General features: G+C 70.3%; 48 protein-coding genes and 2 pseudogenes (2 of these 50 only partly in view). 21 read left to right on the top strand and 29 right to left on the bottom strand.

What is annotated here, in order from left to right; all coding sequences use genetic code 11:
- Positions 1-28, bottom strand: partial view of an Lrp/AsnC family transcriptional regulator gene (locus tag DT019_RS15690; protein ID WP_114037405.1) — the start only. The gene continues 974 nt to the left of window position 1, outside the view; the window shows 28 of its 1,002 coding nt (coding positions 1-28); the start codon lies at positions 26-28; the stop codon falls past the left edge of the window.
- Between the two features lie 281 nt (positions 29-309).
- Here DT019_RS15690 and DT019_RS15685 point away from each other — a divergent pair, with 281 nt between their 5' ends.
- Positions 310-1,290, top strand: coding sequence for an alpha/beta hydrolase (locus DT019_RS15685; RefSeq protein ID WP_223279565.1), 981 nt, complete (start codon positions 310-312; stop codon positions 1,288-1,290).
- Positions 1,291-1,367: 77 nt separating this feature from the next.
- Here the strand turns inward: DT019_RS15685 and DT019_RS15680 are convergent, their stop codons facing one another.
- Together DT019_RS15680 and DT019_RS15675 are read right to left on the bottom strand one after the other, a co-directional pair.
- Complete coding sequence (locus tag DT019_RS15680; protein ID WP_114037404.1) at positions 1,368-2,486, bottom strand: GH12 family glycosyl hydrolase domain-containing protein; 1,119 nt, start codon at positions 2,484-2,486, stop codon at positions 1,368-1,370.
- 93 nt (positions 2,487-2,579) lie between these two features.
- The gene (locus DT019_RS15675; RefSeq protein ID WP_114037403.1) at positions 2,580-4,286 is read right to left on the bottom strand and encodes a glycoside hydrolase family 6 protein; all 1,707 of its coding nucleotides are present in this window, start codon (positions 4,284-4,286) and stop codon (positions 2,580-2,582) included.
- 871 nt (positions 4,287-5,157) lie between these two features.
- On the opposite strand from DT019_RS15675, the gene DT019_RS15665 reads away from it, so the two are divergent.
- Positions 5,158-5,664 (top strand): hypothetical protein, encoded by a 507-nt coding sequence (locus tag DT019_RS15665; RefSeq protein WP_114037401.1) that lies wholly within the window; start codon positions 5,158-5,160, stop codon positions 5,662-5,664.
- Between the two features lie 83 nt (positions 5,665-5,747).
- Here DT019_RS15665 and xylA read toward each other — a convergent pair whose 3' ends face one another.
- On the bottom strand, positions 5,748-6,920 hold the full coding sequence (gene xylA, locus DT019_RS15660) for a xylose isomerase (RefSeq protein WP_114037400.1): 1,173 nt from the start codon (positions 6,918-6,920) through the stop codon (positions 5,748-5,750).
- A gap of 93 nt (positions 6,921-7,013) precedes the next feature.
- Here xylA and xylB point away from each other — a divergent pair, with 93 nt between their 5' ends.
- The 3 genes from xylB to DT019_RS15645 all read left to right on the top strand — a co-directional run bounded on the left by xylB (position 7,014) and on the right by DT019_RS15645 (position 10,067).
- A complete protein-coding gene (xylB, locus tag DT019_RS15655) occupies positions 7,014-8,444 on the top strand; it encodes a xylulokinase (protein ID WP_114037399.1) in 1,431 nt (476 codons plus the stop codon).
- Between the two features lie 30 nt (positions 8,445-8,474).
- On the top strand, positions 8,475-9,668 hold the full coding sequence (locus DT019_RS15650) for an ROK family transcriptional regulator (RefSeq protein WP_114037398.1): 1,194 nt from the start codon (positions 8,475-8,477) through the stop codon (positions 9,666-9,668).
- Between the two features lie 198 nt (positions 9,669-9,866).
- Positions 9,867-10,067, top strand: a complete 201-nt coding sequence (locus tag DT019_RS15645) for a hypothetical protein (protein WP_147267314.1) — start codon at positions 9,867-9,869, stop codon at positions 10,065-10,067.
- 111 nt (positions 10,068-10,178) lie between these two features.
- Here the strand turns inward: DT019_RS15645 and DT019_RS15640 are convergent, their stop codons facing one another.
- Together DT019_RS15640 and DT019_RS15635 are read right to left on the bottom strand one after the other, a co-directional pair.
- A complete protein-coding gene (locus DT019_RS15640) occupies positions 10,179-11,618 on the bottom strand; it encodes a carboxylesterase/lipase family protein (RefSeq protein WP_114037396.1) in 1,440 nt (479 codons plus the stop codon).
- Positions 11,619-11,649: 31 nt separating this feature from the next.
- Complete coding sequence (locus DT019_RS15635; RefSeq protein WP_114037395.1) at positions 11,650-12,567, bottom strand: MBL fold metallo-hydrolase; 918 nt, start codon at positions 12,565-12,567, stop codon at positions 11,650-11,652.
- 138 nt (positions 12,568-12,705) lie between these two features.
- Here DT019_RS15635 and DT019_RS15630 point away from each other — a divergent pair, with 138 nt between their 5' ends.
- Positions 12,706-13,614, top strand: a complete 909-nt coding sequence (locus DT019_RS15630) for a helix-turn-helix domain-containing protein (protein WP_114037394.1) — start codon at positions 12,706-12,708, stop codon at positions 13,612-13,614.
- Between the two features lie 102 nt (positions 13,615-13,716).
- Here the strand turns inward: DT019_RS15630 and DT019_RS15625 are convergent, their stop codons facing one another.
- Positions 13,717-14,154 (bottom strand): nucleoside deaminase, encoded by a 438-nt coding sequence (locus DT019_RS15625; protein WP_114037393.1) that lies wholly within the window; start codon positions 14,152-14,154, stop codon positions 13,717-13,719.
- Between the two features lie 321 nt (positions 14,155-14,475).
- Between DT019_RS15625 and DT019_RS15620 the strand changes: the two genes are divergently transcribed.
- A complete protein-coding gene (locus tag DT019_RS15620) occupies positions 14,476-14,922 on the top strand; it encodes an Lrp/AsnC family transcriptional regulator (RefSeq protein WP_114037392.1) in 447 nt (148 codons plus the stop codon).
- Positions 14,923-15,003: 81 nt separating this feature from the next.
- Here DT019_RS15620 and DT019_RS15615 read toward each other — a convergent pair whose 3' ends face one another.
- Complete coding sequence (locus DT019_RS15615; RefSeq protein WP_114037391.1) at positions 15,004-15,546, bottom strand: hypothetical protein; 543 nt, start codon at positions 15,544-15,546, stop codon at positions 15,004-15,006.
- Between the two features lie 175 nt (positions 15,547-15,721).
- Here DT019_RS15615 and DT019_RS15610 point away from each other — a divergent pair.
- Both DT019_RS15610 and DT019_RS15605 read left to right on the top strand, forming a co-directional pair.
- Positions 15,722-16,348 (top strand): annotated as a pseudogene (locus DT019_RS15610) (inositol monophosphatase family protein); the annotation flags it as partial.
- A gap of 96 nt (positions 16,349-16,444) precedes the next feature.
- A complete protein-coding gene (locus DT019_RS15605; RefSeq protein WP_114037389.1) occupies positions 16,445-17,380 on the top strand; it encodes an SDR family oxidoreductase in 936 nt (311 codons plus the stop codon).
- A gap of 117 nt (positions 17,381-17,497) precedes the next feature.
- On the opposite strand, the gene DT019_RS15600 is transcribed toward DT019_RS15605, so the two are convergent.
- Positions 17,498-18,667 (bottom strand): MFS transporter, encoded by a 1,170-nt coding sequence (locus DT019_RS15600; RefSeq protein WP_223279564.1) that lies wholly within the window; start codon positions 18,665-18,667, stop codon positions 17,498-17,500.
- A gap of 628 nt (positions 18,668-19,295) precedes the next feature.
- Between DT019_RS15600 and DT019_RS40225 the strand changes: the two genes are divergently transcribed.
- Entirely contained in the window at positions 19,296-21,491 is a 2,196-nt protein-coding gene (locus tag DT019_RS40225; RefSeq protein WP_223279563.1) for an exo-alpha-sialidase, read from the top strand.
- Positions 21,492-21,571: 80 nt separating this feature from the next.
- Here DT019_RS40225 and DT019_RS15590 read toward each other — a convergent pair whose 3' ends face one another.
- The 4 genes from DT019_RS15590 to DT019_RS15575 all read right to left on the bottom strand — a co-directional run bounded on the left by DT019_RS15590 (position 21,572) and on the right by DT019_RS15575 (position 24,658).
- Positions 21,572-21,970: a hypothetical protein gene (locus DT019_RS15590; protein ID WP_223279562.1), complete on the bottom strand. Its 399-nt coding sequence runs from the start codon at positions 21,968-21,970 to the stop codon at positions 21,572-21,574.
- Positions 21,971-22,053: 83 nt separating this feature from the next.
- Positions 22,054-22,815, bottom strand: coding sequence for a class I SAM-dependent methyltransferase (locus tag DT019_RS15585; RefSeq protein WP_114037386.1), 762 nt, complete (start codon positions 22,813-22,815; stop codon positions 22,054-22,056).
- A gap of 128 nt (positions 22,816-22,943) precedes the next feature.
- Positions 22,944-23,156, bottom strand: a complete 213-nt coding sequence (locus DT019_RS15580; protein WP_114037385.1) for a DUF4287 domain-containing protein — start codon at positions 23,154-23,156, stop codon at positions 22,944-22,946.
- 206 nt (positions 23,157-23,362) lie between these two features.
- A complete protein-coding gene (locus DT019_RS15575) occupies positions 23,363-24,658 on the bottom strand; it encodes a PAS domain S-box protein (RefSeq protein WP_114037384.1) in 1,296 nt (431 codons plus the stop codon).
- Positions 24,659-25,048: 390 nt separating this feature from the next.
- Here DT019_RS15575 and DT019_RS15570 point away from each other — a divergent pair, with 390 nt between their 5' ends.
- The 3 genes from DT019_RS15570 to DT019_RS15560 are packed head-to-tail and all read left to right on the top strand — an operon-like array spanning position 25,049 to position 29,849.
- Positions 25,049-26,422 carry an acetyl-CoA carboxylase biotin carboxylase subunit family protein gene (locus DT019_RS15570; protein WP_114037383.1) on the top strand — a complete coding sequence of 458 codons (1,374 nt, stop codon included), beginning with the start codon at positions 25,049-25,051 and terminating at the stop codon, positions 26,420-26,422.
- Positions 26,419-28,482: a PEP/pyruvate-binding domain-containing protein gene (locus DT019_RS15565; RefSeq protein ID WP_114037382.1), complete on the top strand. Its 2,064-nt coding sequence runs from the start codon at positions 26,419-26,421 to the stop codon at positions 28,480-28,482. Before DT019_RS15570 ends, DT019_RS15565 begins: the two co-directional genes overlap by 4 nt.
- Positions 28,479-29,849 carry an MFS transporter gene (locus DT019_RS15560; RefSeq protein WP_223279561.1) on the top strand — a complete coding sequence of 457 codons (1,371 nt, stop codon included), beginning with the start codon at positions 28,479-28,481 and terminating at the stop codon, positions 29,847-29,849. Before DT019_RS15565 ends, DT019_RS15560 begins: the two co-directional genes overlap by 4 nt.
- A 42-nt stretch (positions 29,850-29,891) precedes the next feature.
- Here the strand turns inward: DT019_RS15560 and DT019_RS15555 are convergent, their stop codons facing one another.
- Positions 29,892-30,803, bottom strand: coding sequence for a LysR family transcriptional regulator (locus DT019_RS15555; RefSeq protein ID WP_223279560.1), 912 nt, complete (start codon positions 30,801-30,803; stop codon positions 29,892-29,894).
- Between the two features lie 81 nt (positions 30,804-30,884).
- Between DT019_RS15555 and DT019_RS15550 the strand changes: the two genes are divergently transcribed.
- Together DT019_RS15550 and DT019_RS15545 are read left to right on the top strand one after the other, a co-directional pair.
- Entirely contained in the window at positions 30,885-31,496 is a 612-nt protein-coding gene (locus DT019_RS15550) for a carboxymuconolactone decarboxylase family protein (protein ID WP_114037381.1), read from the top strand.
- Positions 31,497-31,586: 90 nt separating this feature from the next.
- On the top strand, positions 31,587-32,018 hold the full coding sequence (locus DT019_RS15545; protein WP_114037380.1) for a tautomerase family protein: 432 nt from the start codon (positions 31,587-31,589) through the stop codon (positions 32,016-32,018).
- A 380-nt stretch (positions 32,019-32,398) separates the two neighbouring features.
- Here DT019_RS15545 and DT019_RS15540 read toward each other — a convergent pair whose 3' ends face one another.
- From DT019_RS15540 to DT019_RS15530, 3 genes are all read right to left on the bottom strand, one after another.
- Positions 32,399-34,045, bottom strand: a complete 1,647-nt coding sequence (locus tag DT019_RS15540; RefSeq protein WP_114037379.1) for an APC family permease — start codon at positions 34,043-34,045, stop codon at positions 32,399-32,401.
- Positions 34,046-34,233: 188 nt separating this feature from the next.
- A complete protein-coding gene (locus DT019_RS15535) occupies positions 34,234-34,905 on the bottom strand; it encodes a M15 family metallopeptidase (protein ID WP_223279559.1) in 672 nt (223 codons plus the stop codon).
- 274 nt (positions 34,906-35,179) lie between these two features.
- Positions 35,180-36,031 (bottom strand): alpha/beta fold hydrolase, encoded by an 852-nt coding sequence (locus tag DT019_RS15530; RefSeq protein ID WP_114037378.1) that lies wholly within the window; start codon positions 36,029-36,031, stop codon positions 35,180-35,182.
- A 168-nt stretch (positions 36,032-36,199) separates the two neighbouring features.
- Here DT019_RS15530 and DT019_RS15525 point away from each other — a divergent pair, with 168 nt between their 5' ends.
- Positions 36,200-36,547 (top strand): winged helix-turn-helix transcriptional regulator, encoded by a 348-nt coding sequence (locus tag DT019_RS15525; protein WP_114037377.1) that lies wholly within the window; start codon positions 36,200-36,202, stop codon positions 36,545-36,547.
- A gap of 418 nt (positions 36,548-36,965) precedes the next feature.
- Here DT019_RS15525 and DT019_RS15520 read toward each other — a convergent pair.
- The 4 genes and pseudogenes from DT019_RS15520 to DT019_RS15500 form a co-directional block, all read right to left on the bottom strand.
- Positions 36,966-37,646, bottom strand: a pseudogene (locus DT019_RS15520) (alpha/beta hydrolase); the annotation flags it as partial.
- A complete protein-coding gene (locus DT019_RS15515) occupies positions 37,601-37,798 on the bottom strand; it encodes a hypothetical protein (protein ID WP_114037376.1) in 198 nt (65 codons plus the stop codon). The pseudogene DT019_RS15520 and the gene DT019_RS15515, both read right to left, overlap by 46 nt.
- Before the next feature lie 48 nt (positions 37,799-37,846).
- Positions 37,847-38,716 carry a PhzF family phenazine biosynthesis protein gene (locus DT019_RS15510; RefSeq protein WP_114037375.1) on the bottom strand — a complete coding sequence of 290 codons (870 nt, stop codon included), beginning with the start codon at positions 38,714-38,716 and terminating at the stop codon, positions 37,847-37,849.
- A 365-nt stretch (positions 38,717-39,081) separates the two neighbouring features.
- On the bottom strand, positions 39,082-39,519 hold the full coding sequence (locus tag DT019_RS15500; RefSeq protein WP_114037595.1) for a glutaredoxin domain-containing protein: 438 nt from the start codon (positions 39,517-39,519) through the stop codon (positions 39,082-39,084).
- Between the two features lie 202 nt (positions 39,520-39,721).
- On the opposite strand from DT019_RS15500, the gene DT019_RS15495 reads away from it, so the two are divergent.
- A complete protein-coding gene (locus DT019_RS15495; protein ID WP_223279558.1) occupies positions 39,722-40,387 on the top strand; it encodes a class I SAM-dependent methyltransferase in 666 nt (221 codons plus the stop codon).
- A 130-nt stretch (positions 40,388-40,517) separates the two neighbouring features.
- Here the strand turns inward: DT019_RS15495 and DT019_RS15490 are convergent, their stop codons facing one another.
- From DT019_RS15490 to DT019_RS15475, 4 genes are all read right to left on the bottom strand, one after another.
- Positions 40,518-41,378: an oxidoreductase gene (locus tag DT019_RS15490; protein WP_114037373.1), complete on the bottom strand. Its 861-nt coding sequence runs from the start codon at positions 41,376-41,378 to the stop codon at positions 40,518-40,520.
- Positions 41,365-42,222 carry a helix-turn-helix domain-containing protein gene (locus DT019_RS15485; RefSeq protein WP_114037594.1) on the bottom strand — a complete coding sequence of 286 codons (858 nt, stop codon included), beginning with the start codon at positions 42,220-42,222 and terminating at the stop codon, positions 41,365-41,367. The genes DT019_RS15490 and DT019_RS15485 overlap by 14 nt, the downstream gene beginning before the upstream one ends.
- A 291-nt stretch (positions 42,223-42,513) precedes the next feature.
- A complete protein-coding gene (locus DT019_RS15480) occupies positions 42,514-44,187 on the bottom strand; it encodes a M4 family metallopeptidase (protein WP_223279557.1) in 1,674 nt (557 codons plus the stop codon).
- 420 nt (positions 44,188-44,607) lie between these two features.
- Positions 44,608-46,668, bottom strand: coding sequence for an alpha-L-fucosidase (locus DT019_RS15475; protein WP_114037371.1), 2,061 nt, complete (start codon positions 46,666-46,668; stop codon positions 44,608-44,610).
- Between the two features lie 638 nt (positions 46,669-47,306).
- On the opposite strand from DT019_RS15475, the gene DT019_RS15470 reads away from it, so the two are divergent.
- Positions 47,307-48,047 carry a class I SAM-dependent methyltransferase gene (locus DT019_RS15470; RefSeq protein ID WP_114037593.1) on the top strand — a complete coding sequence of 247 codons (741 nt, stop codon included), beginning with the start codon at positions 47,307-47,309 and terminating at the stop codon, positions 48,045-48,047.
- A 252-nt stretch (positions 48,048-48,299) separates the two neighbouring features.
- Here the strand turns inward: DT019_RS15470 and DT019_RS15465 are convergent, their stop codons facing one another.
- Positions 48,300-48,848: a YciI family protein gene (locus DT019_RS15465; RefSeq protein ID WP_114037370.1), complete on the bottom strand. Its 549-nt coding sequence runs from the start codon at positions 48,846-48,848 to the stop codon at positions 48,300-48,302.
- Between the two features lie 375 nt (positions 48,849-49,223).
- Here DT019_RS15465 and DT019_RS15460 point away from each other — a divergent pair, with 375 nt between their 5' ends.
- Positions 49,224-49,634, top strand: coding sequence for a RidA family protein (locus tag DT019_RS15460; protein WP_114037592.1), 411 nt, complete (start codon positions 49,224-49,226; stop codon positions 49,632-49,634).
- A 182-nt stretch (positions 49,635-49,816) separates the two neighbouring features.
- Here the strand turns inward: DT019_RS15460 and DT019_RS15455 are convergent, their stop codons facing one another.
- The 3 genes from DT019_RS15455 to DT019_RS15445 all read right to left on the bottom strand — a co-directional run bounded on the left by DT019_RS15455 (position 49,817) and on the right by DT019_RS15445 (position 53,944).
- The gene (locus DT019_RS15455; protein WP_223279555.1) at positions 49,817-51,412 is read right to left on the bottom strand and encodes a helix-turn-helix domain-containing protein; all 1,596 of its coding nucleotides are present in this window, start codon (positions 51,410-51,412) and stop codon (positions 49,817-49,819) included.
- Positions 51,413-51,868: 456 nt separating this feature from the next.
- Positions 51,869-52,372, bottom strand: coding sequence for a hypothetical protein (locus DT019_RS15450; protein WP_114037369.1), 504 nt, complete (start codon positions 52,370-52,372; stop codon positions 51,869-51,871).
- A gap of 549 nt (positions 52,373-52,921) precedes the next feature.
- Entirely contained in the window at positions 52,922-53,944 is a 1,023-nt protein-coding gene (locus DT019_RS15445) for a hypothetical protein (RefSeq protein ID WP_114037368.1), read from the bottom strand.
- Positions 53,945-54,337: 393 nt separating this feature from the next.
- Here DT019_RS15445 and DT019_RS15440 point away from each other — a divergent pair, with 393 nt between their 5' ends.
- Positions 54,338-56,524 (top strand): HAMP domain-containing protein, encoded by a 2,187-nt coding sequence (locus DT019_RS15440; protein WP_114037367.1) that lies wholly within the window; start codon positions 54,338-54,340, stop codon positions 56,522-56,524.
- 4 nt (positions 56,525-56,528) lie between these two features.
- A protein-coding gene (gene pgsB / locus DT019_RS15435; protein WP_114037366.1) for a poly-gamma-glutamate synthase PgsB crosses the window boundary here: on the top strand, positions 56,529-57,009 show its 5' portion. The gene runs 998 nt beyond the window's last position; only the first 481 of its 1,479 coding nucleotides appear in the window; its start codon is at positions 56,529-56,531; its stop codon lies beyond the right edge, outside the window.

The following is a 57,009-nucleotide window of genomic DNA, read 5'->3' as shown; positions in this document are numbered from 1 at the left end:
GTACGGAATCCGCCGTCGCGCTCGCCATGAAGGCGAGTTTCGCTCATTGCCCCGCACCGCGGGGCCCGGCTCGGCGAATACGGCCCAACCATGGATGTCATCCCCTCCGCACGTTCCTGACGTATCCCGGCGGACCGCGCCATGGAAGGAGCACGGATGATCCTCGACCCGGCCATCTGGTTCCCGGCCTGAGCGGCCGACCGCCCACACCTCCGGACCGTCTCCTGAGCGGCCCCGCGCAAGGGACCCGCGATGCGCACCCGCGCAGGCCCGCTGTCTTCACCCACCACGTCATCGAAGCATCCCCCCATGGAGGTCCCCGTGCCCGTGCCCGAGATCAAGCAACGGGAAAAAGTACGCTTCACCAGCGGCGACACCACATGCGCCGCATGGCACTACCCGGGCTCCAACGGCGGCTGCGTCATCATGGCCGGCGGAACGGCGGTGACGAAGGAACCGGCCTCGGACCAGTTCGCCGCACGCTTCCACCGAGCAGGGTTCGCCGTCCTCGCCTTCGACCACCGCCGGTTCGGCGAGAGCGGCGGCGTGCCGCGTCAGATCGTGCGCTTCGACGAGCAGGTCGCCGACTGGTGCGCGGCGATCGAGTACGCGGCCGGTCTGCCCGATGTCGACCCGGACGGGATCTTCGTCTGGGGGTTCTCACTGGCGGGTGGTCATGTCTTGCGGGTCGCGGCCGACCACCCGCGACTGGCCGGTGCGATCGCGCAGACCCCGGTCTTCGACGGCCGCGTGCTCGCTCCCCACGCCCTGCGTTCCATGACCCCCCTCGCACTGCTGCGGCTCCTGGGCCTGGGTGTCGCGGACACGCTCGGGGGCCTGGTCGGGCGGCCCCCGCTGCTGGTCCCCGCCGCCGGACCGCGCGGCGCCGTCGCCTCGCTCACCACGCCCGACGCCATGGACGGTGACCGGGCGCTGGACCCGGAGCGCCGCCACACGAACTGGGAGCAGACCGTCGCCGCACGCATCGCCCTGCAGCTGGGCGGCTACCGGCCCGGCCGCCATGCCTCCCGGGTACGGTGCCCGCTGCTGGTGGTGGTCTGCGACCAGGACCAGAGCGCACTTCCCGGGCCCGCCCTGCGGGCGGCCCGAAAGGCGCCGCGGTCCGAAGTGGTCCACCTGCCCGGCCGCCACTACGCCCCCTTCCTCGCATCACACGAACAGGCCGTCGAGGAGGAGACCGCGTTCTTGTACAAGCATCTGGCCGACCGCCCCCGAGGCCACCATGGAGGCCCCGCCACCCCCAAGTTCCTTGCAGAGCAAGAAGGTTGATGGCGGCGGGCTGGGCCGAGCCCTTGGCCCTGCGGCAACGGCCCAACCCAGTGGCCCCCTTCAGGAGTGCCGCATGGTCAGGTCGCGGCGCAGGCGGTGCCGTTCAGGCTGAACCCCGCGGGCCTGGCGAACGCGCCGCCGTAGGTGCCCTGGAAGCCGAAGGTGACGTGGCCGCCCGGGGCGATCCGCGCGTTGTAGGGCGGGCCGCTCGCGGTGACCGCTCCCGAGGACGGGGAGACGTTCGCGTTCCAGGCACTGGTGATCTGCTGTCCGGCAGGCAGGCTGAATCCGAGCTGCCAGGCGTCGACAGGGGAGGCACCGCTGTTGGTGACGGTGACGTCGGCGGTGAAGCCGCCCTGCCAGGTGTTCGTCGCATAGGCCACCTCGCAGGCCCGGGGGCCACCCGGGCTGCCGCCCGCGGTGGTGACCGTGGAGGAGAACGAGGTCACGGCGAGGCCGGCGCCGTTCTGCCAGGGCTCGAAGCCCGCCTGAACGCTGGTCAGGTACCAGCTGTCCTGCGCCAGGCCGCGGGAGACGGCCTGCCGGGCGAAGTCCATGACGTCGAAGCTCCAGCCGGCGATCGCTGACGGCGCGACGAAGGTCAGCACGTCATTGGTGCCGTTGTTGCCCGACCACACCTGCCACTGGCGTCCGGCCACGCTCGCGGTGCCGACCTGTGAGCCCACGGGCTGGACGGGGCCGACCCTGGTGAACCAGATCATGATCTCGGTCCGGTTGACGCCATCGGTACGGGGCGTGGGGTCGAGCCAGATGTCGTACGCGGCGTCGTACACCGCGTCGCTCACATAGCTGTAGGAGATGCTGCTGGGCGCGCCCGTGATGGTGGCGAGCCGGGCGGGCAGGTTCGTGCCGGGTGAGCAGTTGGTGTAGTGACAGCCGTTGAAGACGGAGGGGTAGGACTTCGGGGCGCCGTTCGTGGGGACCGCGCCGTCGGCCCGCGCGATCCTGAATCCCGAGTCGGTGGCGGTGACGCACTGGGTCTCGCTGGTGCCCCAGCGGTTGTTCTGGACGACGTAGCGTCCCTGGATGGTCGTCGACGCGAACTGGTCGCACAAGGTGGTGTCGGCCTGAGCCGCCGAGGCGGTGGTCAGCAGCGCGGCCAGCGAGATGAGCGCGGTGAGCAGGGCGCCCAACAGGCCGCGCGCGCCGCGGGCGGGGTGGGGTGAGGGTCGCATGGGGGTCCTCTCGGAGGTGGGGGAGCAGAGGGGCGGGAGGCGCCGGGGCCGGCCCGTGGGCAGCGGTCGGCCCCGGCGCGGTCGGTCTGCCGGTTACGGCAGCGGCGGGTAGGCGTTCTGCATCAGCTGCTGGAACTGGGCGGAGAACCAGTGCCCGCCCAGCGGCGCGTTCGGCAGAGCGCCGGAGGGACTGTTGTTGTTACGGGCGTTGCCGCCGTAGGTGGGGTCGCACATCCGGTCGAAGCCCTTGCCCTCGCCGTTGGGGATGTCCGAGCTGGCACCGTCGGACTCTCCCGGGGGCTTCACCCACACATAGGCGTCGATCCCGGCGGCCGGGGCGGCGGTGGGGCGTTCGCCGATTCCGGCGCCGCTCTGGTTGCACCAGTTGCCGACGTGGATGCGCCGGTCGATGCGGCCGCCGTTGACGTAGGCGTCGACGGAGGTCGCCGGGCCCGGCCCAGCGGGCCGGGCCGAGCCGCCCCAGCCGTCGCGGGAGGTGTCGATCAGCATGCCGGTGCCGGAGCTGAAGCCGGCCGCGATCAGTTTGTCGCGCAGTCCTTGGGCGTAGGTCTGCTCGTCGGCGTACTGGTTCCAGTCCAGCCATTTGCTCTGGCGGACCGTCTGACCGTTCACGCTGTCGGTGATCTTGAAGTAGGGCTCCTTGACGGGACCGTAGTTCGCGGTGTTGACGATGAACCCGGCCACGTCGTTCACGCTCGCGCCGTTGGTGGTGGCGACCTTGGCGAACTCCTGGGCGGCCGGTCCGAGGTTGCTGTCCCAGCCGAGCCAGCCGTGGTGCCCGGCGTCGAGGTAGTTGTAGACGTTCGGGATGGCGCCCAGCTTGGTCAGGGCGTAGCTGACACCCTTCTCGTAGTTGCCGTTGTTCTTCATGGTCACGCAGGCGTCGGTGGTGGTGTTGGTGCCGCCGGCGTTGGTCACCAGGTTGGGCAGCGAGTCGGGTTCGATCACGGTGGCGATCCTCAGGCCCGCGTAGGCCGGGTCGGCGAGGATCGAGGCGATCGGGTCGATGTACTGGGTCTTGTACCTGTCGAGGTCGTTCGGGCCGAGTTCGCCGTTGGAGGCGAGGGCGGCGCAGTCACGTCCGGGCAGGTCGTAGATGACCAGCTGGACGACCAGGTCTCCGGATCCCCTCTGCTTCAGCGCCGCGTCGAGGTGGGCGCGCAGCCCCATGCCGCCGCTCACGCCGTTGATGGTGGCGATGCGGTCGAGCCAGACGGCGGTGGGCTGGTCGGCGATGCGGCTGCCCCCCGGTTCGGCGGCGGCCTTCGCCGACCACTCCGGGTTCACATACATCTTGGCGCCGGCGTACGGGTTGTCGACCCGGCTGCCGCTGTTGCCTCCGCCGTTGTCGCCGCCCCCCGCGTCCACGTTGCAGGTGACGCCGTCGAGCGTGAACGTGCTGGGGATGGCGTTGGTCCCGCTGTAGGAGGCGTTGAAGCCGAAGCTCACCGATCCGCCGGTCGCCAGCGCTCCGTTGTAGCTCTCGTTGGCCGCGGTGACGGCGGCGCCGCTCTGACTCACCTTCGCACTCCAGCCGCTGGTGACCTGCTGGTTGCCGGCATAGGACCACTTCATCGACCAACCCGACTTGGCCGCAGCGTTGTTGGTGATGGTCACGGCGGCGGTGAAACCGGTGTCCCACTGGTTCTGCACCTTGTAGTCGACGGTGCAGGGGGTGGCCGTCGCCGCGGCGACGGCCGGTGTGGTGGAGAGAACGGTTCCGGAGGCTCCGGCAACCAGGGTCAGGGCAGCGAGCAGGGACGTTCGGGTGCGTTTCATGCGTGTGGGTCCCTTCGGTTGGCGTGGTGTCTACGGGGGTGGGAGGGCCGCCGCACTACGTGGTGAGGGCGGTCGGCTGTCAGGGACGGCCGTCGGAGCTGGCGTACGGCAGCCGGCCGGCGGTGGTCGTGGTGGGGCCGCACCGGTGCCGCTCGGCGCTCCGGCCATGGCTGACCCGGCCCGCGCGCGAGGGGACGAGCATCCAACTGGGCGCGCGAACCAGCCGGTTGGGACTTTTGGCGGAACTCGGGAAGCGGGTGCCACGGCGGTCGGTGGCCGCGCACCTCACCCGGCAGGACGAGGTGATGTACTCGGCCATCGCGGAGGGCAGGGCGGGCCGCTGACGCGTCCTCGCGTGGCGGGCGGCTAAGAGTAGTGAAGGCGGGGGGTGTCGCATGAGCGACTCCTTGCAGCTGGGCGCGCCGTGACCGGCGCGTCGACTGAATGGAACCGCTCCCACTGGTGCGAAGGAACGTAGCGCCCGGGGACGCCATTGCCCAGAGGCGCGTCCCGACTTTGTCTGAATTGCATGCGGGAAGTCTTTCGACTCTTCAAACACCTTGACCGCGCGCGGGGCCGTCTCCACTATGGGAGCGCTCCCACTGGGTTCAAGACCTGAATTCTCCCGAGCCGCAAGCTTCAAGGAGGAACCGGCACATGGATCCCGGACAGACGCCGAGCCGCACGGCGCTGGTGGACCGCCGTACCGTCGACCCGCCGTGCCCCTGACCGATGTTCCCCGGGGCCCCGTCCGCGGTGCGCCACGGTCCGCCCGGGCCGATCGGGGGAACTCCGGCGAGGTGGCACTCCGAGGATCGGCGCAGACGGTGTCATGGGTGACGACGCCGCTCCTCTGCCAGGAAGACCTCCCATGCGCACCCGCGTTCTCCGCCGCCTCGCCGCCCAGCCCAACGTGCTGTTCGGAGGTGTCTACGGCGCTGTCCTCGCCAGCTCCATGGTGGCCGCGCTCACCCAGTACGGCGCGAGGGCCCGCGCCGACCGGCTGTACGACGCCAAGTGGTTGCTGATCACGGCGGTCGCCTCTGCCCTGGCGCACGGGTACGCGCACATCATCGCCCGGCGCGGGGACGAGACCCATCACGGTGGTGCGCAGGCCCTGGGGATCCTGCTGGACGAGTGGCCGCTGGTGGCCGCGACGCTGCCCACGGTGCTGGTTCTGGACGGAGCGGGGCTCGGTTGGTGGGGTTCACGGAACATCGAGTACGTCGTCTTCGCCCTGAACATCGTGCTGCTCTTCGGCTGGGGCCTGCTGGCCGCGCGGGCGGCTGGCCGCACCTGGCGCTCCGGTGTGAAGCTCGGTGTGGCCGACGGGCTGCTCGGAGTCATCGTGGTCGTGGCCAACGCGGTCATCAAGTAGCGGCCCGGCCCCGGCGGAGCGGATTCCGCCGGGGGCAGGATGGCGCACCGGTCAGAGGTGTGCGCCTCGGCTCGTGGATGTGATCAGCGGGCGCCGAGGAGGTGTTCCAGGGCCAGTTGGTCCAGTTGCTCGAAGGCCATGCCGCGGCGGGCGGCGGCTTCGATGTCGAACTCCTCGAAGGCGGACCGGTCCGTCAGCAGCCCGGCCAGTCCGTCCTGGGCCGTCGCAAGGGCGAGCTCGGGCAGGCGGGAGGCGTCGAGGGCCGACAGGACCTCGGGGTCGGCCCGGAAGGCGCGGGAACGCTCCGCCAGCAGCAGGTAGTTGCGCATGCAGGCGGCCGCGGAGGCCCACACCCCGTCGAAGTCCTCGGTGCGCGGCGGCTTGAAGTCGAAGTGCCGGGGGCCCTCGTAACCGGCCGACTCCAGCAGGTCGACCAGCCAGAAGGCCTGGCGCAGGTCTCCCGCGCCGAACCGCAGGTCCTGGTCGTACTTGATGCCGGACTGACCGTTGAGGTCGATGTGGAAGAGCTTGCCGTGCCACAGGGCCTGGGCGATGCCGTGGGGGAAGTTGAGGCCGGCCATCTGCTCGTGGCCGACCTCCGGGTTGACGCCGACCCGGTCGGGCCGCTCCAGTTGGTCGATGAACGCCAGAGCATGGCCGACCGTGGGCAGCAGGATGTCGCCGCGCGGCTCATTGGGCTTGGGCTCGATCGCGAAGCGCAGGTCGTAGCCCTGCTGCTCGACGTACTCACCGAGGAGGTCGAACGCCTCCTTCAGCCGGTCGAGCGCGGTACGCACGTCCTTGGCCGCGCCGGACTCGGAGCCTTCACGACCGCCCCAGGCGACATAGACCGAGGCGCCGAGTTCCACGGCCAGGTCGATGTTGCGGATCGTCTTGCGCAGCGCGTAGCGGCGCACGGCGCGGTCGTTGGCGGTGAAGGCGCCGTCCTTGAACACCGGGTGGGTGAACAGGTTGGTCGTCGCCATCGGGACCTTGAGTCCGGCGGCGTCGAGCGCGCCGCGGAAGCGTTTGACGGCCTGTTCGCGGCCGGCGTCGTTCGCGCCGAACGGGATCAGGTCGTCGTCGTGGAAGGTGACGCCGTAGGCGCCGAGTTCGGCCAGCCGATGCACGGTCTCGACCGGGTCGAGAGCGGGCCGGGTGGCGTCCCCGAACGGGTCGCGCCCCTGCCAGCCGACGGTCCACAGTCCGAAGGTGAACCTGTGCGCGGGGGTGGGGGACAGCGGGTCACTGGGCATGGCGCGGCTCCGTCTCAGTGCCGAGATCTATTTGTCATGGCCCAAAACAAATTAGTATGCCCAGACGCCGGAAGGAACCCCTCGGAGGAACGCATGGCTCAGCAGCGCGTCGTGATCGGCCTCGACAGCTCGACCCAGTCCACGAAGGCCCTGGCCGTCGACCTCGACACGGGTGCCGTCGTGGGCCAGGGCCGCGCGGCGCACACCGTCACCGAGGGCACCGGCCGCGAGAGCGACCCGGAGCAGTGGTGGGACGCGCTCCGTGGGGCCGCGGCCCGGACGGGCTGGGCGGACCGCGCGGCCGCCGTGTCGATCGCCGGTCAGCAGCACGGCCTGGTCACCCTCGACGCGGGCGGGCATCCGGTGCGCCCGGCGCTGCTGTGGAACGACGTCCGATCCGCGCCCCAGGCCGCCGAGTTGCGGACCGCGATCGGCGCCGCGGAGATCGCCCGCCGCACCGGCAGTGTTCCGACCGCCGCCTTCACCGCCGCCAAGTGGGCCTGGCTGCGCGCCAACGAGCCCGCCGCCGCGGACCGGGTCGCGGCGGTCCGCCTTCCCCACGACTTCCTCACCGAGCGGCTGACCGGCGAGGCCGTCACCGACCGGGGGGACGCATCGGGCACCGGATGGTGGGGCCCGGACGGCTACGACAGGGGCATCCTCGCCCGCATCGCTCTCGACGCATCCCTGTTGCCGCGCGTCCTCCCGCCGGGCGCGCCGGCCGGGCGTGTCCGCGCCGGGATGCCGCTGCGCCAGGGCGCGTTGGTGGCCACCGGCACCGGCGACAACATGGCCGCCGCTCTCGGCCTGGGCCTGCTTCCCGGGCAGCCGGTGCTGAGCCTTGGCACCTCCGGAACCGTCTACGCCGTGGGCCGCACCAGGCCGACCGACCCGGGCGGCACCGTCGCCGGCTTCGCCGATGCCCTCGGCGGCTGGCTGCCGCTGGCCTGCACGCTCAACTGCACCCTCGCCGTCGACCGCTTCGCCGCCCTCCTGGGCCGTGGCCGCGAGGAGGTCGAGGAGGGCGGTACCGCCGTGGTCCTGCCCTACCTCGACGGTGAACGCACACCGAATCTGCCGTCCGCCTCCGGGCTGGTCCACGGACTGCGCCACGACACCACGCCGGGACACCTGCTCCAGGCCGCGTACGACGGCGCCGCCCATGCCCTGCTCGCCGCCCTGGACGGCGTGCTGCGCGCGAGCGGCACGGACCCCGAGGGTGAGGAGCCGCTGCTGCTGATCGGCGGCGGCGCCCGCGGTCGGGCCTGGCAGCGGACCGTCCTTCGGCTCTCCGGACGGACGGTCCAGGTGCCCGACGCCGAGGAACTCGTCGCGCTCGGCGCGGCCGCCCAGGCCGCCGCCCTGCTCACCGGCGAACCCGCCGACGCCGTGGCGCGCCGCTGGCGCACGGCCGATGGCCAGGTTCTGGCGGCGGTGCGGAGGGACGACGAAGCGCTCGAAAGGATCGGCGATACCCTGCGTCGGGCCGGGGCCTTGCAGGGCGCCGCGACCGGGGACCGGTAGAAGGGGCGGCACGTGGCGGGCAGCGGCAGGATGGACAGGGCCACGGAGCACGGGCCGGCATCGCAGCAGGACATGCGGCGGCGGAACCTCGCGGTCGTCCTCGGAGCGGTCCGCGCCCACAGTCCCCTCTCGCGCGCCGCCGTCGCCGGGCGCGTCGGACTGACCAGGGCGGCCGTCTCCTCCCTGGTCGACGAACTGATCGACCGCGGCGCTCTGACCGAGGAGGCTGCCACGGCCAGCGGCCGGGTCGGCCGCCCCGGACGGGCCCTGGTCGTCAGCCACCGCGGACCCGCGGGCCTCGGGCTGGAGATCGGCGCCACCCACCTCGGCGCGTGCGTGGTGGACCTGCGCGGCGAGCCGCGGCTGTGGCGCAGGGTGGAACAGGACAACACCGGGCGGCCGGCCGGGGACGTTTTGGCTGAAGCCGCCGCCCTGGCCGTCGACGCGGAGGCGGAGGCCACCGCCCTCGGGTTGCGCGTCGAAGGGCGTGTCCTCGCCGTGCCCGGGGTGGTGCCCAACGAACCCGGCGGACTCGTCGAGCGGGCGCCCAACCTCGGCTGGCGCGCCGTCCGCCTCGCCGACCACTGGCCCGACCCGGACGCTCTGCCCGAACCGGAGAACGAAGCCAACCTCGGGGCGCTCGCCGAGTACTGGAGCGCCGGGCGGACCGCGGAGACCTTCGTGCACGTCTCGGCCGAGGCGGGGATCGGAGCCGCCCTGATCATCGACGGCCGACTGTTCCGTGGGGCGCGCGGCTTCGCCGGTGAACTCGGTCACCTCCCCGTCCAACCCGACGGCTCCGACTGCGCCTGTGGTGCGCGCGGCTGTCTGGAGCAGTACGCGGGCGAGGCGGCTGTGCTGCGCGAGGCCGGACTTGCCCACGTCGGCGACCCCGTCGCGCTGCTGGCCGAGCGGGCGGTGGCCGGGCACGCGCCCACCCTGCGGGCCCTGGATCGCGCGGGGCGCTCCCTCGGCCTCGCCCTGGCGTCCGCCGTCGAGCTCATCGACCCGGACGCCCTCGTGCTCGGCGGCGCCTACACCGAACTCGCCGACTGGCTACTGCCGTCCGTCCGTGCCGAACTGGCCGCCCGGGTCACGGTACGACCCTGGGCCCCGGAGGCTCTGCGCCCGTCCGCCCTGGGTCGGCGCGGACCCGTGCTGGGGGCGGCACTGACAACGGTCCGCCGCATCATGATGGATCCCACCCTGCTGCCCGCCGGCTGATCGGGGCGTCAACGCCGATCGACCGCGTGGGCTCGGCAAGTCGTCGTCTCGGGTGGGGGCTCTGACGGTGCTGGTTCCGGATTCCTCGCGTTCTGGCGCAAAAGCTTGCCGCCGGGCCGCGGAGAGTCGACGGTATAGGTGCTGCCGGCTCAGTGGGTGCCGGGCAGCCCATTACGGGAGGGGAACACGATGCCCGACGTGACCGGCGGAGCAATCAAGGTCATCGCCACCACGGTTCTGCTGGGAGCCGCGCTCGTCGCACCCACCGCCCATGCGCACGCGCAGGCGGCCCAGACGCCCGCGGTCAGTGCCCGGGCCGGCGTTCTGACGCCGGACGCGACGGCCATTGAGTACGGGCTCCGCGGCGTTCAGCCGCACTCGGCCACGGCTGTCCCGTAGGACGGCGTGCCCCCGGCCCCGCCTCTTCGGTCGGCCGGTGTCTCCTCGGGGCTGGGGATCGGCGACGCTTCGGCGCGCCGCCGATCCTGGGCAGCGCCGCTGTGGTGCTGATCAGCCGCCGAGGGGCTCGGCCTCGGGGTGCCGCGGGTCGTAGGGGGCCCAGCCCGGGCTCCCCGTGCGGGCGAACTCGATCCACGCGCCGTGCACCTGCGAGGCGAGTCCTGCGGGGGCCGGGCCGGGGCCGAGCAGGCCGATGTCGCCGTGCAGCCAGGGCTGGTCGGCGAGGTCGAACACGAAGGGCAGTTCGACGGTGTGGGCAGCGCCGAGCCGGCCGTCCAGGGCCGTCGAGCGGTAGCCGAACGAGTAGAGGTGAGTGCGGCCGCCCGAGATCCGCGCGTGTGCCTGGGCCATGCGCGTCGTACCGGCCGTGAACAGGGCCTGTCCGAGCACGGCGGAGCGCAGCTCGCCCGGTGTCGCGTCCGGCCGTGCCGTGCGGAGGGCGGCGAGGGCGATCTCCGGTTCCGGATGTATCCGGGAGGTGAGGGCGAGCAGGTCCGCTGACGTGGTGGGCTCCAGGTCGCCGTGCGGTAGGACGTAGAGGTGTCCCTCTTCGGTATTGCTGCCGATGAGCAGGTCGACATCGGCGGCCGGGCCGTCGGCGAGGGCATCGGCGGGCTGGACCGGCAGGACCACGCTGAAGGGGCTGAGCCCGGCCAGCGGGTCCAGGGCGGTGCTGGTGCGGAGGTCGAGGCCGGCCAGGGCGGGCAGGATCGCAAGGTAGCGCTCGTCCGGGATCGGGGCGAACGACTCGACGGTGGCTTCGACGCCCAGCGCGGCGGCTGCCGCGGTGGTGACCCGCCGCGCCTGCTCCGGGGTGAACGCGCCGGCGCCGTTGCCGCTTTGGATGATCGCCCGCCGGAACAGGCCCTTGGCCTCGGGCGTCGCGAGCAGCGCGGCGATCAGCGTGGCGCCCGCGGACTGGCCGAAGAGCGTGACGTTGTCGGGGTCGCCGCCGAATACCGCGACCGTGTTCCGTACCCAGACGAGAGCGGCGAGCACATCGAGCAGACCCCGGTTGCGCGGAGCGCCGGGCAGGTCGAGGAAGCCGGGAACGCCGAGACGGTAGTTCACGGTCACGAGCACGACTCCGTCGCGTGCGAACGCGGCGCCGTCGTAGAGCGCCGCGCGGTTCGAACCGGTGACGAAGCCACCGCCGTGCACGAAGAGCATGACGGGGCGCCTGCCGTCGTCGGCGGCAGGCGTGTGGACATCCACACTCAGGTATTCGTCGCCGGGCACCCAGCCCGGCCCGAAGTAGGGGGTCATGTCGAGCCGGCCGAAGGCGCGGGCGGGCTGGGGAGCGGTGGGTGACGGCTGCGTGCCGTCGCGGACACCGGACCAGCCCGGGTGCGGCGCGGGCGGGGCGAATCGGCCGGCACCGGTCGGCGTCGCCGCGTAGGCCAGGCCGCGGTAGCGCTCGCCGGATGCGCCGCGGAGGCCGCGCACGGCGCCCGCGGGGGTTTCGACCACCGGATCTGTCTGTGGGGTCACGGAAAGCTCTTCCTGTGTCGAGGTGGGGGCGTCAGGTGAGGCGGGAGAAGGGTGCCCACTGCTTGATCGCGAACTTCGACCCCGCGCGGGTGACTTCAGCGGCGCCCTGCCCGCCGAAGTGCGCGGGGAAGACGAGCATGGTGTTCTCGGCGGCGCGGCCGAGCAGCTTGCGCCGGGTGGCACGGGATTCCGCCGGGTCCTCGCAGAAGCAGGAGTTGGTGTCGGGCTCCGCGATTTGCAGCGCGGTGTGCACCAGGTCCCCGACGAACAGGGCCTGATCACCGCCGGATTCCAGGGTGAGCACGGAGGAGCCGGGGGTGTGCCCGGGGGCCAGGTCGAGACGCAGGTTCTTGTCGATGCGGTAGGTCTCCTCCCACAGACGGGTGAGCCCCGCCTGGTGAACGGGGGCGACGCTGTCCTCGAAGACGTTCTGGTTCCCACGGCCGAGCACGGTCTTGTTCTCGTTCGCCGGGTTCCAGAAGTCGAAGTCCCGCCGGTTCATGAGGTAGGTGGCATGGGGGAAGGTCGGCACCCAACTCCGGCTGTCGAGGCGGGTGTTCCAGCCGACGTGGTCGATGTGCAGATGGGTGTTGACCACGAGGTCGACGTCTTCGGGCCGCACCCCGGCGGCGGCGAGCCGGGCGAGGTAGTCGGTTTCCAGGCGGTTCCAGACCGGGGCGTAGGGCCGGTCCTTGTGGTTGCCCACGCCGGTGTCGACGAGAATGGTGCGCCCCTCGCTGCGCAGCAGCCAGGACTGGATCGCCGTATGGCACTCGTCGGTCCGCGGGTTCCAGAAATCGGGCGCCAGCCATGCCCGGTGCTCCTCCCAGGAGCCGTCCGGGCTGTCCGGGAAGAACTGGCCCGGCGACATCTCGGCCGAGCCGTAGAACTCCTTGACGCGGGTGACGGTGACGTCGCCGAGGATGAGTTGCTCCGGGTTCTGGTCCATGGGTTCCGTCCGTGGGTCCGGGGGAGGTGGCTGCATGTGGCCGATCCTGGGCACGCGGACGGGCAGGTGCCACTCCCGGGTTGTCGTACCCCTCGCAGGGTGTGGCTGGGAGGGGCCGGGGCGCCGGATACTGGCGCCATGAACGGACCCGGCCCCCTGGGCGCCTTCCTCCAAGCCCGGCGGGCGCGGCTGCGCCCCGAGGACGTCGGCCTGCGCGAACTGGGGCCGCGCAGGCGGGTGGCGGGGCTGCGGCGTGAGGAGCTGGCCCAACTGGCGGGCGTCAGCGTCTCCTACTACGCGCGCCTGGAACAGGGTTTGTCGCGGGGGGCCTCGGCCGAGGTGCTCGACGCGATCGCCCGTGCCCTGCTGCTCGACGGCCATGAGCGTGAGCACCTCGACCGGCTCGCCGATTCCGCCCGCCACGCGCCACGACCGCGCCGCCCGCGCCCCGAGAAGCTGTCCGACGACACACGCGACCTCCTGCGTGCCGTTGACGGCGTCCCCGCGATCGTGCTCGGCCGCCGTACGGACGTGTTGGCCTGGAACGCCCTCGGCCATTCCCTGCTCGCCGGCCATCTGGACTTCCTCGGTCCGCGCGACCCGGCGCGACGCCCGAACATGAGCCGGATGCTGTTCCTGGACCCGCACTGTCAGGAGCTGTACGCGGACTGGAAGGGCAAGGCGCGCGCGGTGGTCGGCAATCTGCGGATCGCCGTCGGCAGGCACCCCGAGGACGCCCTACTCGCGGAGCTGATCGGCGAACTGACCATGCGCAGCACGGAGTTCGTCGCACTGTGGCGGGACCACCGCGTGACGCCGTGCGATGCCGCGTCGTACGAGCTGCGCCACCCCGTCGTGGGCACGGTGACGGTGACCCAGCAGACCCTGTCGATCGCTCGCTCGCCGGACCAGGCACTCATCGTGTGCACGACCCCCGCCGGTTCCCCTTCCGAGGCAGCCCTCGCGCTCCTCCGGCAGGCGAGCGGGGACCGGTCTCCCCGCGCGGACGACATCCGCGTGGTCGAGGAGCCACCCCGGCAGGCGTAGTCAGGCGGCTCAGGGGGTGGTGGGCGCAGGGTGAGGGCGACGGAGTGTCCCGCTCCCGGAATCAGGCCCTCGCAGGTGTCCTCGAGGGTTCTCCTCCTCCCCTCACCTTGCCTGGTTATACGTGTCGATGGGGATGCGTGCCGCCTCGAACAGGGCGGGGCCGTCCTGGGCGACCGCCGGCCAGTGGCCCGACAGCGGATTGAGCGCGACGAGTTGTTCCGTGGACAGTGCGTGGACAACCCGGCCGAGGCCTGAGCGCAGGATGGCGCCAGCACACATGCCGCAGGGCTGGCAGCTGGTGTACAGGGTGGTGTGGGCGGCTGTGTCCGGAGCCAGTTCGCTTGCCGCCCAGCGGGCGAGTTTCAGTTCAGGGTGGGCGGTGATGTCGTTGTCGCGCCGCACGGTGTTGTGGGCCTCGGCGAGGATCGCCCCGTCCGGGCCCGCCAGCAGCGAGCCGTACGGCGCGTCGCCCAAGGTGATGGCGTGAGCCGCGATGTCGACAGCGCGCCGCAGGAGTTCTTCGTCGGCGGTGGTGATCACGGTGCGGTCCTCCAGTGTGTGGCTACGGTGGTGAGTGCCTGCCAGACCGCCTGAGGCTGTCGGCGAACCTGATGGCGGCTTCGCTGTTGCGGACTACCCGGATGGGCACGGACACGGGGTGACCGCAGACCTCCTCGCGCCAGGCGTCCCCGCAGGTGCCCAGGTACTGGTCGGTCAGTCGGTTCGGTTCCCCGCCCGAAGTTCGTCACGTTGCGCCCCAGTTGCATGCCTCGGAGGCTATCTCGGTGATCAAGGACGGCGGAAGGGAGTTCTCCCGGTCATGACGGCCATCTTCCGTGAATCTGCCGGTAGGATCGCGCCATGGCCGGGAACCTCGACGACGTGGATTGGGCGATCATCGATCACCTGCAGCAGGAAGCACGCATCTCCCTCAGCGAGTTGGGGCGGCGGGTTGGCCTCAGCTCGTCGGCCACGACGGAGCGAGTGCGGCAACTCGAGGCACGGGGCGTCATCTCCGGCTACCACGCGATGGTTGATCTGGCCAAGGCCGGATATCCCGTGCTGGCCCTCGTACGGTTGAAATACCCGGGCAACCGCCACCAGCCACTGCGGCGCCTGCTCGACGAGCGGCGGGAAATCCTGGAGTGTGTGCGCACCACGGGGGACGACTGCTACACCTTGAAGGTGGCGGCCACCTCCATGAGCCATCTGGAGACGCTCATGGACGAGTTGGCGGGCCTCGGCAGCACGACCACCAGCGTGGTGTACAGCCAGACTCTGCCCTACCGCGGGCCCCATCGCCCCTGAACGGCCGGCAGATGCCGCTGGCGGTTCCAGGGTGGGCATCTCGCTGTCCACCTCTGCACTTGGCAGTGGGCCGCCGCTTCCTCAGGCTGTCGCTTTCGGGTGCTGTGGGGAGCGGTGGCGGCGGTAGTAGGAGACCGTGACGGCCGCGGTCAGCGGCCCCCAGAGGACCAACGGCTGGTAGAGGATGCCGACGACCAGGTTGCCGGTGGGAGTCATGTCCGGGTGCGGATACGCCCACCAGCACGGGACGTTGGCCCAGATCGCCGTCAGAGCGAGTGCGCCCAGGGCGGCGGGGACCACCACGGCCATGGGGCGGACCCGGTGCCCACCGACCAGCGGTATCCACCGCGGGACGACCTCACCCCACGGCCGCACCAGGCCGACCGTCAGCAGGGCGACCAACTCGCTAAGCACGCTGAGCGTCAGCATCCACACCTTGGCCCACGGGGTGTCGAAAGACACGAAGCCGGCCGCCGTGTATCCCGCGGGATAACCGAGCACCATGGCGATGCGCCACAATCCACTCGGCAGGACCACCAGCGTGGTCAGATGCGCGGCCCTGACCGCCCAACGGGGCGGTTCGGCCACAGCTGCGATGGGAGAAGGGGCCAGGTGATGTCTCATGTGACTCCTCGGCGACCGTTCAATGCCCGCCGTCATCCTGCGCGGCACACTCGTATGAGCACCTGGAACGAGCGCTGCGTGCCGTACCCGGCGCGCGGCGGAAGCGCGGTCATCCTTCGGGACGATGTGAACCGACCGTGCCTCTGCCCCCGGCGCGCGGGCCACGCAGTCTCCATCCCGTGCCGCGCGGGGCGAGGACGCGGTGCTCGGCGAGGAAGGCGGGCAGCAGGGTGGCGTCGACGCCTCGCGCCAGTGGTTGGTGGATCCCCTGTGCGGCACGTTGAACTACGCCGTCGGTTCCATGCTGGTGGCCGTCAACGTGGCGCTGCGCGGCGGACCGGCGGCGGTGGCCGACCCGTTCAGCGGTGAGGTCTTCTTCACCGACGGCAAGACCGCCTGGGTGCGGCGCCACGGAGCCGACGACGTACCGCTGACGCCCACGTCGGCGACCCGGCTCGTGGACGTCAACCTCGATCCGCCGTTTCCGAGCGCGCCCGGGCTGCGGGCCGTGGATCTGCTGGCGAACCCGGAGTTCGTTGAGCGCTTCCGGCCGAGGGTCGTGTCGACGACACTCGCGCTGGCCTGGGTCGCCGCAGGCAAACGCGCCGCGTACGTCACCGATGGCGGCGACCTCTCGAACAGCGTGCATTTCGCGGCCGGTATCGCCCTGTGCCGGGCGGCCGGCTGCATGGTCACCGGTATCGACGGCGGCCCGATCGGTGCGGCGGGCCATGGGCTCGTCGCCGCCGCCGACGCCGAGACCCACGCGCTGCTGATCTCGATGCTGCGCAGCCGAACCTAACCGGACACAAGGTGTCGGGATTCGGCGCGAGCATGGTGTCACCGCCCGGCGTCGACGACGGCGTGGGCCACACCGTGCACGCACACAAGGGAACTCATGGCCATCACGAACAGCACATCAGCACCGGACCTGCAGGGACGGATCGCCCTCGTCGCAGGCGCGACGAGGGGAGCCGGGCGCGGCATCGCCGTCCAGCTCGGCGCAGCGGGCGCGACGGTCTACGTCACCGGCCGCACGACCCGGGAACGGCGCTCGGAATACGACCGCCCCGAGACCATCGAGGAGACGGCGGAACTGGTCACCGCGGCGGGTGGCACCGGCATCGCGGTGCCGACCGACCACCTGGTGCCGGAGCAGGTCCGTGCGCTGGCCGAGCGCGTCGACGCCGAGCAGGGGAGGCTCGATGTGCTGGTCAACGACGTCTGGGGCGGCGAGCGGCTGTTCGCGTTCGACACACCGGTATGGGAACACGACCTCGACAACGGCCTGCGGTTGCTCCGACTGGGCGTCGAGACCCACGCGATCACCAGCCATTACGTGCTGCCGTTGCTCGTGCGCCGACCGGGCGGGCTCGTGGTCGAGATGACGGACGGAACGTCCGCGTACAACCAGGCGCACTATCGCAACTCCTACTTCTACGACCTCGTCAAGAACAGTGTGTTGCGCATGGCGTTCGTGCTCGCTCACGAACTGACACCGCATGGCGGGACAGCGGTGGCCCTCACCCCGGGTTGGTTGCGCTCGGAGATGATGCTCGACGCGTTCGGTGTCACCGAGGGCACCTGGCGCGACGCGCTGACGGCGGTGCCGCACTTCTGCATCTCGGAGAGTCCGGCGTACGTCGGGCGCGCGGTCGCGGCGTTGGCGGGTGACGCCGATGTCGCGCGCTGGAACGGCCAGTCGCTCTCCAGCGGGCAGCTCGCACAGGCATATGGCTTCACCGATCTCGACGGCTCACGCCCCGACTGCTGGCGCTACCTGGTCGAGGTCGACAGCGCGGGCAGACCGGCGGACGCCACCGGGTACCGGTGAGCGGCAGCACTGCGACGCCCGGGCCGGCCGCCGGTCGGCCCGGACGCGGGTGCTCTGCTTCCCCGCCGGCATCGCCCCGTGCCCGTGCGGCGGCCCGCTCGGACGGCCGCACTCCGCTCAGGAAGAGCGGACGCGAGTGGCGAGGAGCAGGACCAGGGCGAGCGCCTGCAGCGTGCCGACCACCCCGATCAGCAGCGGGATCGAGTAGCCGTACAGCGCGCCGGTCAGCGCGCCCCCGGCCAGGCTTCCCGCCCCCACCACCCCGGCGAACACTCCGTACGCGGTCGCCCGCCGCCCCACGGGGACGAGGCCGGCGACCGTGGCCCGCAGTGTCGACTCCTGGACCCCCGTGGCCGCGCCCCACACCAGCGAACCCGTCACCGCGAGACCCACCGTCGCGGTGAACGCCAGTGCCGGGACAGCGGCGGCCAGCAGCGGCAGCACCAGCAGGACCCGGGCCCCGTACCGGTCGTAGCACCAGCCCGTCGCCAGGGCCGCGACCGCGTCCACCACCATTGCGCCGGCGTACAGCACCGGCACCCAGGCAGCCGCGAGGAGCCCCTGCTTGACCAGGTGGAAGGAGAGCACGCCGAAGGTGGCGAAGCCCGCGGTGGTCGTGGCGGTGAACGCCGCGTACACCCAAAAGGCGCGCGGCAGCCGCTTGTTGACCGGCTGTGGTGAACCCGGTTCCGGCTCGGCCGCGTCACCCTCGTACGCGGAGGGATCGGGCACCTGGGCCCGCAGCCATAGCAGCAGGCCCAGGACGCCGAGACCGGGCAGCGCCAGCACCCCCAGCGCCGGGCCGTAGTCCCCGCCCGTCAGCGCGAGCATCGCGGCTACCACCAACGGGCCGACCAGCGCGCCCACTTGATCCATCGCCTCGTGTACGGCGAACCCGCGCCCGCGCCCGATCGTCGCGGTGGCATGCGACAGGAGCGTGTCCTTGGCAGGTGAGCGCACGGCCTTTCCCACCCGCTCGGCGATCACCAGCACGCAGGCCGCCCACAATGCTCCCACCACGCCGAGCAGCGGCACCGAGGCCACCGTCAGCGCGTATCCGGCGATCGACAGTCCCCAGAAACGGCGCGTGCGGTCGGCCAGCGGCCCCGACACCAGCCGCAGACCGAGGGCGGCCGCCTCACCCGCTCCCGTGACCACCCCGACCACCAGGGCCGAGGCGCCGAGCGAGGCCAGCAGGGGCCCGGTGATGGAACGGGCACCCTCGTACACGAAGTCCGCGAGCAGGCTCACCGTGCCGAACCACACCACGAACCGCCACGGTCGCATCCGCGCGGGCATCGCGTCCCCCGCAGGCGCCCTCACGCGACCACCAACAGCCAGCTCATCCGGGTCCTCTCCCTGCCTCGGCGGGTGCAGCGTGGACACGGTATCCATGCCGCCGAGGTACGTGCCCGCCCCTCGCGGAGTGGCGGGAAGATATCCCTGACGGGGGTGACAGCCCGGTTGCGGCAGGCCGTCCGGGGCGGGGCAGAGCCCGAAGAGCGCGGTGCCGGTGATGCGTCGGGCACCACCCGCCGGAGGCACCTCCGTCCTGCCCGGACTCGGGCGTACCGCCGCTCGGGCGGCGGCTCCGTAAATTCCTGGTCCACCGTCCGCCTCGTCGCGTCACTCCTCTTGCGCGGTGGCATGTCCAGGACGATCCTCCTGGGTTGCGGGCACGCGGGCACCTCTCGCGTGAACGTCCTTCACTCGTCGTTTCAGCTCAACTACGTGTCGCAGAAAGGATGTTCAGTGTCACGTGCCCTGGGGGCGACAGCCCCGCGGGGGCGTCGCCCCCCCGCCGAGCCGCCACTGCCTGATGCCATCGGCACCCGAGCGGCAGGCCGCGCCCCGTGACCGTACGCACGTCGCGCACGTTCGCGTTCCCGAAGAGAGGCAGCCCATGATCAGACCCGTGTCAAGCCGCGGTCTACTCGCCATGGCCGGCGCCACCGCCGTCATCCTCGCTGGTGTCGCGTTCGCCCAGCCCGCGATGGCCGACGTCACCAACGGCGGTTTCGAGACCGGCACATTGTCCGGCTGGACCACCGCCGGAACCACGGCCGTCGTCAGCTCCGGAGCACACACCGGCACGTACGCGGCCAGAGTCGGCGGCACCTCGCCGACCAACGGCAACTCCTCGATCTCGCAGACCTTCACCGCGCCGGGCGGCTCCCCCTCGCTCAGCTTCTGGTACGACGTGTTCTGCCCGGACACGGTCACGTACGACTGGGCGACCGCCACCCTCAAGGACAACACGTCCGGCACCACCGTCACGCCGCTGGCCAAGACCTGCACCAGCGGCCAGGGCTGGAAGCAGAAGACCGCGGGGCTGACGGCCGGGCACTCCTACACCCTCACCCTGGTGAGCAAGGACGACAACTACGCCGGTGACCCCACCTACACGCTGTACGACGACGTGGTGGTGTCGGGCACTGTCGCCAATGACTTCTCGATCTCCGACAGCCCGTCCTCGGCGAGTGTCAACGCCGGTTCGTCGGCGACCTCGACGATCTCCACAGCGGTCGTCTCCGGCACCGCCGAGGCCGTGAACCTCGCGGCGGGCGGCCTGCCGACGGGGGCGAGCGCGACCTTCACTCCCGCTTCGGTGGTCGCGGGCGGTTCCTCCACGCTGAGCGTCACCACCAGCACGAGCACGCCGTCCGGAACATATCCGATCTCCGTGACCGGGACGAGTCCCTCGGCGACGCACTCCGCCGCTTTCACCCTGACCGTCAACGGCAGTGGGCCCACCCTGACCCGGGTCAGCACCGACCCCTTCACCAACGCCTCCAGTCAGCACGCCACCGAACTGGAGCCGGACACCTTCGCCTACGGCAACACCATCGTGGCCTCTTCCCAGGTCGGCCGGTTCACCGATGGAGGCTCCTCCGACATCGGCTGGAACACCTCCACCGACGGCGGAGCCACCTGGCAGCACGGCATGCTGCCCGGCATCACCGTCTACCAGGGCGGCGGCAGCTGGACCCGGGTCTCCGACCCCGCGGTCGCCTATGACGCCCGACACGGCACCTGGATGGTGGCGGGCCTGGTCATCGACGCCAACGCCAACGGTGCGGGCGTGACCGTCAGCCGCTCCGCCGACGGGCTCTCCTGGCAGAACCCGGTGCTGGCGCTCGGCAACGACGGCCAGGGCTACGACAAGGAATGGATCGTCTGCGACAACACCGCCACCAGCCCCCACTACGGCAACTGCTACGTCGAGGTCGACATCACGTCGTCCGGCAACGCTGTGGTGATGAGTACGTCGAGTGACGGCGGCGCCACGTGGTCCGGGCCCGTGGCCCCGTCCGGCGGCCCGAGCGGCCTCGGCGGTCAGCCCCTGGTCCAGCCGAACGGCACCGTGGTGGTGCCCTACTCCACCAACGGCACCTCGATCCGCGCCTTCAACTCCACCAACGGCGGCACCAGTTGGAGTACGAGCGCGCTCGTGGCGAACGTCAGCAGCCACGGCGTGGCGGGCGGCCTGCGAGACGGCGAGGGCCTGCCCTCCGCCGAGATCGACGCCTCCGGGAAGATCTTCGTCGCCTGGCAGGACTGCCGCTTCCGCTCCGGTTGCCCCGCCAACGACATCGTCTACTCCTCGTCCACCGACGGCACGACCTGGTCGCCGGTGACCCGCGTCCCGATCGACGCGACCACCAGCACGGTGGACCACTTCATCCCGGGCATCGGCGTCGACCACAGCACCTCTGGCAACACCGCGAGGATCGGCCTGTACTACTACTTCTACCCGCAGGCCAACTGCACCGGCTCGACCTGCCAGTTGGAGGTCGGCTTCCTCTCCTCCGCAGATGGCGGCACCACCTGGAGCGCGCCCCAGACCGTGGCCGGCCCCATGTCCCTGTCCCAGATCGCATCCACCACCCAGGGCAGCATGGTCGGTGACTACATCTCGACTTCCGTCGTGAACGGCAAGTCCGTCGCCGTGTTCGCCGTCGGCAGGACCCCGACCAACGGACAGGCCTTCGACGAGGGCCTATACACAGCGGGCGGCCTCTCCTTGACGGGCGGAACCGTCCGAGCCGAACGGGCCACGGATCACGCGGCCATCCCCCCTGCTCGGCCCCCGCTGCGCACCGCGCACTGACGCGGCACCGTAACACCCGTGGGTGCGGCCACACCATCGGCCGCACCCACGGCACTTTCACGGCCAGGGGCCCGCCCCGCTCACCGGCCTGGTGACTCGTTCTCCTTCGTCCGGGTCGTGGACGGCGGGAAGAACGCGCGGGTGGGAAGGAGCAGCCCGGCGAGTGACAGCGCGGTGAAGACCACCTGATGGACGTGGTCCTTGCCCGGCGGCAGGCGGCCCACCAGGTGCGCGATCCAGAACACCGGGTAGAACCACAGCGCGAGCCAGGCCCACCGTTCCCGGCGGCGGAACGGGACGAGGGCGATGAGCACCCCGAAAAACCCCATGCCGGTCGCCGCCACCCCGTCGGCCCGCATGAGCCGTTCGTTGTCGGACGAGGGCGCCAACACCGCGACGAGACCGAAGGCCAGGATGCCGCCCCCGACGACGACCAGGCAGATCCACGCCGCCTTCATGAGGAGGTTCTCTCGCTTCACGTCAAGAACGTACCCGCCGGGGCCGGGGGGGGGGGCATCCGCAAGCGGCGCCGCACCTGGACCTCCGGGGATGCGGAGGACGCTCACGGACGCGTCGCCACCAGCAGATCGACCAGATAGGTCTCCTCCACCATGTCGTCCGCGAATGTTGCACGGAGCCGCCGGCGCTCCTCCGCGAGGAAGGCACGCCGACGGGCCTCGTCCAGGACGAGGAACGCGGAGCGGCTGCCGATGTTGGAGAGATGCGTGTCGAGGGTGACCGTGCGGCTCCAGCGGATCTGGCGGCGTGCGACTCGCAGTCCGGTCAGGCCCGCCAGCCGGATCGCCTCGTTGTCGTCGGGGCGCCGCGGGGGCGCCGGCTTGGTCTCGCAGTGGTGGGCGATGCGTTCATGTTGCGCGCGGATCCACGGAACGTCGAAGGCCGTGGTGTTCCACCAGATCGCCATCGCGCCGTCGGTGCGCAGGACCCGCAGGGCCTCGGGGACGGACCGGGGCGGGTCGGTCCACTGCCAGGACTGTGCATAGGTGATCAGGTCCTGCGAGGCGTCGGCGAGTGGGAGGGCGTTGCCGTCTCCGCGTACGACCGGCACGTCCGGGAGCGCCCTGCGGCATGCGGCGGCCATGGCGTCACCGGGCTCGACGGCGATGACCTCGGCGCCCCGCCCGTACAGCAGGGCGGTGGCGATTCCGGTGCCCGCGCCGACATCGGCGACCCGGGTCCCGGCCAGCCTGCGGCGCGTGAACTCTTCGACGGCGTCGAAGAGTGCGGGCGGATACGAAGGCCGACTGGCCGCGTACTGGGCGGCGGCCGCATTGAACGACTGTGCGCGTGAGCTGGCGGTCATGACCCCATCATCGCCCTGCTGTCAGCAGGATCGGCATCGGGCAGCCCGGACGCCGGTCCGCAGACGTCCTGCGCGCCCTCGCCCCCTCACAGCCGCTCAGCGCCACGGAAGTTGTCCCTGGAGAGGTCTCAGCTGCCGCTTCCTTCGGCGAGGGTGTGCGCGACCAGGGCATTGGCGTGACCGTGACCCAGGCCGTGCTCGGTCTTGAGCCAGGCGACCAGTTCCATGTGCTTGGTGAGGGGTGAGGTGCGGATGAGGTCCTTCCACTCCGCTATGGGACGGCCGTACTTCTTCTCGATGGAAGGGAAGTAGCTGGCGGGGCCCTTCACGGGTGCGGTCATGGCGGCGGAGTCCTGTCTGTGCGGTGGGAGTGCCGTACGGGTCGCCCGTACTGCGTCGGGACGTGAGGTAGACGGTCCGGAGCGGCCGAACTCATCGGTGCGGCGAGAATAGCTCGGAGAACACCATCGCCGCCGCCCTGCTCGGCATCGCGATGCTCGCGCGTGACGTCCCGCCACTCCTCACTCCGTGCAGGCGGGGTTCGTCGTCAGGCGGTGCTCAGCGGATGGGTCGCGGTGGCCGAGCGTGGGGGCCAGGCGCGAGGCGCGAGAATGCCGAGCACGTAGGCGCGGGCGACCAGGGCCGGCCGGGTGTCGGCGCCCAGGAGGTCCCGCAGGCGGCTGAGGTGGTAGTCGACCGTCTGCCGGGACAACTTCAGCGAGGCGGCGATGTCACCATTGCTGCTGCCCGCCGCCAGGAGGGAGAGGATGCGCACCTGCGCGGCGGTGAGTGAGGGGTGGGCTTCGTGGGGGAGGCTTTCGTGGGTGACGACGGCCCACACGTGCTGGGCCCGGGCGCCCCCATGGCCGACCGTCGTCAGATGGAGTTGCGTACGCCGTTGCCGCCCCTGGGCGTCGACGAGGAGCGCGGACACCTCCACCCGTCGGGTACGCCGCGCTATCAGGGCGTTCCACCTGCGGTGCAGCCGGTCGAGGCCGGGCTCGGGTGCGAGGAGGGTGTGCGCGCGGCGTCCGACCAGGTCGGGCAGGCTCAGGCCGAACAGCTCGGCGGCCGCCGCGCTGGCCCTGACCACGCGTCCGTTGGCCGACAGCAGAGCGCAGGGCAGGCCGCTGTGGTCGCGCAGGGCCCGCAGGTTGTCCTCGGCCTCCTGTCGCTGGACCATGGCGCGCAGGTGGTCCGTGATGTCCACGTAGATCCCTGCCACGCAGGTCCGCGCGTTCTCGCGCACGGGAAACCGGTGCCCCACCGCCTGGCCCGCGCTGCCGTCCGGGCGGCGGTAGTCGAGAGTGTGGCGGACCGGTGCGCCGCGCGTGAGGATCTCCTGGTCGAGACTGCGGAACTGCTCGGCCTCGGCAGGGGCGTCGAAGTCCTCGATGCGCTTGCCGATGAGCTCCTCCGGAACGGTGCCGTAGAGGTGGGCGTAGGCGTGGTTGGCCCACAGATAACGGCCGTCGCGGTCCCGGATGAAGGCGGCGGCCGGGGCGAGGTTCACCAGCCGCGCGAACGCGGCATGCCCCGTCGGGATGTCGGGGTGGGCGTCGACCTCCACGGCGAGGCCGCGCGTACGCCCGTGGGCTCCCCCGTCGTCCACAGGCCAGCTCACATCGAAGGTACGGCCGTCGAACCGCGTCTGCCAGTGGCCCCCGCCCGGCGGGCGCTCCGGGCGCGGAACCTCGGTACGTATTCGGTCGAGGAAGCGCCGTGCCATGCCCGGGTCCGCGAAGGCGCCGCCGCCCGTCTTCCGCACCTGCCAGGGCTCGTCGGCCTCCCACCAGAACACCGGCAGGCGTTCGAGCAGCGCCTTGAGACTGGAATCGTCCACAGCGTCTCTCCGTCCATATACGGGCTGTACGCAGCCAACTGACGCACAGTCACCTTGCGATGGGTATCCCGCCCCCCGTGCGCGCACGCTCTGTTCTCGGCCGAAGTGAGGGGCGACATCGAGCCCCCAGCGATGCGAGAAGCCCTCAACTGGCCACGCCACTCAGGCATCTGCCTGAATCGCGGCGGCCCCTCGGGACGATGCGGGCGTCGGCCGCGTGGTCCCCTGGAGTGTGCGGGTGAACACGCCCCGACCCATGCGCCAGGAGATCCCCCGCACTCCGCGCGCATCGCCGATCAGCACGACAACCCAAGTGACACGTACCGCGCGTACGACCGCCACGGCGCGCGTACGGCACGCATCGACACGGACGAATGGAGACGAACTTCAGTGAGCAAGGTGCTGTTAGTGCATGCCAAGGGTGGTCCGCCGCTCGGTCACGTCCTGTCCCGGACGGCCGCGAGGGCGGAAGTGCACCTGCTGGCGCTCAGCGCTCTGCCTCCCTCCGTGGCGGGTTCCGCCCGGAGACTGTGCGCCTCGATCGTGAAGCCTGCCGACGCGCAACGCTCCGACCTGGTGGATCTCATCGTCTCCCGGGCACAGGCCGTGGGCGCGGACGCGGTGCTCACCTTCTCCGAGTACGCCGTGGTGGCGGTCGCCGAGGCGTGCGAGGTGCTGGGCCTCGCGGGAGCCGGGCCCGCCGCCGCGCTCGCCCGGGACAAGCGGCTGATGCGCCGCACCTGGAAGGAACACGGTCTGCCGCAACCCGAGTTCCGGGCGGTCGACACCGAGGTCGACCTGCACGAGGCGGCCCGGGTCCTGCCCTTCCCGCTGCTCCTGAAGGCGGCCTGGAGCGCGGGCTCCACCGCGCACCAGATCATCCGATCCCCGCAGGAGGTGACCGCCGCCTGGAACCGCTCCCGTGAAGTGATGGCCGAATCAGCGCAGTTGGGGTACGCGGAACTCCATGTGGCGGAGGCGCAAGGCCACTTCGTGGTCGAGCAGATCGTCACCGGCACCGCCGCGCAGTGGTTCGACGAGCCCGGCTGGGGCGACTACGTCAGCGTCGAGGGGGTCGTGGCGGACGGAGTCTTCCACCCGGTCTGCGTCAGCGGCCGGATGCCCACGGTCGAACCGTTCACCGAGCGCGCGGGCATCACCCCGGCTCTTTTGTCGCAGGACGCCCAGGACCGCGTGGTGGCGCTCGCGCGCGAGGCCGTCGACGCCCTTGGACTGCGGGACTGCGGGACCCACACCGAGATCAAGCTCGGCGAGAACGGCGCCATGTGGCTGATCGAGACGGCCGCCCGGTTCGGTGGCGCGATGACAGTGCCGCAGATCGAGGACGTCTTCGGCCTCGACCTCGTCGGCATGCTCGTCGACCACCTCGTCGGCCGCCCGGTCCAGTGGCCCGAGCAGGCGCGGACCCCGGCGCAGGCGCGGGGCGCGGCGGGTTCCCTCGTCGTCCTCGCCGTCGACGGCGGGGGAGAGGCCTGGCGGGACCGCAAGGTCTGGGACTTCCCGGCCGTCGCCCGGAAGGTGTCCCTCAGCCGGGGCAGCGAGCTGTCGGTGGTCGCGGAGAGTTCGCTCGCCGATGGCAGCGTCGTTCCGGTCTACGACCCGGCCGCGGGCGCCAACACCATGGCGGCGCTGTGCCTGCTCTCCGCCTCCGACGCGCGCACGGTGCTGCGCGACTTCGAAACGCTGGTGGACGCCCTGCCGCGCGTTCTGCCCGCCGCACGACATGAGGAGGTCCCCGCGTGACCGCCCAGCTGTTCACCCACGCTCCCGAGCCGGCCACGGACCGTACGGTCGTCGGCGAGAACCTGTCCCTGCCGCTCTTTCGCACCCTCTCCGGAGTCCTGGCCGGGCACCCCTACCTCAAGGTCGTCGTCGACCGGGCCGAGAACACCTGGCATCTGCTCGACACGGTGGCGCATCCCTTCCACGTCAACTACATCGCCACCCGCGTCCTCGGCATGGAACTCGCCGAGCTCGACGCGGACCTGGACGCCTTCAACGCCTCCGTCTACATGGACCCCGAGCGGCGGTTCCTGCTCGGTGTGCTGTCCCTGCACACCGACGAGGATCCCGAGGGCCGCGAGCGTACCTTCCTCGTCCTGGAGACCACCGAGGCCGACACCATGGGCGGCCAACTCCTGGAATTCTTCTACGGGTTCGTCAGGGACCGCGTCGACGGCAGGCTCCCGCTGCTGCTCAAGCCCGCCAATCACGGACAGGAGGAGGAACTGGCGGCGATCAGTGAACTGCGGGTGCCGCGCATCCTGAGCCATGAACTCTTCGGCAGCCGCGTCCGGACGCCGCTGAACCCCGGCGATGCCACCGGTCGGCTGCGGTACTTCCCGACCCACGAGGCGTACGCGGCCGCGGAGGCCGGGCTCGGCTGGGCGGACATCGTCGCCATGCCGTGCCTGCCCGACGACGTCCCCCGGGTGGCAGGATTCGTCAACACCGCGCCGATCACCCCGCTCTCCCACACCAACGTGCTGGCCTCCGGGTGGGGGATACCCAACGCGATCGTGCGGGATCTGGAGTTGCTCGTCGAGAAGGACGGCCTGGACGGCGCATGGGTGCGCTACCGGGTGTGCGAGGACGACATCGTTCTGGAGCGCCTTGACCACGAACCCGCCCTGCGGGCGCCGGCCTGGCACCAGCAGCGCATCCGTCTCGAACCGCCCCTGCTCGATGACACCCCCGTCCTGGCGCTGCACCGGCTGCGCAGCGCCGACCGCGACCGCTACGGCACCAAGGCCGCCAACCTCGGCGAGCTGCACCACGTACTGGACAGCCGTACGGCCGACCTGACCGCCTTCTACGCGCGGCCCCGCCCGCCGCGCGAGGACCTCCTGGGGCACCTCGCCGCCCGGCTCGGCCTCAGCGCGCCCTCCGCTGCCGAACTCCGCACCAGGGCCGCCGACTTCGTCGCCTCGACGGTCGGCGCCCCGGACGGCGTCGCGCTCCCCTTCGCCCTCCAGCAGCGCTTCCTCGCCTCGTCGCCCGCCCTCCAGCAGGGCATCGGCAAACTCAAGATGGCACTGGAACTCGACGCGAACGACGTCCTGGACTCGCTGTGCCTGCAACTCCAGCAACTGGTCCGGCACACGCCCGTCCCCGAGTCCGTCGCCCGGCAGATCAGCCAGGCCTTCTCCGCCCCGCCGGCCGCACCCAGGCGCCTGGTGGTGCGCTCCTCGTCCAACGCCGAGGATCTGCCCGGATTCTCAGCGGCCGGTGTCTACGACTCCGTCACCACGGTCCACGACACCGGTGAACTCCTGGACGCGGTACGGCAGGTGTGGGCGTCCCTGGTCTCGCCCCGCAGTGTGCGCTTGCGCCATCAGGTCGGCATCTCCCTCGACGACACCTACATGGGCGTGATCATCCAGGAGTACGTGCCCGCCTCCCTCGGCGGCGTCCTGGTGACCTGCGACCCGACCCGCCGCGCGGACTTCCGCAACGTCTACCTCAACTGCTCGCCCGGCTCCCCGGAACAGGTCGTCGACGGCTCGGTCCTGCCCCAGCAGTACCTGTACAACGTGGTGGAGGGCGGGGGCCGCACCGTCGCGCTGGGCTCCTGGGGCGAGGCCCTGCCCGCCGCCACCCGCGCCCGGCTCGCCGACCTGTCCCTGACCGGGCGACTCCTGCAGTCCCACTTCAGCGGCTCGCACCTCGACGGGACACCAAGCGGGCCCCGCGCCGACGGCCCCTCCCGTGGGCCCGACGTGGACAAGCCGCTGGACATCGAGTGGCTGATGACCGAGCGGGGCGACTTCCGGCTGGTCCAGATCCGCCCGTACGCGCTGTGAGCCCGCGCACCGAGGCGGCCCGCCCCGGCAAGGGCACGCTCACCCCCACCGCCCGCCGGCTCATCCACCTCAACTACGGCTTCCAGCTACTGTTCAACCTGCTGTGGTGGATGCCGGTGTTCTACGCCTACCAGCGGGAGGCCGGTCTCTCCGACGGGCAGATCTTCGGCATCCAGAGCATCTACTACGTGGCGTTCTGCCTGTTCGAGATCCCGACCGGGCTGATCGCCGACCGGATCGGCACCCGCAACTGCCTGCGGGCCGGCGCGGTGGTGATGACGGCGGCGAACCTGGCCCCGGTGGTCAGTGCCTCGTACACCGGCTTCCTGCTCCACTTCCTCGCCATCGCCCTGGGCCGTTCGCTCACCTCGGGCGCGGCCAGCGCCTACCTGTACGACGGGCTGCGCGCGGAGAAGTGTGACCGGCACTATCTGAACGCCGAGGGCACCGCACGGGCCCTGGGGCTCGCGGCGAAGGTCGTGTGCTGGCCGCTCGTCGGCCCCCTCATGGCGCTCGCCCACACGGCGCCCTACGTCCTCAGCGCTGCCAGCGCCGCGGGCTCGCTCGCCTGCGCCGTCGCGCTGCCACGGCTCACCGGGACGGGCAGCAGCCAGGAAACGGCCTCCGCCCGCGTCAGCCGAGGGCGCGGAGGCGGGGCGTTTGTGCGGGACGCGGGGGACGCGTTGCGCTGCGTGGCATCGTCGCCCTGGCTCGGCCTGGTGATGGTGCAGGGTGTGGCCGTCTTCACGCTGTCCCGGATCTGCCAGGTCAACCTCTTCCAGCCGATCCTGCTTGACCACGGGATCGGGGAGGCCTCCAGCGGCGGCGTCCTGGCCGCGATGACGGTGGCCGAGGCGGTGGCCTCGGCCCGCCCCCAGTGGCTGAGCCGCCGCCTGACGCCGGTCGCCTGGGTGTCGGTCCTCAGCCTGGTGCTGGCGGGCACCCTGGCGGCCATGGCGTTCGGTGGCCCCTGGACCGTCGTCGCGCTGCTCTGCCTCTTCGCCGCCGCGACCGGCTTTGTCTACCCGGTCCAGCGCAAGCTCGTGAACGACGCGGTGCCCGCGAACGCCCCGCGGGCCACGCTGCTGTCGATCGAGAGCATCGTGGACCGCGCGGTGTGTGCCCTGGCCGCGATCGCGGTAGGCGCCTACGTCTCCGCCGGTCGCCTGGACACCCTCCTGCTGCACAGCGCGCTCGCGACCGCCGTGCTGCTCGGCGCCCTCCAACTGCTGTTGCGCGTCGGGGCGGTGAAACGGGACCGTGCAGCCTCCTCGCCCCCGACAGCGGAAGCGGAACCACCGCGCACCCCGGCCGCCCGTGCCCGCTCCGGCAGCAGCCGCGGTCGTGACGAAGGCGAACCCCGATGACCACAGCCACCACGTGCCGACAGCCAGCAGTGTTGGGGGCGGTCAGCCGTCGAGATCGGCGGCTTGGCCGCGCAGGGCGCGTACGAGCGCCTGCATCGAGGCCGCTGGGGGGCCCGGCATGCGCACCAGGCTGACGCGGCGCACCTCGTCAGCTACGCCGTCGACGGACACGAAGCGCACGCCGGGCGGGGCGGCGGGGAGCAGCGCCGGAGTGGCCGTGGTGAGGCCGGCGCCCGCCGCGACCAGGTGGAGCTTGGTCAGCCAGTCGCGGGCGGTGTGGTGGACCTGGGGCCGCCCGGGCAGACCGGGCCAGATGCCGAGCATCGGCTCGTCCGCGGTGCCGGGGCCGGCGACCCACGGTGCTCCCGCGATCTCCTCGACGCTGACGCTGCCCCGGTCGGCGAACGGTCCGTGGGTCGGAACCGCCACGGCCAACCGCACTTCCAGCAACGGCTCGACGCGCAGGGGCGGCGCATCCGTGTCGGGTGACCGGTGCGGCGGCCGCGAGGTCAGGAGGGCGAGATCCAGGGTTCCGGCGCGCAGCGCGCGCGTGAGGGAGGGAGTGGTCCCTTCGCGCGTGGTCACCTGGATGTGCGGGTGCTCCTCGCGCAACAGCGCCAGGGCTCGGGGCACGATCACCGCTCCCGCGAGGGGGAAGAAGCCGAGCCGGACGCGGCCCCTCTCCACCTCCTGCGCGCCGCTGAGCTCCCGGTCGGCTGCCTCCAGGGCGTCCAGGGCGACCACGGCGTGCCGCAGCAGAGCGCGGCCCGCCGCGGTCAGTCGGACACCGCCGGGGTGGCGGTCGAAGAGCCGGGCGCCGGCGGCCTGTTCCAGCGCGGCCACCTGTCGGGAGACGGCAGACTGCGTGTATCCGAGGGCTCCTGCCGCGGCCGTGAACGTGCCCCGTTCCGCCACCTCGCGCAGCACCCGCAGCCCGACCAGCGTGATCTCCACAAGCCCTCCATGAGCAAACGGCATGTCCATCATGCCGGATCTTCGTTGGTGGAATGCCTCGGACGTTCCTAGCGTGGAGGCATGAACGAGCACGCCACGAACGAGACGTCCGGACTGGGCGGCCGACTGCCTCTCCTTCTTCCCGACACCCTCGACGAGGCGCAGCGCACGCTGCACGACCGCCTGCTGGCCACGCGGGCTCGCCACGCTGAAGAGGCCGGGTACACGGCCGCGCTGCCCGACGGCCGGTTCATCGGCCCCTTCAACGCCCTGCTGCGTGTCCCGCACCTCGCCGCGCCTCTGCTGGAGTGGGCCGAGGCCCTGACCCGGGTCGGCATCGCGGCAGATGTCCGGGAGGTGGTCGTCCTCACCGTGGCCGCTCAATGGCGCGCCGAATACGCGCTGTACGCCCACACCGCCGCCGCCGGGAAGGCGGGCCTGCCCGAGCAAGCCATCAAGGCTCTGCACCGGGGCGAGGCTCCGCGCGGCCTGCGCCCCGACGCCGAGGTGGCCCACCGTCTGGCGACCGCGCTGGTCCGCGACCACCGCGTGGAGCACGACCTCTATGACGAGGCGGTGGCGGCGTTCGGTACGAACACCGTCATCGCCCTGGTGACCCTCGTCGGTCAGTACCTCAGCACGTCGGCACTGCTGGCCTGTTTTCCAGGTACCGGCACCCCGCTCGGACCGTAGAGGCGCCCACGGCCTGAATCGCCCACACCGGCAGGGCCCGAGGCGGCCACCACAACCACGGACAACGACGCACACGGAAGGCAAGACGTCATGCCCTTGATCAACATCTATCTGCGCCAGGGGACCACCCCCGAATACCGTCGGAACGTCTCCCTGGGACTGCACAAGGCCATGGTCGACGTGCTGAAGATCCCTCAGGACGACCAGTTTCACGTGTTCCACGAGGTCTCGCCCGACAACTTCCAGATGCAGCCGGTCGTGTTCGGCCTGCGGCGCAGCGAGCGCACGATGCTCGTCCAGCTGACCTTCAATCACCGCACCGCCGAGCAGAAGGCCGAACTGTTCCAGGCGATCGTCAACAACCTCCAGCTCTTCGCCGACGTTCCCGAGGAGGACATCCTGATGGCGATCATGGAAACAGCCAGCGAGAACTGGTGGGCCGCCGGTCGCGTGGTCAACCCCGCCACCGGATATGACGAGCGCATGAAGGACGTCCCCACGGCCGCCGAGGCAACGAGCTGACGGTCTTCGCCCTGCGTCTCGCGGCGCACCCGTCGGAAGCCACCGAGGAAGCCCGCAGCAGTGGAACCCGGCTTCGCCGAGCCCGGCTGCGGGCTGCCGTCCGACGCCGGTCCGGCACCCGACAAGGCGGAGCCTTCGGGCTGAGGGTGAATCAGCGGTTCTCGGTGCTGCCGCAGACGGAGGCAGAGCGTGCCACCCGCAGCGCAAGGCCGACACGGCCAGCGGTGGTGGCGCAGAAACTGTTCGCCACGCTGCTCGGAGTCCGGCCGCGGGGACGCTGAATTCGCGCTCACGCCAACGGAGTTGCTCCACACCGGGCATGGCTGAACGGGAGCAGTGGCGCACCACGCCGGGCCGCTCCCGTCATCCGTGGACGGGGATCACTTGATGTCCGCCTCCTCCGGGACCACCACCTGGTCGATCATCTGCTGGATCTTCTCGCTCGGCAGTGCCACCGCGAGCGCCCAGTAGTAGATGACGAGGCTGAACACCGCCACGACGGCCATGTCCCACCACAGCGGGAACCACGGGTGCTTGAGGGGGCCGAAGTCGCTGGCGTAGACGATGAGTCCCATGCCGATCAGATAGACGGGCAACCACTGCGCCGCCCGCAGATCGAGCTGCGGCGTGATCGGGTTCATCTTGAACACCCGGTTGGCGATCAGGATGACGTAGCCGATGAGGATCGCCACTCCCAACTTCCAGTCGGTGCTCCATCCCGACCACAGGATCAGGAGGTTGGCGACCACGAAGGCCAGTGGCGACATCCAGCTTCCGCCGGGCAGGCGGTAGGGGCGTTCGGCGTTCGGCAGGCGGTTGCGGAAGACGCCGAAGGACAGCGGCGCGCCGGCGTACATCAGCACACTGGCGCTGGTGATCAGTCCCACCAGCGACTGCCAGCTCGGGAACGGCAGGAAGCAGATGCAGCCAGTCACGAACGCGGCGATGAGGCCGGGCCAGGGAACGCCGCGCCGGGTGGTCTTCTCGAAGACCTGCGGAATGTAGCCGTTGCGGCTCAGCCCGTAGGAGACCCGCGAGGAACCGGTGATGTAGATCAGGCCCGTACCGGCGGGGGAGACCACCGCGTCGAGATAGAGGATGGCGGCCAGCCAGCCCAGGCTGAGAAGGGTGGCGAGCTGGGCGAACGGGCCGGTCAGGGTGTTGAACGCGGCGGTGGCCCAGGTGCCGTGAATCTGCGAGCCGGGCAGTGCGGCGAGGAAGGCGACCTGCAGCAGGATGTAGATGATCGCGCCGATCACGATGGAGCCGATCACCGCTCGCGGGATGTCGCGCTTCGGGTTCGCGCTCTCTCCCGCGAGCTGGTCGGCCTGCTCGAAGCCCAGCAGCGCGAAGATGATGCCGCTCGTGGAGACCGCGCCCAGGATGCCCTTCGCGCCGTAGGGGTTGAATCCGTCGGCCGCGGTGAAGTTGCTTCCGTGGAACTGGACGATGGCGAGCACGAAGATCGTCAGCAGCGGGATGCCGACCTTCCACCAGGTCGCCGCGCTGTTGGTGCGGGCCAGCAGCCGGATGCTGAGGAAGTTGATGGCGGTGATGACCGCCATCAGCGCGATCGCGACGGCGATCCCGGAAGCGGTCAGAAGATCCTGGCCGCCCTTGATCTTCAGCCAGCCTTTGGCCCAGGAGTAGTGCTGGCCGTACGTGATCATCGCCAGCACTTCGATGGGTGCGACCGTGGCCGCCTGGAGCCAGGAGAACCAGCCGAACGACGCTCCGGCGGCTCCGCCGAAGGCGTAGTGCGGGAAGCGGGCCGTGCCGCCGGAGACCGGGTACATTCCGCCGAGCTCGGCGTGGACCAGCGCGAGGATCAGGATCGCGACACTGCCGATTCCCCAGGAAATGATGGCGGCGGGTCCGGCGACCCCCAGTGCCTTCTGTGCGCCGAACAGCCAGCCGGATCCAATGATCGACCCCTCGGAGGCCCAGATCAGCCCCACGAAGCCGATCTCTCGCCTCAGGCCGGGTCGACCGTCGCGCGTGACGGGTGTCGCCTCGGATACGCCCATGGCCGCACCTTCATCCAAGGTGATGTACGTCACAATCGTATCGCTAGATCGTGCATCGCACACCGGCCGGAAGGGCACCTGGTTCTGGCACCGTCCGGACCCGCCGATTCACCCCTCCCGCCCGGCGACCTGGCCTCCAGGGGCCAGGACCATGGCGCTCCAGCGACCGCGCATCCCGGCGCGGCTGGTCACGCCGAGCGTCCGTTGGCCGAGAAGTGCTGGTAGTCCGGCGGATTCCAGCGGCCGCCCCACTGCCAGCCGATCCCGCGCATCGCCGTGGTGATCACATCCCCGGAATGGATCATGCCCTTCGCCTGCTGGGACCGGTCCAGGAAGGCGGCGCCGGCTGGGGGGTACACCTTGTCGTTCACATCGACGTACGGGTTCTCCAGGGTGTTGATGTCCACCGCGTCCCCGTACGAGTGCTGGGAGACCTCGGACGGATCGCCGGTCACCGCGCGGCAGTTGAAGGCGGAGGTGTTGTCGGCGGCCATGGCCGCCTCGTCACTTCCCCCGAACTCGGCCATCACGCGCATCTGCCGGATGGGAAATTGCGTCTGCAGGGCCCGCTCGAAGACCTGGAGAAGCGGGGCCACCGCACGGTCGCGCACGACGAGTTCACCCCGGTGGACCTGGCCGTCGAAGCCCCAGTGGTTCAGCTGCACGAGCCGGAGCTCGGAGGGCGCGACCGGGCAGCCGGAATGCCAGCTGAAGCCCAGTTTGGCTTGCGGAACGGCGGTGACGATCGCGTCGAGCGCGGGACTCGGCAGCGGGGTTGCGGCGGCGGAGCCGGGGAGGCCGCACAGAGACAAGGCGGGCACCGCGAGTGCGGCGACGATACGGGACCGGATCTTGATCACCGTTCAGGCATAGCGCGCCCGGGCTGTCCGGTCATCCTTGGCGACCCCGATGTGGACGGCTTCATGGAATTTTCCCCCCGAATGCAGGGCCCTGTTCGCGTTCGCCGCCGGTGGTCGGGCGTCCGAACACCGCGAGGCACGGGGCCTGGGCATCGTTCATCCCGCGGTCGATCCACCCGCAGGTCTGCCGGTGCGGTGTCCAGGACCTGAGCCAAGTGGTCGAGCACCGGTCGAATGTCGTCGGAGCACGTCCAGGCGGCCCGTGTAGTTCCCGTCAGGCCGCTCCGGTGTCCTCACCGGCCAGGAACGGACGGAGCAGCGCGAGCAGAGCGTGCGGCCGGTGCAGCGGGATGATGTGGCCGCAGTCTTCTATGACGTGGCCGGTGAGATCGTCGGTGACCGGGCGGAGTTGCCGCTCCAGTGCGGATCCGACGGGCCGGGCGCCCAGTGCCATGGTCGGCACCGTCAGCCGGGCGTCGGCGACTGCCCGCTCGATCTGGGCCGCGCTCTCGGGCAGTGCCCGGTAGTAGGAGAACGCGCAGCTCAATGCCACGCGTCCGGTGTACGCGCGGACGAAGGCGTCCCGAACGTCGGGGCGCACCCCCTCGCCCAGCGTGCCGCTGCGCAGGAACCAGTCGACGTAGTCGGCCTCGTGGCCCTCCAGCACGGTCTCGGCGAGGCCGGGCGCGGCCGCATGGAAGCCGAACCACCACGGTGGCCCGTCGGCGAGGAAGTTCTCGGCGCCGGGCAGCCTGCCCAGCAGGGACTCCATCAGGACGAGGCGTCGTACGAGGTCGGGGCGGCGCAGGGCGAGGAGGAAGGCGGGTGGGGTGCCCGCGTCGATGCCCACCACCGCGGCAGATGTCGCCCCCAGCGCCGCGAGGAGAGCCGCGGCGTCCTCGGCGAGGGCGCTCGCGTCGTATCCGGAGGTGGCCCGGCTGCTGGCGCCGAACCCCCGCAGGTCCGGTGCGATGACGCGATAGCGGCTGGAAAGATCGGCCATGACCTCAGTCCACAGCTCCCAGGTGTGCGGAAAGCCGTGCAGCAGGAGGACGGCCGGACCGGATCCGGCGAGGGCGACGTTGAGTTCGACACCGTTGACGTGAATCCGTCGCAGCTCGGGCATGGGGCCCTCCGGAGAAGTAGTGCGTGATAGTGACCAGGTCACGCTAGGGAACTACCCTGGTCGGCCCAAGACGGCACTTTCGAATCAGGTGGTGAGGCCGGGGTGACCACGTCCGAGCGAAACGCGCGCGGTCGGCGGCCCCGCGATCGCGGAGACCTGCTGGATCCGATGTGCCCGACCCGTCAGCTACTGGACCGGGTCGGCACGAAGTGGACGTCCATGGCGGTCAAGGTGCTGGCCGAGGAGGCACCGGGGGAGGTCCGCTTCGCGGAACTGCGGCGCCGAATCCCGGGCATCTCGCAGAAGATGCTGTCCGTCACCTTGCAGAGCCTGGTCCGCGACGGCTTGGTCGCAAGGCGCGTGGAACCCACCGTGCCACCCGCCGTCCACTACCGACTCACCCAGCTCGGCCTGTCGCTCGAAGGACCGCTTTCCGCGCTGCGGGTCTGGGCCGAGACGCACATGCCGGAGATCGACCGCAACAACCAGCTCGCTGAGGAGTCACCGGGCGAGTAGGGGGCTCGCACCGGGGGAGGGACGTCTACGGTGCCGAGCCGGGGGAGCGGGCGAGGGGCCCATGGCGTCGGCGGCCAGGTGATACTCGCTGCCCGTCCTACGGCGAGCCCACCTCCACTGGGGCCCTCAACGCCTCTGCCCGCATCACGTCCAGAGCCTTCCCCACCCCAAGGGGCCCTTCGGATCGGGCGGTTTGGCTCCGCTGAGCATGCCCGCCGGTGGAGGTGGTCGCGTCCGGCGCGACATGCCGATGCACAGCACAGAGCCCCGGAACCATTGTCCCGGGGCCCTGTGCCCTTCACTGACCATGGGGCTCAACGAGCCGCCGCGCCCGCGGTCACCCTGTCGTCTTCCAACCCCGCTGGCGGGGCAGCTGCCTCACGCTCGGCTGGTCGCGACGGTATCCCTGGACGGAGGTTCAGCGACCCTCTGCCGCTGGCCGACGGCTCGGCCACCTCAGGTGTCGGCCGAAGAACCGGTCCCCGTCCTCCCGCTCGAACGACGGGGTGCCGAGGTGCCCGCCCATGTTGGCGTGCAGCGTCTTTTCCTTGCTGCCGAAGGCGTCGAAGAGATCCAGTGCCCGCTGCCGGGGGTTGCCTTCGTCGTCCCACTGGAGCAGGACCAGCAGCGGAATGGTGAGCTGTCGCGCCTCTTCGCGCTGGGCACGAGGCACGTATCCCCCGGCGAAGAAACCGGCGGCCGCGATGCGTGGCTCGCTGACCGCGAGGCGGATACCGAGGGCCGTCCACCCCGAGTATCCGACCGGACCGCCGATCTCGGGGAGGGTGAGGAGTGTGTCCAGGGTGGTTCGCCATTCCGGGGCCGCGTTTTCGACCAGCGGGCCGACGAGGGACTCGAAGATCTCGTCGACCGGTTCGCCGGACTGCATCGCCCGGCGGAGGTCGGCGCGAGCCTGTTCGGCGGCGGCGGATCGCGGCCGGTCACCGCACTCGGCGGCGTCGATGGAAGGCACCGCGTAGCCGTACGAGGCCGTGAGCCGGGCCCTGGCCACCAGCCGGGGTTCGCCCTTGGGAAGGCCGTTGTTGTGGGCCATCAGAACCAGCGGAACCGGCGTGGCGGATGGAGGTGTCCACAAGGTCGGGCGCCGTGCAGGGGGTTGGTGGCGGCGCGGATGTCCGCCATCACCTGCCGCTCCACGGCATCACGAATCCAACGCCCCTCTTGCGCTTCCTCGATGGCGGCCGACCACCAGGCCCATGCGCCGTCGAGCCGAGCTGTGAATGTGTCCATGCCACCAGGATTCCATTGCACGGCGACGAGGACGGCCCTGTCGCCGCCTCAGCGTCCGTCCCGGACCACAGCCAATCCGCCGACCCGGGCCGTGATGCCCGCCGGCCCCCGCCGGGCCGAAGCGAGCACGCTGGCCGGTCGGCCGAGGGTGTCGCCCTGCTCCACCTCGATCGCGACCGTCTGCGCCCCTGTCGTATCGAGCAGGTGGGCGGCCAGGCAGCCGGTGCTGTTGGCATTGGCGACGTCCTCGTCGACACCGATCGCCGGCGCGAACATCCGCGCCGCACCGGGTTGGTCGCCCATCGGCGGTACGTACACGAAACAGCCGAGGAGCCCGAACCGTCGGCACGCCGCTGTCAGCCTGCCGAGGTGTGGGCGGACTCGGAACAGCGCCGCCCGGTCGTGGACCGGAACCAGCATGCGTGGTGCGCCGGGCGCGGCGATCCGTGGCGCGTCGGTGGGGTGCGCATCGTCGGCGGTGAGCCCGAGCGCGGCGACAACCGCGGCGCGCTCGCCCGGTGCCGGGTGACGCAGCGCGACGAGGCCCTGGTCGAACCACACCTCGATGCCTGTGGGGCGGCGGACCGCGAAGGTGTCGAAGGTGCGCCCGCCGGTGTGTTGCCGGTCCTTCAGCTCGCCCAGTGCGGTGCGGGTCAACCGGACGGCCTGCGCGGCCACGGTGCCGTGGCCGCAGCCGGACAGCTCGGCGGCGGCGGTGAAGAACCGGACCGGTCGGCCACCGTCAGGTGTCCGCCCCGGCCCGAGGAACGCCGCGTGCGAAGTGCCGGCCGCGGCAGCGACGGCACGCCGGTCCGCATCCGTCGCCGCCGGGTCGTCGTCGGTGACGGCCGTGGGGCTGCCGCCCCTGCCGTCGCGCCGCACGCACGCATCCACCATCGTGACACCCGGCCAGGACATCGACCCACCTTTGACGCTCAACGAACCGGCAACCGCGAACGGCGTCCGCAGACAGGACCGGTGTACGGCGGTTCCAGCAGGGCGGTCCGGGGCATCGGCTCTCGTGCCGAACTCGATGCGAAATCGGAAACGCCAGCTGGATGCTAGCGTTTCGAATAAAGAAACACAAGGAGAGAGTCCTGCCAACACCGTGCCCAAGAACACCGGTTCGCGGGTCGGCGACCGGTTGCCCCTCATAGCGGCGAGCGACCTGTTCGACCGTCGCTGGGCGCTGCGCATTCTCTGGGAGTTGCGTGCGGGTCCGCTCGGTGCCCGCGCGTTGCCGGCATGAGCCCGTTCGGCTTCCGGACGGGCATGGACACCGATCAGGTGCCGGGGAAGAGCTGTCGGCGTACCCAGGCTGGATCGGGATTGGTGTGCGCTTGGCCTGCCAGGACGAGGGTGGGCACGGTCTCGTTGCCGTCGTTGACTGCCCTGACCGCCGCCGCTCCCGCGGGATCGCGCCAGATGTCGACCCAGTGCAGCTGGTGAGCGGCACGGCCCAGGCGGATGCGCAGGCGGAGACAGTACGTGCAGCCGGGGCGCCAGAAGACAACCGGCCGGCCATCGACCGCGCTCCGGCGCTGTGCCTCCACCGCACTGATCGACCTCGGGAAGATCAGAGGTGAGTTCACGCCGGCGAACAGCACGAACACGACCAGGAGCACGGCCGCTGCGCCCGAGCTCCCGCTGAAGGCCAAACCAGTTGCGGCGACTGCCCCGGAGAGCACAAGCACCATGGGCAGGATCCACACGCGCATCATGGTGACGAAGGTTATCGGCAAACCGAAATGCTTCTCGCGCCTGTCTGCCCATCGACGCATGGGGAGCGACCGCTACGTTCGTGACCTCGGCGGGGCCGGCCCTGGCAGCCGGGCTGTCACCGTACGGTGCGGTCGCCGGAGGTGCGCGAGCAGCGATCTTCACTGTGGTGACCGTGCGGGAGCAGACGTAGGGTGCCTCGTCATGAGCAGCGAGACAGACAGACAGCGGTTGCACGGCATGGCCAGTACTGCCGGATACGGCGAGGCGGCCGAGGCTCTCGCCGAGCAGTACGAGAGCGTGACCTTCAGCGAGGTACACCGCGACATGCTTCACCTGTTCCCCTCCCGGCCGAGTTCCGTGCTCGACATCGGGGCCGGCAGCGGACGTGACGCGGCGGCGCTGGCTGCCCGGGGACACCGCGTCGTCGCCGCCGAACCCACTGCCGAGCTGCGCGCGTTGGGCCGACGTATCCACGCTGACCAGGAGATCGAATGGGTCGACGACGCACTTCCCGAGCTTCCGGGGCTGACCGCACAAGAGCGCCGCTTCGATCTGATCCTGCTGACCGCGGTGTGGATGCATCTCGACGAACGGCAACGCACCTTGGCCATGGCCCGTCTGGTCAGCCTGCTGGAGAGCGAGGGCAGGGTGGTCCTCTCGTTGCGTCATGGTCCAGTACCGGCGGGCCGCCGCATGTTCGCCGTCTCCACCGAGGAGACCATCAGCCTCGCCCACGGTCACGGCCTGGAGGTCGTCTACGAAGCTCACCGTGAGGATCCGCACGGACGCCCCGGGGTGGCATGGGTCAACCTCGGCTTCCAACGCGTTCCCGGGCGCAAACGTCCTGACGTCGGCCCCCGGCGGTAGCCGCTACTCCTTCCGCATCATCCACGGGAACTGACAGGTTCTCGGCGTAGCCGTTCCTGCCGCGCACAGGCGATGGCCAGTACACCGCTGGACGGCATTCACGGCCTGGCAGGAGACGGTGGCGCAGTGTTCAGCTCGCCATGTGCTCCGGCGGGAAGTCGGCGCTGAGAGTCAGCTCCCGCCAGTCGTCGAAGGTGGTCCTGAGGGAGTCGAGCTTGCCGATCGCGAGGTCATACGCGGCTTTGCCCAGCAACAGGCGCTGCGGGGGCTTTTCGGCCGTGACCGCCTCGATGATGGCGTGCGCGGCGCGTGTGGGGTCCCCGGGCTGGTGACCGTAGGTGGCGAGGGTGCTGGTGCGTCGCGCGCCGGCGGTGGGGGCGTAGTCGTCGATGGTGAGGGAGGACTGGTGCATGGAGGGCCCGGACCAGTTGGTGCGGAATGCGGCGGGTTCGACGATCGTCACGTCGATGCCGAGGGGGGCGACCTCGGCTGCGAGGGACTCCGAGAGCCCCTCCACGGCGAACTTGGTGGCGTGGTAGTAGCCGGTCGCGCCAAACCCGATGAGCCCGCCGAGGGAGGAGATGTTCACGATGTGGCCGCGCCGCTGGGCCCGCATGCAGGGAAGGACGGCCTTCGTGGTGTTGACCAGCCCGAAGACGTTCGTGTCGAACAAGTCCCGTACCTCGTCGTCCTGGCCCTCTTCGATGGCGGCGAGGTATCCGTAGCCGGCGTTGTTGACCAGGATGTCGATGCCTCCGAAGGCTGTCTGCGCCTGCGCGACCACGTCCGCGACCTGTTCGGCGTCGGTGACGTCCAGCGGCAGGACGAGCGCGCGTTCCTCGTGCCCGGCGACCACGTCGGCGACCTTGCCGACATCCCGGGCGGTGACCACGGCACGCCACCCACGGTCCAGCACGGTGTGGGCGAGAGCCCGGCCCAGGCCGGAGGAGCAGCCGGTGATGAACCATACGGGGGAGTCAGGAGAGCTCATGCGAGGTGTGTCCTTCGTCTTGGATGTCGTGCACATCGGTGGGGGAGAGGCTGCCCAGCAGGGCCAGCGACCGTTCGGCGGCGCTGCCGGGCGCGGCGCGGTAGACGACCAGGTGCTGGCCCGGGGCGCTGTTGACGGAGAAGGTCTCGAAGTCCAGAGCGAGTTCGCCCGCGAGCGCGTGCCGAAAGTGCTTGGTGGAGGCAGTTTTGGCGCGCACGTCATGGCGCGCCCACATGCGTGCGAAATCACGGCTGCGCACCGACAGTTCGCCGACGAGTGCCTGCAGCCGCTGATCGCCGGGGTCAGGATTGGCGGCCCGCAGCGCGGCCACACATCCCTGCGCCACCAGAGCCCAGTCCCGATAGAAGCGTTGGGCGGCCGGGTTCAGGAACAGGGCGGTGATCAGGCTGCTCTCGGTGCCGAGCCACGAGAACAGGGCCTCGCCCAGGGAGTTGACGGCCAGCAGGTCCAGATATCGGCCGTAGACCAGGGCCGGGGTGTCCGCCCACGCGTCCAGCAAGGCCACCAGCTGCGGGCCGGCGTACTCGCGCGCAGGCGGGGACAGTGGGCGCTCAGGTGGGTCGACCATGGCGCGCAGGTAGGCGGCTTCCTCGTCCTCCAGCAGGAGGGCGCCCGCCAGGGCCCGCAGGACCTGAGGGGAGGGATTGCGTTCGCGTCCCTGTTCCAACCGGACGTAGTAGTCGGTGCTCACCCCGGCGAGGACGGCGACCTCCTCGCGGCGCAGACCCGGCGTACGGCGCGCCCCCGCGGGCATCGCGTGGTCCTCGGGGCGCACCAGCGCGCGGCGGGCCCGGAGGAACTCACCCAGACGCTTGTTGTCCATGCCGACCAACGTAGGGCCCGCCACGGCGAAATGGGTGGTCCTGTCACACCTACCCGAGGGGCGGACCAACGGCGGCCGCAGGCCGACGCGTCTGCGTGCGACGCAGACAGCCGACTGCCGCTCAAACCCCGCCTGCGCGGGTTCCCCACAGCTGCGGTCGGTCCCGTGACAGTGCGCGAGAGACGCGGCACTGGTGGGTGGCGGAGCTCGGAGTGCGTGGAGAAGGGCCGCCCGTGCGCCGGCTGAGCGGGCGGCGGCGCACGGGCGGGCCGAACGGGGTTGTCGGCGAGGCTAGTTGACGGCGACCGCCGACCACGCGGCGGCGACCGCGTTCTGCTCGGCGCTTCCCGCGCCGTACAGGTCCTTGGCCGCGTTGAGGGTCGCCGTGCGGGCGGCCGCGTAATTGGTGGAGGACGTCATGTAGACGGTCAGCGCCCGGTACCAGATCTGTCCGAGCTTGTCGCGGCCGATGCCGGAGACCGAGGCGCTGTTGCAGGTTGGGCTGTTGTAGGACACGCCGTTGATGACCTTCGCGCCGCTGCCCTCGGCCAGGAGATACGCGAAGTGATTGGCCACGCCCGAGGAGTAGTGGACGTCAAGGTTGCCGACCCCCGAGCTCCAGCAGTCCGCGGAGTTGCCGTCGGTGGAGGGCTTGTCCATGAAGCGCAACGCGGGCTTGCCGAAGCCGGGCTTCACTATCTTCTCGCCGATGAGGTAGTCACCCTGGTTGGAGCTATTGTTCGCGTACCACTCGACGAGGGTGCCCATGATGTCGCTCGTGGCTTCGTTGAGGCCGCCGGACTCACCGGAGTAGGTCAAAGCCGCCGTCTTCGACGTGACACCGTGCGTCATCTCGTGCCCGGCCACGTCGAGGGCGACCAGCGGCCCGAAGGTGGAGCCGTCGCCGTCCCCGTACGTCATGCAGAAGCAACTGTCGTCCCAGAAGGCGTTGTTGTAGTTGCTGCCGTAGTGGACGCGGTTGTACGAGCCCTTGCCGTCACCGCCGATGCCGGTCCGGCCGTGGACGTTCTTGTAGTAGTCCCAGGTGGTGTTGGTGCCGTACTGGGCGTCGACGGCGGCCGTCGCCCGGTCGGAGTTCGTGCCGTTGCCCCAGTGGTTGTCGCTGTCCGTGAAGAGCACCGCGGGCGCCCGGACGAAGCAGATTCCGAAGAAGCACAGGTCCGTCTGGTTCTGGGCGTCACCTGTGTACGTGTTCCCGCGCGTCGGGTCCTTGAGCTGGTACGTCGCCCCGGACTGCGTGGTCTCCAGCGGGACGGTGCCGCTGTAGAGGGACTGACCGTCGCCGGTCACGGTCTCGATGGAGTCCCAGGCGTCGATGCGGGCGCCGGTGCGGGCGTCGGTCAGCACGACTCGGGCGACGGGGTTGCCGAGCGAGTCCTTGGCAGCGGTCTGGGTGCGCCAGGCGAGCCTCGGTGTGCCGTGCAGGGCGTCCACGATGAGCTGCGGTTCGGCCGTCAGCTGCTTGAGCGTGCCGTGGTGGGCCGCGCGCAGCTCGGCGGAGGCGAGGTCGGCGGCCTTCGGCGCGGAGATCTCGGGGGTGATGCTGGGCACGGAGAGGTCGTTCGTCACTGCCCGGTCGGCGCCGCGGTAGGCGCCGGTGGGTGAGAGGTGCACGACGAAGTCGCCGCCGAGGACGGGCAGTTTGCGGTAGGACCGGTCGTACCGTACGTGCTGGCTGCCGTCGGGATCGACGATCACATCGCGTACCGAGGTCTGCTGGGCAGCGGTGAGAGCGAGCTGGGCGGCGTGCGCGGTGCTGGCGGCGTTCGCGTTGCGGATGGCGGTGGCGCGGTCCGGGGTTGGGTGGGCGGCTCGCGCTTCGGCCTGGGTCTGGGGGGTGCTCGCGGCGGACGCGCCGGTCGAGAGGGCAGCGGCGAGCAGGGTGGTGGCCGTGACGGCCACGCCGGCGGTGGTGAGGCGTGATGTTCTCCGGTTCGGTCTCATCGGTCTCCTCTGAAGGGAGGGGCGGCTCATGCGTGTTGCTGATGCTGTCTCAGATTTAAGGGGGCATGACAAGTCGCTGTCCATAGGTTGTCGAGGAGGCGATTCTGCCCCCGGCAACTCCTGGTGTGGAAGGGGGGCTTGATGCCGTCTGGCGGCGCGAGTGTGGCCGGATTTCGGCTCCGCGGCGGCACCCTCAGAGCGTCGCTGACCACCGTGTGCCGCCCCTCGCGTCGGATCGGGCGCATCTCCTGCCCATGAGCGTTCGTGGTGGGGGGACGCCACTCTGCCCCCGGTGGCGCCCGTGGGGTGAGTCGCCCGGGCGGCACGTCTGTCTGTGCGGCGCTCCGGCTGGGCCGGGTCCGCCGTCCCTGCCCTGCGCACACGGGCGACCCCCCGCGCTTACGGTGAGGCCCGCGTTGGTCAGGAGGCGGCTTCGAATGTCCACAGAAGATTGGTGCTGGTCACCCAGGTCCACTGCTTGGTCACGGAACCGGAGGGGACTTGTCCGCCGCCGTCGAGCACGAGCCCGGTGGTGCGGTTGGCGATCGAAAACCGGCCGCTGTCGCGGTCGGTGATCTGCCACTGCTGGTGGGGCCCGCCGTTCCAGGTCGCTTGCTGGGCGGGGGCTCCGTCGCTGGTCGATCCCCAGCCGTCGACGACCATGCCGTTGGCGCGGTTGACCAGCCTGTAGTAGCCGTTGCCGAGGTCAACCGCCTGCCACTGGAGGTTGGGGCTGTCGACGGGCGTCCACTGTTTGAGGTTGGATCCGGCGCCGACGTTGCCGCCGCTGTCCAGCGCCAGGCCGTCCGTGACGTTGATCAGCCGGAAGTAGGAGGCCGGGTTGAAGGTGACCTTCAGCGAGACGATCGCGTCGTTGTTGCCGGTCACGCGCAGGTCGGGGTTGTCCATGGTGAACTGCCAGGCCGTGCCGGTGAAGTTGTCGCCTGAGTAACCCGTCACGGCGTAGCCCTGGGGGACCCTCAGCGAGGAGATGGACGAGGGCCCCACGCCGGTGGCCGCCAGCTGGGAGGAGGTGTAGCTGCCCAGCGGCAGGATGGCGCTCGCGGCGGAGTACCCGACGTCCTGGTAGACCGCCACCCTGGCTCCGCCGACGGACGTGGGAACGCCGCTGACCTCGACACAGACAACGGAGGCGTTGGCATCCGGGGCGGTTTTCGGGACGGTGACGCTGATCTGTCCGTTGCCGACGGTGTACGGGAGAGAAGCCGGGGGGTTGTTCATCAGGTAGACGCGGCTGATCGTGTTGGTGATCGCCGGGATCTGCAGTACACCGTTGGCAGGCCAGGTGAAGACGTGGGCGAACAGCTTGCCGTCCTTCTTGGTGGCCCTGCCCCAGGGCGGGTCGGTCGAGAAGGGGCTCGCCATGGCTCCGTGGATGCTGTCTGCGTACGTCGACATCCAGGAGGCCAGGCCGCGCAGAATGGTCACGGATCCGGGGGTGACGGAGCCGTCGCCCTTGGGGCCGATGTTCAGCAGGAAGTTGCCGTCCCGGGAGACACACGTGATGAGTTCCCGGACGAAATCGCTGATAGGCCGGTAGGAGTTCTCGGCGCCCGAGTTGTAGCCCCAGGCGCCGTTCATGGTGTCGCATCGCTCCCACTGCCGCTGCAACGGGGCACCGGGGACACCGAACTCCGCGACGGTGTAGTCGCCCAGGTTGAAATCCCGCTTGACCCGTTCGTTGACGACGAGGCCGGGCTTGCGGGCCATGAGCCAGTTGTAGAGGTCGACACCGTCCGAGCGGAGCCACCAGTCCTGCAGGGTCGGGGTGGCGGGTTCCGCGAACCAGTCGCCGTCGAACCACAGGAGTGCGGGGTCGTAGCGGTCCAGCAACTCCTGAAGCTGGGCCTTCATGTCGGCGATGTACGCGGTTCGGGCGGTCTGCGAGGCCATGGTGGTGAGGCCGCCTCGGTCGGTCTGGGAGGGGTGGTTCCAGTCCAGGATCGAGTAGTAGAGCCCGAACTTGACGCCTCGCGCCTCGCATTCGGCCTTGAGCGCTCCCAGTAGGTCGCCCTGGGCGCCCGCGTAATCGTGGAGGTTGTAGAGCTTGGTACCCGTGGTGTCGGTGAAGCCGGGAACATGGGAGTTCCACATGGCGAAGCCCTCATGGTGCTTGGCGGTGATCACCAGGTACTTCATGCCGGCATCCGCTGCCAGTTGGGCGATGGCGGCCGCGTTGAAGGCGGTGGGGTTGAAGTGTGCGGACACCTGGGTCTGGTAGTTGGGCTTGGACCAGTTCTCGTTGGTGAACGCCCATTCACCGTGCCCGAGGTAGGAGTAGGAACCGAAGTGGATGAACATCCCGAATCGGCCCTCGTACCACCAGTTCATCTTTGCGGGGACGGGGTAAGCCTCGGCGTCGGCAGGTAACAGTACCTGCGGCAGCCCGAAGGCGACGACGCCTCCGGCGAGCGCGGCAGCCTTGATCAGGGAACGTCTGCTGAGGGGTGCAGAGGACACGTGCGGCTCCTGAATCGTGGGGGTGCTGGGCCGGGCGGGACGTGCGGGTGAGGGGGTGTCAGGTTCGGTGGCTCCTCGGATCTGGCGGGCGCCGGGCATCTGCTTGGCCCTGCGCGACTGCGGTCTCGGTCAGGTACATCGGATGAATGTATAGGCGCTGCTCGGTGCGGCGTCCAGAGGGAGCGCGGCGATTCGCCAAACTGGCTGCTGATTACGGTGGATGACCACAATCAACCCAGCAGTACATGTTCCGCAGTCGGTTTGATCTCGGCGGATAGCTCGGATCTCTAGACGACGTGCGGCAACGGGGTCGTACGTTTCGGCCATCACGATGACAGGGCACGCGCGACCGGCGCGACGCCGCGCCCACTCGCGGCGGAAGAAGTGTCCGGGCGCGGTGATTTACCGGCTGTCACGTCGTATCCCGTACCTGGCAGCGAGGCGAACGCATCTTGTCCAAGCACGCATGGGCTCGCGCCGCCTGTACGGGAACCCGGGCTGGGGCGCGCATTTTTGTGGGTTCTGCCAGATACGTGGTCCTCTCGCCTTGGGTGAAACTGCCAAGCAGTCAGGTGGCGTTCGCCCGGAGCACGGGCTTGGAGGCGAACGCGGCGACGCTTCAACGGGAGGACGGCGTGATGAGCGTGCAACAGTACGACGAGATCGGCGAGGCATACGAGGGCTTCAAGGCCCTGCCGTTGGAGCAGTATGCCGTGGTGCCCAGCTTCCTGGGCATGGTGGGTGACGTGCGCGGCAAGTCGATCCTGGACCTCGCTTGCGGTACGGGCTTCTACAGCAGGGAGTTCAAGCGGCGCGGCGCCGCCGAGGTGCTCGGAGTCGACATCTCCGGTGAAATGGTGCACGTCGCCCAGCAGGTGGAGCAGAGCAGCCCGTTGGGTGTGCGTTACGAGGTGGGTGACGTGGCCGAACTGCCGGTCTTTGAGGAGCAGTTCGACATTGGTTTGGCCGTGCAGATGCTCAACTACGCGCAGGATGCGGCCACCACGGAGCTGATGTGCCGCAACGTGCATCGGAACCTGCGGCCCGGCGCCGACTTCTTCCTGCTCAACCAGTCGCCCGACTTCCGCTTCGACGGGCCGACCCCCGAGAAGTACGGCTTCCTCAGCGTGCTCACCGGGGAGGAAGCCGAGACCGGGCCGCAGGTCCGCACCACGGCGCTGCTCGACCCTCCGGTCTCGTTCTTCGCCAACCGCCCCCGCCGCGAGGTGTACGAGAAGTCCCTGCGCGCGGCCGGATTCAGCGAGCTGACCTGGGTGCCGGTGACGGTGTCCGAGGCCGGTCTGCGGGAGTTCGGCGATGACTTCTGGGCGGACTTCCACGCCAACCCGCCGCTCGAGATGCTTCGCTGCCGCGCCTGACGGCCGACCGCACGGTGTTCCGACCCACCCCTGTCATCAGCCCGGATGGGGGTGGGCACCGGGGCGTCATTGCTCGATGAGCGGCGCACAGCGCATGCGGCCAAGGGCGGGCCGCGAGCCGCCATGCCTGACGCGTGCCGCGTCAAGCGCGGAACACGGGCGTAAACGACGGCGGGCGACTGGGGACCCACCCGCCGCACGCCGGACAAGTGCCCGGAGTGCGCTTGTCCGGCGCTGTGGCGCCGACGATTGCTACCGGCGCCCGCCGAATTCCCAGTCATGCACTTCCACGTCGGCATACCGCTCCGTGGTCAGGATGGAGCGAGCGGTCTCGGGGTCGGGTGCCGTGACCAGTGCCGCCGTACCCAGCCAGGCGGTGCCGTCGTCGGACAGCAGCGGTCCGTAAGCGATCAATGTGTCCTGGTTCGTCGGCACCGTCAGATCGACTGATTCCCCTGCGCCGAGTCCGAGCACCAGATACCGGTTTGTGGACGGGTCGCCAGGAAACTCCCACATGGTGCGGCCCAATGAGTTTCGCCAGCGCCGCAGGAGCACGTCCCGGTAGGCGCCGGCCTGATACCCGGGCTCGTCGAAGGCGAACGCACGGGCGGCTTCGGGGCCGGGCAGGTCGACGATGTGGACGCTTCCGGTGAGCGTTTCGCCGTCCTCACCACCGAACGTCGGCCCGCGGGCGATCATCTCCCTCGCGTACTGGTCCATGTAGGACCAGTGCTCTTCCAGGAGTTCATGGCGTAGCGGTTGGGAGCCGCGCCGGTCGCGATGGTAGACGAGGAATTCCATCCTCAGAGAATGCGGGCTCGGCGCCGATCATGTCGAGCCGCAGGGGAGGACGGGTTCCCTTGATCAGGAGCGGAGCGGCGAACTCCGGTTGGGGGGCGACCGCGAGAATCTCCGGCACATGGACCTTCACCACAAGGGGCTGACACGCAGCCACCTCGGTCGGCCCCACCGGACACCAGTCCGCACGAGCCGTAGGCAGTCCTGATGGACTGTGAGGCACGGGCTCAGCCGCTCCGGGTGCGGCTTATGCCGCCCGGTTCCATGGCGTTGCTGCGGCGTGACGACAAAGGGAAGGCGGAGACGGACGGCCGCTGGCAGGATGTCCGGGCTTTCATGTCCCGGCTTCCAACGCCCCTGAGGAAAGGACCGCACCACGTGGTTCGTGCCGTCACATTGATCCGTTCCGCCTCCCTGTCCGACGTCGCCGAGTACGCGTACGCCGCCACGGCGCCGGCCGAGTCACGCCTGATCTTCCTCGCGGGGGCATGCCCGCTGAACGAAGACGGTTCCACCGCAGAGATCGGTGACTACGCAGGTCAAGCAGCGAAAGCGATCGAGAACATGCGGGTTGCTCTCGCTGCCTCGGGGGCGTCGCTCCAGGACGTCATCAGTACCCGAGTCCTCGTCGCGTCGGACCGACGGGAGGACTTGGTGACTGCCTGGCAGGTGGTCCGGGACGCGTTCGCCGACCACGACGTCCCCAGTACCTTGCTGGGCGTCACCGTGCTCGGCTACCAGGACCAGCTCGTCGAGATCGAGGCCGTCGCCGCCGTACTCGACTCGTGAGTTCGTCTTCTTGGGTCTCCTCGTCGGCATTCAGTGGAGGGAGCGGCGTCCGCATCCGCATGGAGTGTCCGTTGTCACCCTGGCGAGGGCTCGGGTTTCTGAGCCTCGGGCTGCGCTCTCCCCGAGGTGCGTGGCGCGGGCTCCCGGCCCGGCCGGGTCATCGGATCACGGCGGTGCCAGGCCTATGGGCACTTCCCCGAGGAGAGTCTGCATCCGACGATCATTTCGACCCCGCCGTCCACGAGGTTCAGAGCGCGCTGGGCGAGCCAGAGGTCGTGGCGAGCGCTGGGCGGGCGAAGCAGCGAGCGCTGCAGGACCGCTTCGGCACGCGTCAGTCGTTTGCGGACAGCGGTGACCGATAGGGACAGGCCAGCGGCTGTGGCTTCAACGTCGGCGTCGTGCTGGAGCCACGCTGCGAGTGTCTTGGCCAATTCGGATTGCTGGCTGTCCGTGGCGAGTGGCTGGAACTGTATGCGGGCCCACTGGGTTACGGCGGGCTGCGCGAGTAGGGCGTCGAGGTCGGGTACTGCGCTGTCCTTGTGCGCTACGGGTCGTGGTGGGGTGTCAGTTGTGTTGCCGGAGGTAAGAACCCGCAACGCGAGTGCGAGGGCGGACTGGTCGCCGAGCCGGCCCAGATCGAGGCCGAGTTGGGTGGCGATGTGCTTGAGGCGCGAGGACAAGGTGTTGCGGTGGATCTTGAGGTGGTTGGTCGCCTTGGAGGAGAAGCTGAGCCACGAGGACGCCGTGGCCAGTAGTTCCGCGCTGCCGGGGTCCTGGGAACGTCTGGGGCTGTGTCTGCGCAGCGGGGCAAGGAAGTGCTCGGTCCAGGAATACGCATCGGGACCGATGGCGAGTGCCAGGTCCGGGCTTGAGGCAAACGTTGCACGGCGGTCTGTGCGGTGGCGGGCCGCAGCCAGCGCATGAAAGGCCTGGGCGTACCCAGTGGCCGTGTCCAGCAGCGGGACGGGATCGCTCATCCCGACCCAGCAGGCATCCAATGTGGCCGCGACACACTCGGTGAAAGAGGAGGCAAGCGCGTCCCTGTAGCCCGCCGCGGGGGTGAGAACGATCAGATGGCCGTCGTACACCGGACAGAAGACGATCCATGTGTCGGGAGCGACGGACGTCAGGTGTGCTGCAACCTCACTCCGCCGAGCGGGCGCGGTTTCGACGACACCCACCTGGATGGATGCGGCAAGGCGTGAGTTGAGTGCTCCCGCTACCTGGTGAGCAGCCGGGACGTGACCGTTCATCAGTAGGTGGAGAACTACTTCGCGCGTACGGCTTGCGGCGGTTTCCAGCCGGGAGCGGAGCGATTCCGCATGCTCCGCCTTCCAGCAAAGACTTAGTGTTGACGCGGCGTCCGCGAGGAGGTGAGCCAGTCCGTCGGCGCCGTGCGGGGTCATTGCTGTGAGGACTGGCGCGCTCGGCTCCCCAGGTACCAAGGGATACAGGAAGATTGTGGTGCCGTCACTGTCGATGGCCATCGAACCCGCCCTGCGCTGGGTGAGTTCGCGCAGGCCGTGAACGACTGCGTCCCAGACCACTGAGTCGACTGCCTCAAGTCGCCGCTGTCCCGTTGACAGAACCGCCCCGGCAGCGCTGGCCAACAACACGTCGGCTCGACTGCGGACGGCGAGCCAGGCGAGCACTGCCTGTGACCCGCCCTTGCGGGCAGCGCGCTGCATCGCCAGCACGTCCTCGGCTCTGCGTCCGCGCCCTTCGGCGCTCCCTGGCCAGGTGGCGACTGCGCCGAGGCCTCCCATTTCATCGGTCACCTTGGACCCCCTCCAAGACGAAAGTGGGAGCCTGCCGCGATCCCGCGCCGCGGAGGGTGCTTCGTCCCTGTGGACTCCCGAACATGTACCAAGCCAGCGTACCGAGGTGAGTGCACGAAGATCATCCGGCTCACTCCGTGCCCGCGAACCGCGGCGTGACGGCTTACTCTGCATGGCGTGCCCCGAGAAGCGAGAAGCGCCTCCTTCGCTGAGCAGCATTGCGCCCAAGACGTGGGGCGCCGCGCTGAGCACCGGGTCAGCGCACGATGACGATCGGCCATCGATGAAGCCAGCTTTCGAGGGGCGCGGTCGACTGACTGGCCCGGGGCGCTACGACGGGAAGGCCACTGCGGCAGATGTCCCATCTGCTGCAGCGGCCCTCTTGGTCCCTTCCCTCTGACCGGCTGCCTTCAGCTCCGGTAGTGGGGCGTCAAGGCGTTCAGGGTGTCGTGACCGTCAGTGCCACACCTGGTTGTTGCCGTTGTTTGCGGGCCCCGTGTAGGTGCTTGAGCCGTTGCTGTCGAGGTAGTAGCCCGCGACGTTCCCATCGCCACGGTGCTGAAGCTTCCAGCCGCTGCCCGTCCACTTCTCCTCCCACTGCTGCCACCAGTTGCCGTCCTGGCAACCTTCGAGGTACACCTGCGTGTTGTACGAGGTCAGACACATATTGGACTGGTGCCCGTTCACGTAGTCGTCGGGACGGAAGGTCCAGTGCTGGCCGTCCACCTTGACCGCGTGCCACTGCGACCAGCCGTGTGTGCTCCGGTCGCAGTCGCCCGGCGGGTCGAGCCTGTAATTGCCGAAGGCGTCGTTGCCCCAGTTCAGGCACTTGCCCGTAGCGTCGTTCTGCCAGCTGACGGTCTCCTCGCTTGCGGCAGAGGCAGACGTGGACAGCGCCAACGCGAGTGCGGGGGCGGCCACGCCAACCGCGACTATCCGACTCATGGCGTTCTTGAGCATGGAGGTGTCCTTTCCTTGGACGGTGAAGCAGGACCGCCTGCGTGGCGATCTGTGAACGAACGTAGGACGAGACCGGGCAGGTACGGGTGTCGAGTCGCACAGTGAAGGCCAGGTTCCGGTGCCGGAGCGCACAGCGGGCCGTGGAGCGCCCCGGACGAGCGAACAGGAAACCAGCGATCTTTCTTCGGGCCGCTCTGCACGCAGACGTGGGAGGGCGACATGGCAGGTCCAGTGCGGCGTGCTACGCAGCGAACGGGAATGCTGAACGGGGGAGTTGATCCTGCAGAGCTCACTCCACCGGCTGTGGAGTGAGCTCCTGAACTACGGCGCTGGTGACGTGTCCGGACAGGTGACAGGGGTCAGGACGTACTGGCAGCCGAGAGGGCCTTCACTGCGAATGTGCGCGTTTGCCCGGCTGATTCGTCGAGCGGTACGTGTCTGCCGTCCGGCGGGAAGAAGTCGACGATGCCGCTGTTGCCCCTGCCCGGCCTCGGTGAGCCGACCCATGGGGCCGTGATGCCCCCAGGCTGGTCTTCCGAGAGCCCGGGCTCAGTCCCGCCCCGTGCTCCTCTGGCCCGCTGCCCAGCGAGCGGTGAGTGTGTCCACGGCGGTGACGGCGCGCCGGGTGCGGGCGTCGTCCGTGCGCACCGTGTTGCTGAACTCGACGTGCAGGAAGGGGACATTCTCGGCCGCTGCCTTGCGTCCCTCCACGTTCTCGGTGCCTTCCAACGGGCAGGAGCGCGCCCACGCCCGGCACACCTCGAACCCCTCCCCTCGTAGGGCGTCCGCCAGGGTCTTGCCGTCGGCGCGGCCGGCCATGCCGGTCCCGGTGGAGGCGATGACATCGTGGTCGGGATCGGAGTCGTCGGCGAAGCCGTGGACCTGGATGCCGGGCAGGCCGCGCTGGGCGAGTTCGTCGCACACCGCCGCGAAGACCGTGTCGCGGCGGTGTGCGACATCGGCCGAGTTGCCCCGCCCCGCGTCTCGATGGGCGCCCGCGATGACGAGGACACCGCCGGGGGAGCCCAACAGGACGCGTGCGCCGAGCCGTTCAGTGCGGGCATCGGCTACCGGGTGCGGCGCCTGGACCGACCAGCGCACGGGTGCGGACAGATCGATGTAGACCCGGCCCCAGCCGCGGGGCGCGGGCACGGTTTCGCTGCGGTCGGACAGTTCCGCGTACGTCCGGCCCGTCTCGGCATCGACGAGTGTGCGCAGCTGATAGCCCACGCGGGAGAGGGTCTGGGCGGCCTCCTCACGCTTGCCGTCGAGTACGAGCCCCACGGACTCGGCCACGGTGCGCCGGTCGGTGGGGCTTGGTTCGCGATATCCGGAGTCTCCGCGGAAGGGCGCGGCGAACTCGACGATGCGCCGCTCCAGTTCACCTCGGGGCGGTCCGCTGGGGGAGGGGGTCGCGCGGGGCTGTGGGCGGTGCCTGTCCGCCTGGCCGTCCCGGCTCGTGCCGCTGCCCGAGCGGCCTTCGGTGAGGGCGAGGGCCGACGCGATCAGGGCGCCGAGCAGGACGAGCGCCGAGGCGATGGCGATCGTTTTTGTCTTCCTGTGCACAGTCATGGCCGCACCAAAGATACGGGGCGGGACGGGAAGGGAGGCGGGGGACCAAGAGGGGATGCGGTGTGCATCTACTGCTTATTTAGATATATGGGCGTAATTCGGACAATGCTTCCCTCTTGTGTCATCTGTCTGGGAGTTACAGGCAGACGACCCGCCCGGCCATGATTTGCCAAGGATTTGCGCAAAGATCTTTTCCAATATATTTTTCAGTGAATTTTGTCCGGAGGTAGGCAACTCTTTACCTATCTCGTGGTCGGGGATCTCGCGTCGCACGCTCGTGCGCCCCGGGGTGGGACGGCCGCCTCGGGTTGGCGCCCGAAGAAGCAGAAGAGGAGCGTCGCGTTGGCGGCTTCGGGATCGAGACGGCGGCACAAGGTCCGCCGCAGGTCGGACATGTCACTGATAGGTGGCATACGTCCGCCCATCGCTGTGTTGGCGACGCTGCTCCTGTCCCTCGCGGGCATCACCGCGCTGGTTCTCGGCAAACCCGAGAACGCCCTCGTTCCCGAGGCCGTCCGCAAGTCCCAGCAGTACGTCGCCGAGGACGGGGCCATCGCGCTGCGTGCCTCACTCGACGAATCGATCACTGATCTGACCCGCACCGCCACCCTCTTCAACCAGCAGCAACCTGCGCCCGCCGACGACGTCCTGGACAAGGTCGGCGACGTGTACCAGAAGTGGCGCGGCACCGCCGTCATGGAGATCGCCTCGGGCAAGCTCCTCGGTGCGCGCGGCGAGAACGTACCCCTCACCGCCATCGACCGAAGCCGCCTGGCCGACGAGGGCGGTCTCGCTCCGCGCCTGGTCCGCCTGGAGAACGGCCAGACCCGTCTGGTCACCCTGGCCCTGCTGTCCTGGGAGGGCCGGCCCCAACAGCTCCTGATCGCCTCCAGCAGTCTCAACTTCCCCGGCGTGAACCTCGGCGAAGGCCGCGCCATCGGCGTCGTGGACGGCGACGGGCGCGTCCTGAGCAGCCACGGCGCGCTCGGTGGCAAGGGCGCCAGGGAGCAATTGCGCACCTTCGCGGGCATCGCGGCCAAGAAGGGCAAGCAGAACGCGATCTCCGCCAAGGCGCCCGGCGCGGGCGGCTACACGGGCGTCAGCGGCCACCTGACCGGGGACACCGTCGCGGACAAGCGGACCGTCGGCGGCTACGCCACGCTCGCCGCGGGCGATCCCGGCCACGCCACCCCGGCCGGCACCCTCGGCCTCACCGTCGTCACCCAGGTCGGTGTCGCCGAGCACGCGTCCCGCCTCGCCCGCCCCGCCGTGGGCCTCGTGGCGGCGGGCGCCCTTCTCGTGATCGGCGCCCTCGCGATCATGCTGCTCCTGTCCACGGTGCAGCGCCCCTTGATCCGACTCTTCCTGGAGAGCCGCCGCCTCACCCGCGGCGACCTGGAGCGCCCCGTGTCCGTGCCGAGGTCCGGCGAGGCCGCGCGGATCGGTGCCGCTCTGGAGCGGCTGCGCGGCCAGCTGCGCGGAGCACCCGTCGATGCGCAGGATCCGCCCCGTCCCGTACGCCGCAGGAGGCCCGGCACCCGGGCACTGCTTGTCGTGTGCGCCCTGCTGCTGCTCGGGTGGGCCGCGCCGCTGATGCTCCTGCTCAACCGGGCCGAGGACGACGTCCGCGTGCCGACCCAGAGCGTCCATGACCAGAAGGCGCGCACCGCGACGCTCAGCGACCGGGTGCGCCGCGCCCTCAACGAGGGTCACGCCGACCTTGCCGCCGTCGCGTCCCTCATCGGCGACCGCACCTCCGCCCAGGACATGAACGCCGTCCTGGACCGCACCCTCAAGGATCACCAGCGGTACGAGTCGGTGTACGTCCTCGGCGCCGACGGCAAGATCCTCGCCCGGGCCGGGCACAGCCCCCACCACTCCGCGGGGGAGGCCCCTTCGGAGAACGCCTTCGAGGTGAGCGGCCACGGAGGCAAGAAGCCCGTCATCACCGCCACCGTCGCAGCGCCGGACCGCCAAGGTGCCGCAGTCGTCGGGGAGTTCCGCATCGAGTTCCTCAACGCTCTGCTCGGGCGCCAGGGACTCGGCGAGGTCCGCGTCGTCGACACCGAGGGCCGCGTCATCGGCGGCGACTCGGGATACCGCGCCTTCCAGAAACTGCCCTCCTCACTCCAGCCCCTGCTCGACCAGAAGGCCGAGCACGGCGAGGTGCGGCGCGACGGCGGGAACGTACGCGTCGTCGCCGCAGCGCCGTTCTCCGGCGGCGGGGTGGCGGACTCCCTGCGGTGGACGGTGGTCAGCTCCCAGCCGGCCTCCTGGCTCGCCATCCCCGAGTACAGCCTGCAGAACCGCACGGTCCTCGCCGGCATGCTCGGCCTCACCGCTGCCGCGGCCTGCCTCGGCTGGCTGCACATCGTCGTCGCCCGCCCGCTGCGCGCACTGGCCGACCAGGCCGAGAAGCTGGCCGACGGCGACCGCAAGACAGTGCTCTACCCGCGCCACCACGACGAGGTCGGGGCCGTGGCCCGCAGCCTGGAACTGATCCGACAGCGCCTCCAGGACCAGCAACGCCAACGCGACGGCGCCACCCGCACGCACGCCTCGGCCGGAAGGAACCAGTAACACCGTGCTTTTCCTCTACACCGTGCTCGTGGTGTGCGGAGCCGTCCTGCTGATCTCCGGAGTGATCGAACAGCGACGGCATTACGTCAACCTCGAACGCATCCCGACCCGCGTGCTCGTCAACGGCATCCGCGGCAAGAGCTCCATCACCCGCCTGTGCGCGGGCGCGCTGCGCGGCGGCGACCTCGTCACCGTCGCCAAGACCACCGGAACCGCCGCCCGGTTCATCCACCCGGATGCCACCGAGGAGCCGGTGTACCGCAAGTTCGGCATCGCCAACGTCGTCGAGCAGATCGGCATCGTGCGGCGCGCCAGCGCGTACCATCCGGACGCCCTCGTCATCGAGTGCATGGCCGTCATGCCCGCGCTCCAGGAGATCAACCAGTCCAAGCTGATCCGCTCGACGATCGGCGTCCTCTGCAACGTCCGCGAGGACCACCTCGCCGAGATGGGCCCCACCCTCGACGACGTGGCACGCTCGCTGT

The organism is Streptomyces sp. SDr-06 (assembly GCF_003324565.1).
Lineage (GTDB): Bacteria > Actinomycetota > Actinomycetes > Streptomycetales > Streptomycetaceae > Streptomyces.
The sequence above is the reverse complement of the archived record's forward strand: the minus strand, read 5'-3'. Positions and strand labels throughout refer to the sequence as shown.

Excerpts from the sequence above, each read along its gene's own strand:
- DT019_RS15685 (WP_223279565.1), top strand. The coding sequence starts at position 310 with ATGGAGGTCCCCGTGCCCGTGCCCGAGATCAAGCAACGGGAAAAAGTA.
- DT019_RS15680 (WP_114037404.1), bottom strand. The coding sequence starts at position 2,486 with ATGCGACCCTCACCCCACCCCGCCCGCGGCGCGCGCGGCCTGTTGGGC.
- DT019_RS15675 (WP_114037403.1), bottom strand. The coding sequence starts at position 4,286 with ATGAAACGCACCCGAACGTCCCTGCTCGCTGCCCTGACCCTGGTTGCC.
- DT019_RS15665 (WP_114037401.1), top strand. The coding sequence starts at position 5,158 with ATGCGCACCCGCGTTCTCCGCCGCCTCGCCGCCCAGCCCAACGTGCTG.
- xylA (WP_114037400.1), bottom strand. The coding sequence starts at position 6,920 with ATGCCCAGTGACCCGCTGTCCCCCACCCCCGCGCACAGGTTCACCTTC.
- xylB (WP_114037399.1), top strand. The coding sequence starts at position 7,014 with ATGGCTCAGCAGCGCGTCGTGATCGGCCTCGACAGCTCGACCCAGTCC.
- DT019_RS15650 (WP_114037398.1), top strand. The coding sequence starts at position 8,475 with ATGGACAGGGCCACGGAGCACGGGCCGGCATCGCAGCAGGACATGCGG.
- DT019_RS15635 (WP_114037395.1), bottom strand. The coding sequence starts at position 12,567 with ATGGACCAGAACCCGGAGCAACTCATCCTCGGCGACGTCACCGTCACC.
- DT019_RS15630 (WP_114037394.1), top strand. The coding sequence starts at position 12,706 with ATGAACGGACCCGGCCCCCTGGGCGCCTTCCTCCAAGCCCGGCGGGCG.
- DT019_RS15620 (WP_114037392.1), top strand. The coding sequence starts at position 14,476 with ATGGCCGGGAACCTCGACGACGTGGATTGGGCGATCATCGATCACCTG.
- DT019_RS15615 (WP_114037391.1), bottom strand. The coding sequence starts at position 15,546 with ATGAGACATCACCTGGCCCCTTCTCCCATCGCAGCTGTGGCCGAACCG.
- DT019_RS15605 (WP_114037389.1), top strand. The coding sequence starts at position 16,445 with ATGGCCATCACGAACAGCACATCAGCACCGGACCTGCAGGGACGGATC.
- DT019_RS15600 (WP_223279564.1), bottom strand. The coding sequence starts at position 18,667 with ATGCGACCGTGGCGGTTCGTGGTGTGGTTCGGCACGGTGAGCCTGCTC.
- DT019_RS15585 (WP_114037386.1), bottom strand. The coding sequence starts at position 22,815 with ATGACCGCCAGCTCACGCGCACAGTCGTTCAATGCGGCCGCCGCCCAG.
- DT019_RS15580 (WP_114037385.1), bottom strand. The coding sequence starts at position 23,156 with ATGACCGCACCCGTGAAGGGCCCCGCCAGCTACTTCCCTTCCATCGAG.
- DT019_RS15550 (WP_114037381.1), top strand. The coding sequence starts at position 30,885 with ATGAACGAGCACGCCACGAACGAGACGTCCGGACTGGGCGGCCGACTG.
- DT019_RS15545 (WP_114037380.1), top strand. The coding sequence starts at position 31,587 with ATGCCCTTGATCAACATCTATCTGCGCCAGGGGACCACCCCCGAATAC.
- DT019_RS15540 (WP_114037379.1), bottom strand. The coding sequence starts at position 34,045 with ATGGGCGTATCCGAGGCGACACCCGTCACGCGCGACGGTCGACCCGGC.
- DT019_RS15530 (WP_114037378.1), bottom strand. The coding sequence starts at position 36,031 with ATGCCCGAGCTGCGACGGATTCACGTCAACGGTGTCGAACTCAACGTC.
- DT019_RS15525 (WP_114037377.1), top strand. The coding sequence starts at position 36,200 with ATGTGCCCGACCCGTCAGCTACTGGACCGGGTCGGCACGAAGTGGACG.
- DT019_RS15515 (WP_114037376.1), bottom strand. The coding sequence starts at position 37,798 with ATGGACACATTCACAGCTCGGCTCGACGGCGCATGGGCCTGGTGGTCG.
- DT019_RS15510 (WP_114037375.1), bottom strand. The coding sequence starts at position 38,716 with ATGTCCTGGCCGGGTGTCACGATGGTGGATGCGTGCGTGCGGCGCGAC.
- DT019_RS15500 (WP_114037595.1), bottom strand. The coding sequence starts at position 39,519 with ATGATGCGCGTGTGGATCCTGCCCATGGTGCTTGTGCTCTCCGGGGCA.
- DT019_RS15495 (WP_223279558.1), top strand. The coding sequence starts at position 39,722 with ATGAGCAGCGAGACAGACAGACAGCGGTTGCACGGCATGGCCAGTACT.
- DT019_RS15490 (WP_114037373.1), bottom strand. The coding sequence starts at position 41,378 with ATGAGCTCTCCTGACTCCCCCGTATGGTTCATCACCGGCTGCTCCTCC.
- DT019_RS15485 (WP_114037594.1), bottom strand. The coding sequence starts at position 42,222 with ATGGACAACAAGCGTCTGGGTGAGTTCCTCCGGGCCCGCCGCGCGCTG.
- DT019_RS15480 (WP_223279557.1), bottom strand. The coding sequence starts at position 44,187 with ATGAGACCGAACCGGAGAACATCACGCCTCACCACCGCCGGCGTGGCC.
- DT019_RS15470 (WP_114037593.1), top strand. The coding sequence starts at position 47,307 with ATGAGCGTGCAACAGTACGACGAGATCGGCGAGGCATACGAGGGCTTC.
- DT019_RS15465 (WP_114037370.1), bottom strand. The coding sequence starts at position 48,848 with ATGGAATTCCTCGTCTACCATCGCGACCGGCGCGGCTCCCAACCGCTA.
- DT019_RS15450 (WP_114037369.1), bottom strand. The coding sequence starts at position 52,372 with ATGCTCAAGAACGCCATGAGTCGGATAGTCGCGGTTGGCGTGGCCGCC.
- DT019_RS15445 (WP_114037368.1), bottom strand. The coding sequence starts at position 53,944 with ATGACTGTGCACAGGAAGACAAAAACGATCGCCATCGCCTCGGCGCTC.
- DT019_RS15440 (WP_114037367.1), top strand. The coding sequence starts at position 54,338 with ATGTCACTGATAGGTGGCATACGTCCGCCCATCGCTGTGTTGGCGACG.